Genomic DNA, 57,671 nt, shown 5'->3' on the forward strand with positions numbered 1-57,671 from the left:
AAGGGCGATCTCGGCAACGTTCCGTGATCGTTCGATCCCAGCTTTGTGGTAACGCATCCCGCTTCGCTGGAGGATGCACCTGAAATGTACAAGAAATTCCGGGATAAGGAGGATGGCGTGATCAAGGTCGTGCTCAGGCCATAGTCGCCATGCTGAACACGCCAGCAAGTATGAACGCACGGGGAGTTAACATGCAACACATAGATGATTGGTTGAAATCCACAATCCCGGAACTGGTCAGCTTTCAAAAGGACGCGTCGGAAAAATCTGACTATCAACTGGAAGCAAAAGCGCTCTGGTTGAAAGCTGAGGCAGCCGGCTATTCCGTAGCCGAGTTGAAACAAGCCTGCGGGGGCGATATTGAGAAGTATATGCTAAACCTCCAAGGAGGCTATACCGGTGCCTCCTGGGCCGACCAGGCAGACGATCAATCTGGAAAGGGCAGTTCAGACCCTAGCCCCTCGAGCGTTTTGTCGGGAGGGGGACACATCCCGCGCGATGAAGTCTTCCTCTCCGAACAAGAGAGCGGAGCACCAGTTTCGGCGACACCTGTGTCTCCCGCAGACAAGGCGCGGCTTCAACGTGAAGCTCTTCTAATGGAACTTGATCTGCTGAGGGCACGGCTGGCTATCATAACTTCACAAGTCGGACTCGTTGCAAAAACTGGCAAGGTGTGGGTTGACGCAGGCGCGCGGTCGCAATTGGGCGCGCACCCTTGGGCGAAGTTCGGAGCGCTGGTCGCTGGTTCATATTTTTTGACAAGAAGGCTTCGAAAGCTGCGCTTTCGCTCGGTCACCACAGCGGCAATCCCTCTGGCGACTATGATGATGAAACGGAGATTGCGCTAAACTGTCATGCGATGCCCCAATGCAACGAAGACCCGTAGTTCATCTATGGCGTGTTAGTGTATTCAGCTCTCGTAGGGATAGAAAGTCTGCCCAACGGCCGCTCATCGAACGGGGATCGAAAGCCTCAAATGATGTGAGCCTTGGAAGGTACCGATCGCCGACCGCTGTCCCCTATTCTTTCATCCGGGGGAGTGTAGCCATACGTGTGAGCGCATCGACTGTCTTGAGCAGATCGCGGCTCAGGTGGCTGAGGATTTCCTCCGGCGACAAACCAGTTCGTGTGCACAGCTTGTCGAGTACTTCCGGTCCCGGTGTGTCGTTGATGTCGATATTCGGTCCGATTTTGATGGCACTTGGCTGGCTCGTCGACCTTTGTGTCGAGCGTCGTATGAAGAACACCGGCGTCGTCGTTTATGTCAAGGTCCAGCCACGCCCAACAGTGCCGTAGCGCGGCATTTTGTCATGTTTGACTGCCCGGGTGGCTGCAAGAAGCCCGGGGTCCAAATCCGGGTAAACTTCATTTCTTGCATGATCTCGGCTCCCTAGTCAGTGATGCCGAGGATGGCGTGACAGGTCTTCTACTCCGGTTCTTCGCCGATGATTTCGAATAGCGGGTGAGGCGTTCGACATGGACCGTGGTTGTGAAGCCGATGCATTGAGATACAGCCTTCAACGGAGGTTTAACTAATCAAGGTCGTCACCTGATTCCCATGGCTTTTTTAGAAATGGGGCTTTAGACTCCGCAACACTTTCAGACAGGGGATTATCGTGAGCAAACTGGGCACTGACATTCAACTGGACTCGAATCCGCGCAACATACCTGACCTCAAAGAGGCCGCAGTGGCGGAGACCGACGCGCGCGCGCTGCTCGAAGCACTTCTTGCTGTGAAACGGGGCGATTTCTCGGCCCGGATGCGGTCAGATTTGACTGGAGTTACGGGTAAGATCGCCGACACTTTAAATGAAATTATTGCTGCTAACGAAAAGATGGCAGCACAACTGGAGAATGTTGGCCAAGTCGTGGGCCGTGACGGACGAACCAGCACCCGGGTGAGGTTTGGGCTTTCCGACGGTTCCTGGGCGGACATGGAAGGCTCCATAAATACCCTCATCGATGATCTGGTCTGGCCGACTGCTGCCGTCACCCGCACGATCACCGCAGTCGCCAAAGGCGACCTTCTGCAGACTGTTCCGCTCGACGTCGACGGCCGCGCTCTGAAAGGCGAGTTTTTGCGCTCAGCCGACATCGTCAACACAATGATCAAACAGTTGAGCGTCTTCACCTCCGAAGTCACGCGCGTCGCACGCGAAGTTGGCACGGACGGCAAGCTCGGCGGCCAAGCCCAGGTTCCCGAAGTGACTGGAGTCTGGAAGGATCTGACAGAAAGCGTCAACTCCATGGCATCGAACCTTACCGCGCAGGTAAGAAATATCGCCGACGTGACTATCGCGGTCGCGAACGGCGATTTGTCGAAGAAAATCACCGTTGATGTGCGGGGTGAGATTCTGCAACTCAAGGAAGCGATCAACACGATGGTCGATCAGCTCCGTTCGTTCGCGTCGGAAGTCACGCGTGTGGCGCGGGAGGTCGGAACAGAAGGGAAGCTGGGCGGACAAGCACTCGTCCCGGGCGTTGCTGGTACGTGGAAGGATTTGACCGACTCGGTCAACGCAATGTGCGGTAACCTAACGGCCCAGGTCCGCAACATTGCTCAGGTGACGACTGCGGTTGCGCGCGGCGACCTTTCACGCAAGATCACGGTCGACGTTTCAGGTGAAATATTGGAGCTTAAGGAAACCATCAACACCATGGTCGATCAGTTGAACGGCTTTGCGGGAGAGGTGACACGCGTGGCGCGCGAAGTCGGCACGGAGGGGCGGCTGGGCGGCCAAGCCGAAGTGCCTGGCGTCGCAGGGACCTGGAAGGACTTGACAGACAACGTCAATTCAATGGCTTCCAACCTGACGGCGCAGGTACGCAACATCGCTGAGGTATCGACGGCGATCGCCAATGGGAATTTGTCCAAAAAGATTACCGTTACAGTTTCCGGCGAAATCCTTGAGCTCAAGGAAACCATCAACACGATGGTCGACCAGCTGAACGCCTTTGCATCCGAAGTGACGCGTGTGGCGCGTGAAGTGGGCACGGAGGGACGCCTTGGGGGACAGGCCAACGTGCTTGGCGTGGCTGGGACGTGGAAGGACCTTACCGAAAACGTCAACTCGATGGCCGGCAACCTGACGGCGCAGGTTCGCAATATCGCTGAAGTGTCCACAGCTATTGCAAATGGTGACCTGTCGAAAAAAATCACCGTCGATGTGAAAGGAGAAATCCTTCAACTGAAGGAGACGATCAACACAACGGTTGACCAGCTCAATGCATTCGCATCCGAGGTGACGCGCGTGGCGCGTGAGGTTGGCACCGAAGGAAAATTGGGCGGGCAAGCGCAACTCAAGGGCGTTGCCGGAACGTGGAAGGATCTGACAGATTCAGTCAATTCCATGGCGTCCAACCTGACGGGTCAGGTCCGCAACATCGCGGAGGTGGCCACGGCTGTTGCACAGGGCGACCTGTCGAAAAAAATTACCGTGACCGTATCCGGCGAAATTCTCGAGCTGAAGGAGACCATCAATACGATGGTGGACCAGCTGAATGGATTTGCGGGAGAAGTCACGCGCGTGGCGCGTGAAGTGGGCACCGAAGGTCGTCTCGGTGGTCAGGCGAACGTCCTTGGGGTGGCCGGGACATGGAAAGATCTCACCGACTCCGTCAATTCGATGGCCGGAAATCTGACCGCGCAAGTGCGCAACATCGCCGAAGTTTCGACGGCAATTGCCAACGGTGACCTTAGCCGAAAGATCACCGTAGATGTGAAAGGCGAAATCCTTCAGTTGAAGGAAACGCTGAACACGATGGTCGACCAACTAAACCGCTTTGCCTCCGAAGTGACGCGCGTGGCGCGCGAAGTTGGAACCGAAGGCAAGCTCGGCGGCCAGGCGCAGGTTCCAGGCGTCGCCGGGACATGGAAAGACTTGACCGAGAACGTCAACTCAATGGCCTCCAACCTGACTGGACAGGTACGCAATATCGCCGAGGTGACCACCGCAGTTGCCCGCGGCGACCTATCACGCAAGATCACCGTCGATGTGAAGGGCGAAATTCTTGAACTGAAGAACACCATCAACACGATGGTCGATCAGTTGAACGCATTTGCCGGAGAAGTGACCCGTGTTGCCCGCGAAGTCGGTACCGAAGGCAAGCTTGGCGGTCAGGCACAGGTCTCAGGTGTTGCCGGCACATGGAAAGATCTAACCGACTCCGTCAATTCAATGGCGGGCAACCTGACGGCGCAGGTACGCAATATCGCCGAGGTCGCGACCGCCATCGCCAACGGCGACCTCAGCCGCAAAATTACCGTCGACGTCCGCGGCGAAATCCTGCTACTGAAGGACACCCTCAATACCATGGTCGATCAGCTTCGCTCGTTCGCCGGCGAAGTGACGCGCGTGGCGCGCGAAGTCGGCACCGACGGACGGCTTGGAGGGCAGGCCGTCGTCCCGGGCGTCGCCGGCACCTGGAAGGACCTAACCGACAACGTCAACCTTCTTGCCGCCAACCTCACGACGCAAGTACGCAACATCGCCGAAGTCACCACCGCCGTGGCGCGCGGCGACCTGTCGCGCAAGATTACTGTCGACGTGAAGGGCGAAATCCTCGAGCTTAAGAACACCATTAACACCATGGTGGACCAGCTGAACGCTTTTGCAGGCGAAGTAACGCGCGTGGCGCGTGAAGTCGGTACGGAAGGCAAGCTTGGTGGTCAAGCGCAAGTTCCGGGCGTCGCAGGCACGTGGAAGGATTTGACCGATACCGTCAACGTCATGGCCGCCAACCTCACCGAACAGGTGCGCGGTATCGTCAAGGTTGTGACGGCAGTTGCGAACGGAGACCTCGAGCAAAACCTCACCGTGGCCTCGAAGGGCGAGGTGGCAGCGCTCGCCGAAACCATCAACAACATGACCAAGACGCTTGCCACATTCGCTGACCAGGTGACGACGGTGGCCCGTGAAGTCGGCGTCGAAGGGCGCCTCGGCGGTCAGGCAAATGTGCCTGGCACGGCAGGGACGTGGAAGGACCTGACAGGGAACGTCAACTTGCTGGCCGCCAACCTGACGACCCAGGTCCGCGCGATCGCCGAGGTTGCTACCGCCGTCACCAAGGGCGACCTCACCCGGTCGATCCAGGTCGAGGCGCGCGGTGAAGTCGCCGAACTGAAAGACAATATCAATACCATGATCGGCAATCTGCGCCTGACGACGGATCAGAATACCGAGCAAGACTGGTTAAAGACCAACCTGGCGCGATTTACCAACATGCTTCAGGGCCAGCGAGACCTGACGCTGGTCGGAAAAATGCTCCTTTCAGAACTGGCGCCGCTCGTCGGAGCGCACCAGGGCGTGATTTATCAGGTTGCCGACGAGGGTCGGCAACCAGTGCTATCCCTGCTTTCGTCCTACGCCCATGGTATCGACGCAACGCATCCGCCACGGCTGGATTTTGGCCAAGGTCTGATCGGGCAATGCGCCATCGATGCTCGCCGGATTCTCATAACCAATCTGCCGGATAATGTCGTGCCGATCAGCTCGGGGGTTTTTTCAACCTTGCCCAAGAGCGCGATCGTTCTGCCTGTTCACTTCGAGGGCCAGGTCAAGGCGGTGATCGAGCTTGCATCCGCAGGCGAATTCACCGAGCTCCAGTTGTCCTTCCTGGACCAGCTGACGACCTCCATCGGCATTGTTCTGAATTCGATTGAAGCGACGATGCAGACCGAAGGCCTGCTGAAGCAATCCCAGCAGCTGGCGACCGAACTGCAGACGCAGCAGCGCGAATTGCAGCAGACCAACGAACAGCTGGAGCAAAAAGCGCAGCAGCTCGAGGAGCGAAATGTTGAGGTAGAGGCAAAAAACCAGGAAATCGAGCAGGCCCGTCACGCGCTGGAAGAAAAGGCGACCGAGCTCGCACTCACGTCGAAGTACAAATCCGAATTCCTCGCCAATATGTCACACGAGTTGCGTACGCCGCTCAACTCGATCCTGATTCTCGGCCAGCAATTGGGTGAAAACCCCGACGGCAATCTGTCCGGCAAACAGGTGGAGTTCGCAAAGACAATCCATGGTGCCGGAACCGATCTCCTGAACCTCATCAGCGACATTCTCGACTTGTCAAAAATCGAGTCGGGAACCGTGTCCGTTGATGCAGAAGAAATTTTCATCACCAACCTGCTTGAGGTCATGTCGCGTCCGTTTAAACACGAGGCCGACAACCGCAATCTGTCCTTCACGATCGAAGTCGGGCCGGATGTCACGCGCAGCATCATAACCGATTCCAAGCGGCTCCAGCAGATCCTGAAGAATCTTTTGTCCAATGCTTTCAAGTTCACGGCGCAAGGCGGCGTCACGCTGAAGGTCGATACGGTAGCGCAAGGTTGGTCCACCGATCATCCGTCGCTGAAACACGCCCCGTCGGTTATAGCCTTCGAGGTATCCGACTCTGGCATTGGCATCCCCACCGAAAAACAGCGTCTCATATTCGAGGCATTCCAGCAGGCCGATGCGTCGACAAGCCGGCAATACGGCGGGACGGGGCTTGGTCTTGCGATCAGCAGAGAGCTTGCCAACCTGCTCGGCGGCGAAATCCAGCTCCGCAGTACGCCAGGCGTCGGCAGCACATTCGTGCTCTATCTGCCTCTGACATATGTTGGCGCCGCAGCCACACTTCCCAAGCTCGTGCCTCCAGACAGCAACGTCGTCCAGCTTGCAGAAGCCGCAGCAGCGCGCCGGGCTGAAAGAACCGCTGAACTGGTAGACGACGACCGTCACAGCATCGCGGACACGGATACGGTCCTGCTGATCGTCGAAGATGACGCGCACTACGCCCGGGTACTTGTCGATCTTGCGCATGACAGCGGTTTCAAGGTGCTGGTCGCTATGCGTGGCACCGACGCCCTCAATCTTGCCCGTGAGTACAAACCTGCCGCGATATCGCTGGACATTTTCCTTCCGGACATGCTTGGATGGACCGTGCTCAGCCAATTGAAACAAAACGCGACGACACGCCATATTCCGGTTCAGATCATTAGTCTCGACGAGGACCGGCAACATGGTTTGACTCGAGGTGCGTTCGCATTCATGAGCAAGCCAACCACCACCGATAGTCTTGGGAAAGCGTTCTCGCGGTTGATGAACTACGCCGCTCCCCGCCGCAAACGGCTTCTTCTCGTTGAGGACAGCGAGGCTGAGCGATTGAGCGTCACGGCGCTTCTTGGCGACAGTGACATCGACATCACGAGCGTCGGATCGGGTGCAGAGGCGCTTCTCGCGCTCAAGCACGACCCCGCTGACTGCGTGGTCCTCGATCTTTCACTTCCGGACATGTCGGGTTTCGAAATTCTCGAAAAGATGCGCGACGATGATGACATTGCCGAGGTACCGGTCGTTGTCTTTACGGGCCGCGAACTTTCGCCGGAGGAGGATGCCAAACTCCACACGATGGCACGAAGCGTCGTGGTGAAAGGCGTGGAGTCTCCCGAGCGGCTTCTGGACGAAACCGCGCTGTTCCTTCACCGGGTCGTTGCCGACATGCCTGTGGCCAAACAAATGATGCTTGAAGAACTCCACAGCTCGGACGAGGACCTGGTCGGGGAAACCGTGTTGCTCGTTGATGACGACGCGCGTAACATTTTTGCCCTCAGCAGCGTGTTAGAACGACGGGGTATGCGGGTGCTAACGGCGACGACCGGCAGCGAGGCTATTGACATCATCAAAAAAGATCCGGCGGTCGCCATCGTTCTTATGGATATCATGATGCCGGGAATGGACGGTTATGAAACGATGCAGGTTATACGCTCTGATCCGAGGTTTCGGCGCCTTCCGATCATCGCCCTCACGGCCAAAGCAATGAAGGGAGACCGCGAGAAATGTTTGGAGGCGGGCGCGTCCGATTACCTCGCAAAGCCAGTCAACACCGAACAACTGCTTTCAGCTCTGCGTATGTGGCTGCATCGGTGAGGATTTTCCCATGAACCCTGTCAACATCCTCTTGGTCGATGACCAGCCGGCAAAGCTGCTAAGCTACGAAGTGGTTCTCCAGGATTTGGGAGAGAACCTGATCAAGGCCCAGTCTGGTCGGGAAGCGCTTGAGCATCTTCTTCGCAGCGAGATTGCCGTTATCCTCGTGGATGTCTGCATGCCCGAGCAGGACGGGTTCGAACTCGTCAGCATGATACGCGAGCATCCTCGATATCAGAATACCGCAATAATCTTTGTCTCAGCAGTCATGATGGCGGAGCCCGACCGGCTTCGGGGTTATGCTGCGGGTGCGGTCGATTACGTATCGGTACCGATCGTTCCCGAAGTGCTGCGTGCAAAAGTGCGCGTGTTTGCGGACCTCTATCGCAAAACTAGGGAACTCGAGCGTCTCAACGCGGACCTAGAGAACCGGGTTAGTGAGCGTACCGCCGAGCTCGAGGCGTCATCGAATCAACTCCGGCAGCTCAACGAAGAACTCGAACAGCGCATCAGCCAGCGGACGCTCGAGCGCGAGGCAGCACTTGCGCAATTGTTCGAGGCGCAAAAGCTCGATACCATCGGGCAGTTGACCGGTGGCGTCGCCCATGATTTCAACAATCTGCTTATGGCAATCCTTGGCAGTTTGAACCTTCTGAAAAAGCGGCTTCCGGGGGACGACAAGAGCGAGCGACTCGTCAAAAACGCCATACAGGCTGCAGAGCGGGGTGCAGCGCTGACCCAGCGTTTGCTTGCGTTTGCACGCCGGCAGGAGCTGAAGCCGCAAGCGGTCGATTTTTTCGAACTCTTTCAAAACATCGAAGACCTCCTGGCTAAAGCTTTGGGACCTGGCATCGACACAAGGAAACACATTCCGGCAGGGCTTCCGCCCCTTCTGGTTGATCGCAATCAGCTTGAATTGGCTCTGCTCAACCTGTTCGTCAACGCGCGCGACGCGATGGACGGTGGTGGTACGATTGTCGTTTCGGCGGAAGAAACTGGTATCTCTCGGCCTGACACGCTACCCGCCGGTCGGTATATGCGGATATCTGTATCCGACAACGGCGACGGCATGGACGAAGCCACTGCGGCGCGCGCCGCCGAGCCGTTTTTCACGACAAAAGGGCTGGGCAAGGGAACCGGCCTGGGCTTGTCGATGGTCCACGGGCTTGCCGCGCAGTCGGGTGGTGTTTTGACTTTGTCGAGTGTTGAGGGCGAAGGGACGAATGTGTGCCTCTGGTTGCCGATCGCCGAAAGTGTTGCGGCAGCGGTGCCATTGCCGGAGACCGTATATGACATTCCTGATTCCCAGCACTCGCTGCGGATCCTCGTCGTAGACGACGATCCTCTTGTGAGCATGGGAACGTCGGCCATGCTGGAGGATCTTGGCCACACCACCGTTGAGGCATGCTCGGCGGCAAGCGCACTGGAGATCCTCGGATCGGGACCGAAATTCGATCTTATTATAACCGACCAAGCCATGCCTGGCATGACCGGCGCGGAACTGGCCCGCCTGATTTTCTCCTCGTACCTCGGCCTACCGGTGATCTTGGCGTCCGGCTATGCCGAACTTCCAGACGACGAGGGGCTCGCGCGGCTTTTGCGAATGACAAAGCCGTTTACGCAAGAACAACTGCAGGTAACTGTTGAACGGGCGATTACCGGTCGCGCGACGGCCGCTTGACGGTTTCCCGCTGGTCTAACGCAAGAATGTGGCCGGCTTCAAGAGTGGTGAGAAAGCTGCGGTTGGCTTTCGGACGTCGTCGCTTCCTCCTCGAAGACGTAAGCAGAACGGCGGCAACGATTCCCGCAGAGACAACTGGGCATCTTACGCTGTTCAGGACGGCCTTCTGATCAGCGGCCAGAACTGGCGTCTTCTGTCGAAAGGGACCGCATCGTAGCCGCATTCCCGACTCTCTCGCCATTTTCTTTTCATTCCGATCGTGGCCTTTGGCGTTGGCGGTTCGTTTAAGCTTGGCATGACCCTGCCGCTAGACAGCGCGACGACCTCTTACCGGGGGACCTCCCGTACGGCGTTCTTGATGGATCGGCTGCTTCCTCGGTGACCTCGGCCTGCTGTGCATCGGTACAGATCGGGATAGGACGGGCGGGCTTGCAACCCTCCTCCTTGGCCACATCTTGGTCGCGCTTCTGATGCTCGCTATTTCGCCGTTCCTTTACACGCATCGTCACATTCTGCGAACAGCGTCGAGCAAGTCTTTCCAAACGTGAGGCCGAGCAAATCATCATCTCGACCGTGGCCTGCATTGCCGGCAACCACCTTCCAACGGCTACCTCGGCCATCGACACTCGACAGATCTAGGCTGTGGATACTGGGGTGTCGATCCCTAGGCCAACCGCTTCCCTGTCGCATCGAAGAAGTGCAGACTGTCAAAATCTGCATGAACTATAAGCGGCTCATCGACAACAATCCTGGATCGTCCCGGAACGCGAAACACGATTGGCTGCTGATTGTGCAGAACGCAGTGTACATAGCTCTCGGCACCGACCAGTTCGACGGCGGCGGCGGTTACGTCGATTTTGAGCCCACCGTCCGGGGAGCCCGGCTCTAGCAGATGGAGGTCCTCCGGGCGTACACCCAGGGTTATGCTTCCTGAGGGAACGGCTGACGCTTCTGCAAGTGACCAGGTTGCCGAGATTTCCATCGGCAAAAGGTTCATCGATGGTGACCCGATGAACGTCGCGACGAACGTCGTTTCTGGTTTCTCATAAAGCTCGATCGGTGTGCCGACTTGCTCGATGCGACCGGCATTCAGCACCACAAGTCTGTCGGCTAAGGTCATGGCCTCCATCTGGTCATGGGTGACGTAAACGCTGGTTGTCGCCAGCGAGCGCTGGAGCCGCTTGATCTCGACGCGCATCTGAACCCGTAGTTTTGCATCGAGGTTAGAAAGAGGTTCATCGAACAAAAAGGCGGCGGGTTCACGCACGATGGCCCGACCCATGGCAACCCGCTGGCGCTGGCCACCGGACAGCTGACGCGGTTTGCGTTCGAGAAACGGTTCGATCTCCAGGGCGCTTGCGGCAGAAGCAATGCGCCGATCAATCTCTTCCTTGGGGGTGTTGCGGTTTTTGAGGCCGTAGGCGAGGTTCTGTCGCACCGTCATGTGCGGATACAGCGCATAGTTCTGAAATACCATGGCGATATCGCGCTCCGATGGCTCCAGAGCGTTGACGACACGACCCCCTATTGAGATGTCTCCGCCCGTGATGCTTTCGAGTCCTGCCATCATGCGCAGCAATGTAGATTTTCCACATCCTGATGGGCCAACCAGAACCACGAATTCCCCGTCAACAATGTTCAGCGAAACACCCTTGATCGCGTCAACCGAGCCATATTTTTTGCGAACGTCGTTGAGGACAATATCGGCCATTACTTCTCCGTCTCCACAAGACCTTTAACAAACCAGCGCTGCATCAGCACGACGACGAGAATTGGTGGAATGATTGCCAGGATCGCCGTGACCATGACGTAGTTCCAGGGCGTCGATGCGTCGGTAAAGTCCACCATGCGTCGTAGCCCGATGATGATCGTGTTCATTTTCGCGTCGTTGGTAACGAGCAGGGGCCAGAGATATTGGGTCCACCCATAAATGAACAGGATGACGAACAGGGCGGCGATATTCGTGCTCGAGAGTGGTAATAGGATATCGCGCATAAAGCGGAAAGGTCCTGCGTTGTCGATGCGCGCCGCCTCGACCAGTTCTCCAGGGATGGTCATAAAGAACTGTCGGAACAGGAAAGTCGCTGTCGCCGAAGCCATGAGGGGCAATGTCAGGCCCGCATAAGTATCGATCAGGCCAAGATCGACGATGACCTTGTATGTCGGTAGGATGCGAACTTCGACTGGCAGCATCAGCGTGACGAAGATCATCCAGAAAAATGCCATACGAAAGGGAAAGCGAAAAAACACGATGGCAAACGCAGAGAGGAAGGAGATGATAATCTTTCCTAGGGCGATGGCGATGGCGACCACGAAAGAGTTGAAAAGCAGCCGTTCGAGGCTGACGCCAACGACACGCTCAACGCCTCCGGACATCGCTTGCGTATAATTCTCAACCATGTGACCGCCTGGAAGCAACGACATGGGAGGGCGGATGATCGCCTCGGATGTCGTCGTCGAGGCGACGAAGGTGTAGTAGATCGGGAATGCGACGATGATGATCCCGACGATGAGGATGAAGTGGCCGAACAGGCTGGCGATGGGGCGTTTTTCGATCATCTCTTGCCCTCAACCATAATGAACTCGTTTCTCGACGAAACGAAACTGGAACGCTGTCAAGGCGATCACGATGATCATCAGGATAACGGATTGCGCCGCCGAGGATCCCAGGTTGAGGTTGACGAAGCCATCATTGTAGACCTTATAGACCAACGTTTCTGTCGCTTTGGCCGGGCCGCCGCCCGTTACCGAATGAATAATGCCGAACGTGTCGAAGAAGGCATAGACGGTGTTGACGACCAGCAGGAAAAACGTCGTCGGTGCAAGAAGCGGAAAGACGATGGTCCAGAAGCGGCGGTTACCACGTGCACCATCGATCGCCGCAGCTTCGATGAGCGATTTCGGAATGGCCTGAAGCCCCGCCACGAAGAACAGAAAGTTGTAGCTGATCTGTTTCCACGCCGCCGCAACCACGACCAGCGCCATTGCCTGATTTCCGTTAAGCAGGGGATCCCAAGCGAAGCCGTTGCGCCGCAGGAGATAGGCGAGCGTTCCCATGGCCGGATTGAACATGAAGAGCCAGAGCATGCCTGCAACCGCCGGCGCCACAGCATAGGGCCAGATCAAGAGCGTGCGATAAAAGCCCTGTCCTTTGACCACCTTGTCGGCGGCGGTCGCCAGAAGCAGTGCGACACCCATCGAGACGATGGCCGTCAGAACGCTGAAAACGACGGTCACCTGAAGCGCATGGATATAGTTGGGGTCCGACAAGACGTTTTTGAAGTTGGCAAGACCAACAAAGCCACTCTTAAGGCCAAACGGATCCTGGCGCACCATCGACTGGTACAGCGCTTGGCTGGCGGGCCAGAAGAAGAAAATCAGTGTCAGCACGATCTGCGGGGCGACCAGCAGATAGGGCAGGATCTTGTTAGGGAACGCGACAGAATGCACAGCTTCATCCTCGGGCGACGGGGCGGCAAACTTTGGACCGATACGCCGCCCGCATGAGTTGCGAGCGGCGCGGGAACGCATGCTATGTGTTAGTTGCCGATCGCATCAGCGATTGCCGCGTTTCCACGCTCGACCGCTTTGTCGAGTGCTGATTTTGCATCCTGCTTACCCGCTAGCATCGCCTCAAATTCCTCGTTCATGATGTCGCGGACCTGCGGCAGGTTGACGAGGCGCACGCCTTTGGAATTTTCCGTCGGGGCCTTGCCCATCATCTGCAGGATTGGCGTTTCCCGGCCCGGATTCTTGTCATAGAAGCCGGATTTCTTGGTTTCTTCATAGGCGGCGTTGGTCACAGGCATGTAGCCTGACACCTGATGCAGGCGTGCCTGAATCTTGGTCTGTGAAAGGAAATTGAAGAATTGCGCGACACCCTTGTATTCCTCGTCACTCTTGCCTCCAAAGACCCAGAGGCTGGCGCCGCCTGGAATGGTGTTTTGCGGTCCGTGCCCTTCATAATAGGGAAGCTGACCAATGCCGTATTTGACACCCGACTTGATAATGTCACCCAACCCACCGGAAGATTCCGTCAGGATAGCGCATTCGCCTGACATGAAGAGCTGCTTTGCTTCAGACGTACGTCCGCCGTAGCGGAACGTGCCGTCCTTGGCGAGATCGGCAATTGCCTGGAAGTGCTGAACAAACAGCGGCGAATTAAATTCCAGCTTCACGTCGTTACCGGCAAGCCCGTTCTCATTGGTGGCATAGGCGACATTGTTCCAAGCAGCGAGATTCTCGGTTTGGATCCAGGTCAGCCATGTCGACGTTAAGCCGCAGGATGCCGCGCCGCTGGTCTTAATCTTTTTTGCTGCCTCGAACACCTCGGGCCATGTCTTTGGGGGATTTTCAGCGTCAAGGCCAGCCTTGGCGAAAATGTCCTTATTGAAGTACATGATCGGCGAAGACGAATTGTACGGGAATGACAGCATGGTGCCGTCCGGCTTCGAATAGTAGGCTACGATACCAGCGAGGTACTGCGACTTGTCGAACGTGTAGCCTCCTTTCTGCAGCACGTCCGCTGCTGGCATGATCGCTCCGTCCGCCCCCATCATAACCCCGCTGCCGGCGTCGAAGACCTGGATGATGGCGGGCGACTGATTTGAGCGAAATGCTGCGATGCCCGCATTCAGGGTCTCAGGGTAGGTGCCCTTGAAGACGGGTGTGATCGTATAGTTGCTCTGGCTTTCGTTGAACTCTTTGGCCAGTTGGTTGACGACCTCGTTGTTGGCGCCAGTCATCGCGTGCCACCACTGCAGATCGGTGGCAGCGTAAGCGCCGATAGGCATTGTCAGCGTCAACGCGAAAAGGGCCGTTGAGGCGGCCAGCGAACGTTTGAACATGATTTCCTCCACTTATCAAAAAGGACGCAGGTGTTTTGTACTTCCCGTGGCAGTCCTCCTCGACCGACACGAAATCTTTTGGCATCAAGCTGGCAACTCAAACCACTCCAAAAGTCACATAGAGGCGAAGTGGTCATTTTCCAGAGCGTGAAAATGTGGTTGCGATGTTGGTCCACGAGATCGAACTCAAACGGCGCCTCCCGCCATTTCTTTTTTGCAATCGTGTGCAAAAGCTGCATTAGACGAGCTGGCGTGTCAAACTCTTTCTTTTAAAAATATCGAGACGGAAATCAGATATTTACTTGCACGCAATTGCAGCAAGATGCGACCACAGATCGTTCTGGCGACGTAATCTGCTAAAGTATGCTCGAGTTCCCTCTATCGTCCAGGTCCGCTTACTTGAGGTCGAATGTATGAATTATTCGGAGAAACGTCAGCTCGCGTTGTAATGGGTTGCCCCGCATCTCAATCATATGCTTTGATTCGTGAGCCGGAGTTGACAAGCTTGTTACGTCAAGTCGAAGCTGTCGTGCAGAATATCTGGAAGGTTCGGCCGGTCGTCGCGACAAAGTTCAGAGCCTAGCACAACGAATATGCCGGCCGGGTGACCGCCAACGCATTACGGTTGGCCCTTTGACCAGCTCGATGCAATTCAAACTAGCATGTCGCAAGTTGAATCCCCTTCAGAGCGACCGATAGTAACTACGACGACGGGGAGCAAGTCGTACATCTGGATAGTCGTCTGGAGGTCGCTGCAACGCTCAGTCAGCATGCTGTTGGGCGATTTCGTGAACGCAACCTTAACAGAAACATTTCAGCTGGCTCATAAACTCATCTGAACGTCTGACAGGAGGTCTTGTCCACCTCCCGTCAGTTGGCATAATGGAATTCAAAGGATAAAGTCGCTTGCTTGGAATGAAATGGCATCGTCAAAATGCAAAGCAAAGTCGGCAACTTTGTCGCCATTGATATCACCATAGACATACGTGTCTGAGGCCTGTTTTTCGAAGTGCAGTTCACCTTTGCCGCCTCCGAATGCACCAGTGCCTTTGAAGATGAACGCCTGGTCTCCCGATGAAGATGTGTTGGCGTCGATCCCCGCCAGGCCGATTCTGTCGCCTTGCGCGTGGCTGAAATCGTAGATCGTATCCTGGCCTGCAACTCCCAGCGAGCTGTCACCTGCGGCTTTGAATAGGAAAGTATCGGCTCCGGTGCCACCGGATAGCCTGTCCGCCCCGGTCGTCCCGATCAACACGTTGGCTCCCGTGGTTCCAATCAGCGTATCATTGTGGCTCGACCCAGCGAGATTTTCGATCGAGACAAAAATGTCTCCCTTCGCATCGCCGGTGTTCGCCGAGCTATTGGAGAGATTAGCAACGACTCCGGCGGAAGCACCCTTATAGGATGCTGTGTCGGAATTCGCTCCGCCATCCAACTTGTCGGCGCCCGCGCCGCCGATCAGCACGTCGTTTCCAGCTCCGCCGGAAAGCGCGTTGGCTGCGGAATTGCCGGTGAGCGTGTTGGCCAGCGTGTTGCCAGTCGCGCTGATATTTGAAGCACCCAGAAGCCTCAGGTTTTCAATCGTCACATATTTAGAGAGGTTACGGGAAATCAGGGTGGATATCGTGTCGATCCCGGTGGCATCGGTGACCTTGTCACTGCCCGACCCCAGCGCATAGGTGTCATTACCCGCGCCTCCATTCAGAGTGTCGATTTCTGTATCGACGCCACCGTCCAAAATGTTGTTGCCCGAATTGCCGGTAATCACATTCGCAGTGTTGTCGCCCGTACCATTGATATTTGAAGTTCCGAGCAGCTTGAGATTTTCGACAAACGTAAATACCGCAAGCGAACGGCTGATCGTTGAGGTGATGGTGTCCACGCCGCTGTCTGACGATACCACATCAGACTTTCCGACTTCTTGGACGACATCGTGACCAGATCCCAGTACATAGGTGTCGTTTCCTTTGTACCCGATCAATGTATCAACAACGGAGTCATTGCCCCCGTAGAGAACGTTGTTGCCGACATTCCCGGTGACGATGTTTATAAAGGCGTTGCCCGTGCCATTGATGTCGTCTGACCCGACGAGATAGAGATTTTCGATCATGTTGTCGGCGGCAAGCGTGTAGGAATGGCCGGTGCCAATCGTGTCGTTTCCGCCACTATCGATGATCGCAAATTTGGTTTCGCCAAAAACGTAGAAATCATTGCCAGCGCCACCGTCGACGGCATGGTCAATCGTGCCACCCCGGTTGTCAAACATATCATCACCGTCGCCCAGAATGATTTTGCCTTCGATCGTTCCCGTGTTCTCAATGCGGTCGCTGGCTGAACCTCCCTTGATCGCGATATCGGCGGATTTGATAAGGCCGTCATTGGCAATCCCGTTAGGAGATGCGGAACTCTCAGAAAGGTCAATTCCGACGGACTTTGCGTCGATGAAGCTCTTAGTGCCTAGCGTTATATCTGCGTCCCCGTTTTGGACCACAAATCCCCTGTCGGCCGTGATCGTCCCGGTGTTACCGAACGCCGAATTGCCATGCGTGTTCTCGAAATACACACCGACATTCGCGTTGATGGCGCCGTCGTTGAGAACCCAGGCGTCGTCGGCATTGACGTAGATCCCCAAGCGTTCAGCCGTGATCTGTCCCTGGTTTTGCACGGTTGTCTTGTCGCCGTAGATGGCTATGCCGCTGTAGGCATGGATAGTCCCTGCGGCCTCAACCTTGATAGTGGCACTCGAACCGTTGGAAAGAATGCCATCTCTGTACATAGCGTTGGCCACGATATTACCCGCGACTGTAATCACGCTGTCGTGGAAGGCGTCATTGTTGACGATGCCGTGACCGTTTGCTGAAACGATCGACCCAGTATTGCTGAGAACCCATCCCTGGTTCGATTCATCGACATAGAAAGTTTTGGTTTGAGGTGTGGTGATGTAGACAGGCATTGATTGCATCCTTAAGTGATTTCCGATGAAGGGGCGCAGTGGCCGAAAAATGTTGGGTCGGCTGTCAGATCAGCGCGGCCAATCTTTCGCCAACGCAGGAAGCGTCGGATCCAAAGAGTACGGGAAGGGTTCGAGTGACATTGGTGCCGTGGCTTTGCCGCACGCAATATTGTTTCCGCATTCCGCAAATTCCGGTGGCTGGACGATTGATTGAAACAGCTATCGCACAGAGATTTCTGGACGTCTTGGACTACGCCACGCACTTTTTGGACAACGCCACTCGATAGTAATTTCCATTAGCGCCTTGGCAGTTTCACGGCCTTTTCCAGGACGACAAATGCTGCGCACAACACCATTTTGGCCTAATGCCGCCGGACTGTCTCACGGGATGTCAGGCAGGTGGCCAGGGATTTAGGCCGACGGTACAGGCATATCGAGCCCAGACGCGGTCAGTGGCGCTTCGATGTCGGCAATAAGCTTGACGAGATCCTGTTGGCGGCTGGTCCCGGTTTTGGCGTAGATGCGATTGAGGTGGGTCTTCAAGGTGTTCTCGCCAATTCCGAGCGTCTTAGCGGTCGAAGCAGCACCAACCCCGCCGCCGATTGTACGCAGAACGCGGGCCTCCGCTGGTGTCAGGTCAAACAGTGTGATCAACACGGCCTCGGGAACGGGCGTCGTCGAGATCATCGTCGAGACGAAAACGGCTGCCCGCGCCGGGCGGAACGCGGCACGCGCCGTGCCGGGCGTGAGCGGCAAGACATAGGCAACTGCTGGCGCTTCGCCCGGCATTGAGATCGGCAGCCCAATCCCCCGCGCGCCAAGGCTGACATCCGCTTGACATGCTGCTGCAATCGCGGTCGAAAGCGCGCCGCTCGTTCCGGGGTTTTGCGGTTGAAGAATGCCGTTGCGCGTGAGGATCGGAGTTTCAGCGGACAGCAGTCGCTCTGCGCTGGAGTTTGCGAACAGAAGCCTTCCTTCGGCGTCGGTGAAGGCAACTGGCGTAGCGAGTGCATTTAAAGTTTCTCGATAAAACTGCGCCGTAAGACGCGCCTGATCCAGTAGGTCTCCGATTAGGGCCGCCCGACGCAGATGCGGCGAGAGAAAAGCCATGAAGCGTTGCTCCGCGCCGGAAATAACGTCACGGTTGGCATAGGTAGTGGTGCCAAGTAGCCCAAGCCGATCGGAGGTGTCAACGAATTTGACTATGCACGCTTCGCGTAAGCCTTGCGGTCCAGCCCATTCACGATAGAACCGCGTGGCGCGCAGTTCCGGCTCGCTGAGGCAGGAAAGGGTTGTTAGAGGCATGTCAAGTTCGCCAACGACTGCGGGCATAAGGCCGGGGATGTCTTGAAAGCCGTATTCGTGTTGAAGCACCCGCAACTGTTCGGTATCCCAGGTCGAATGCGCGGCGAACCGGGCATGGCTATCCTTTGTGCTGGCGAGCGCTATGGTGGTATAAGCCGAGTTCGTCGCCTGCGTTATGCGGTTTAAAACGCTGACCCAACCATCTGAATCGAGAACGCAATCATAGATATCGCCGATAATTGACGAAAGTTGTTCAGCAGAAAACCTCGTCAACATTGAAACCTCGTCATCTAAAAATCGATCAGTTGCTTTGAATGACTATACCGTATCTGTCGCCTCCCTGTTTTTGGCAAGGACACTCGGCGACCATATACGGATTGCCCCGCGCGTCATACTTTTGGGTGACGACCCAAACAAGAAAGCGCGGTAATAAACGCGAAAGCTGTAAATGCAACCCGCGATCATTGTCCTTGCATCCGACGCTCTGCTCTCCGGGGAGCGCTCGTGTCTGTTGCTCAAAAGAATTCAGCAGGGCCTGCCATGCCGTCAAGTCAGGAATTCTCATCGGCAAATTTGCCCGAGCATCTGAGCGATCGAGATCGGTTCTACCTGTGGCGCGATATCCATTTCGCCGAAGTCGGGATGGTGGAGGTTGGGATCTCCGAAATGCCGTTCGAGGCGACTTTGCAGGCAAGTGTCATAGGCAGGCTAACTTGGGCCAGAATGTCCGGGACAGTTAATCGCGTCACCCGCACACCGCAGAGTATCCGTACCAATTCGCTCGATGCATACTTGTTGGTGATGAATCTCGGGCAGTCGGTCATCGGCGGGACCTATCGGAGAAACGACGTTGTAATGGAAACCCGCAGCGCCTTCCTCGACGCGTGCCAGCCCCAGCAGTTCATGGGTGGGGACCACAACGTCTGGGCAAATCTTGTCTTGCCAAGGAAAATCCTTGACGACAGGTTTGCTAGGATCGAGGAGAGACAAGGTTTAGTGATAGGGTCGAGCAACGAGGCGCTCGGACTGCTTCACAACTATCTGGCGATGGTCGATACGATAAGTCCTCTCCCGGGTTCAGCTCTGATCGATCATATCGGCGACACGATAATCGATCTGGTAGGATTGGAGACCGGAGCGAAGGGCGACGATGCCGAGCTTGCCAACACGAGGGGACTGCGCGCCGCCCGACTGCAGGCGGTAACGAAGTACATCAGGAGCAATTACCGAAATCCGGCGCTGTCCGCGTCATCGATTGGCTTGCGGACCGGTCTGTCCGCCCGTTATGTGCAAGACCTGTTGGCATCAACTGGGGACAGTTTGTCCGAACGGATCCTGGAGCTGCGCCTGCAAGACGCGAGGGCGATGCTGATGGACACGCGGTACCAAGAGAAGCGAATTGGCGACATTGCTCTTGAAGTCGGCTTTAACGACATCTCGTATTTCAATCGCAGTTTCAAAAAACGGTTTGGGTGCAGTCCTCGTGCGCTTTGTTGACACAGACTCCGCCGAGCTACTTCCGTTCAGTTGACCCTACAGGTAGCGCCATTGAGTGCCGCGACAAGATCTTCCTCGGTGTAGATGCCGCTCTGAAACAATTTCAAGAGGAATTTCGCGGCATCCCTGCTACCATGAGCATCGACCTGAGACTCGGTACCTCACTAGCCGGCAAGCTCGAGCACACGCCAGAGCATTTGCAGTTCGACCGTTTCGAGACAGTCGCGGGGAATGATTGAAGACATGACCGTCCTCCTTTGTTGGGGCGAAAGTATTCAACCTTTACGCGATTGCGCCCGCTTCAAACGCCGTCGACACTGAGACCCTGCGCGCTATCCGCCCACCAAGCACGGCAATTGTTATCGGGGAGACCTGATGATGGCCGTACGTGCGGGGGCGAGGATTAGGAACCTGACACCGTTTTATTGCCAAGCGTCTTGCATGCGCGGTTCTACCATGCCGAATGCTCTCGTCCCGTTGAGGAGGGCCTCGTGCGCTTGCGTGACGCGGCTTTCTCGGATGCTCGATCCATCCGGCCTCCATAAATACTGCCGAGGATCAATCCGCCGACACCGAGGACCATTGCTGTGAGCAATTCTGGCAACATAGCGGTCCACCCCAATTCGGCTGTGAACAGAGAGGCAATGAGGTACCCGATCGGAAAAGAGAAGCACCCCGCAACAATGCCAAGCCTAAGTTCATGATGATATTCTTTAGCGGCTGTTTTGGTAGTTCTGCGCATACGTGCCTCCCAGTTCCCGTCTTCAATCAGATAGATTTCGAAGGAGGACGACGAGTTCGTTTTCCTCCGTCATCCCCGAATTGAATGCATGACTCAGCACGAGGGCCAAATCTTGCCCCGTTAGGTTGTCAGGGCTTATTTCACGTCTTGCGCACTCAGTGACAAGGACTCGCCTCAACATGTTGACCAAATCGCTTCCAATCAGTTCACTGGATATCGCCATCGTCGTTCCTCTGCTATGGGCGGGAGCGCGATGGTCTCTCAAGCGACGGAGCCCGTGGAAGGCCGGCGACAAAAACACTGTACGCTCATTTTGAGGAGCGCGCAGATTATTCGGCTCTTCGAAGGGGTATGATTGCCGGGTCGGCAAACTGGCGCAACCGCGGCCCCCGCCACCGGTTTTGAAATGCTGGGTCTCTCGGCCAGGAACAGGCCGAGGAAAACGTCATAGTCGCCATTGTGCTGCGAGGTGCGCTGGTCACAAACACTCTCGTCATGTTGGGCATAGAAGCCAAAGCCGCAATGTTTCGATTGCAGAACTGTCGAAAAAGGGGCTTGCTCAACCCGCAATATCAGCTGACAACTTTCAACATAGAAGAGGGTCGGCGCTTGCGCTCCGGCCCTCCTACCATCGTGGTTGTCGCCAGTTCATCCGCGGTCAGTAAACGTTAATGGCTATCTCCACCGTATGGCTACTTCACATAAACAATCTTGCCGCCATTCGCAGCAGTCTGCACACCGACGACGTTGGTTAAAGTGACGTTCTTCTTCTGGAGAACAGCGACGAGCGCCATATCCTTCGAAAGCTCATCCTGCGCCATTTTCATGGCTGCCGGCGTTGCACTCTGGAATTGTGCCGGAATCTGCTTTTGCGAATTGTCGTTGTCGGTACCTGACTGCTCGACATTGACAATAGTTACCATGTCATCGGCCATCATTGGTGCGGTCGCGGTCGCTGTCTGGGCAAATACCGAAGTGGCTGCAACCGGTAGCGCCGAAAGCGCTGCGGCCAGAGCGAGCGTGAGTGTTTTGTTCATTGTTGACTCCATAAACCACTGCCAGTGCCTCCGTGATCGGTAGGTTTGCTGTAGCGATTGCCATCTCAACCTCCGGCAACAGATTACGTTCCGCTTAGCACCTTAGTTGGTGCCCCGCGCGCCATCACGTTATGGTGCGGGAACTTTCGGTGGTCAGTTGAATTTACGCGCGATCGCGCGCCACCATCTGACGGGTCTCCCGCAATACCGCAGTTTTCTTGCCCGCAGCCTTGCGGCGCGTCTTCACCCGCCGTTGCGAAACTTTTCGCTGCTTCGAACTCACCGCGAGGGGATGCGCCACGGCGCCGGCGCATCTTGCTTTCGACCTCTGTCATGCTCTCTGCTCGAGCGGCTATTGGAACTCGCACGTCTTGATGGCTCGCCGCACCTCAATAACCAATTCCTCGGCAAATTTTCTCTGCGATGATCACGCCCCCGCTTGCGTGTAAACGTTGACGGGCAGGAGCGTTCTGTGAAACGGGGATTTGCCCGCAATATTCGAACACTCCGGGCAGGCTAGGCTCCCGCCGGATCCAACCGGAGTCCTTTTCCGTTTTTCCACCCAATCCCCAACCTCAAACCAAAACCCCTCCCACGTGTCCGGGGGGGAGGGTTGAGGAACCGGCAATTTGTTGCTGCGGGGAGACGAACGGAGAAGCGGCGTCCCGCATCCGCGAAGTGTTTCAGGTTTGGAGAACCAAGCGCCTTAAGGGTTACCTAAAACACGGTGCGTTTGAAGCGAGGTTACCGCGTCCCCGCTCAGCAAATCAATGTGATCCAACTCCCTTGGTCAGAAAGCGCAGATGCAGTATCGCATCGTCTTCCGTGAGTTCCGCATTTTTGCGAAATGCAGCGCGTATGATCTCGAGAGTGTCTCCAGAGGAAGTACCGGTTTCATAAGCATTCCTGGGCTGGTCCAAGAGGTTTTGACTTCGGTCTGGCTTCTTCATAATGCGTGTTCCTCAGCTTGGGCCTGCTTCTGATCGGCTTCAGATTGCGCGCGCGTCAGTCGCGCCGCCCGGAGTGCCTCTGATTTGCGTTTCGTCTTCGCGATGCGCGCGTCTTCACTCGCCGTTGCGAAAGTTTTCGCCGCTTCGAACTCACCGCGTGGGGATGCGCCACGGCGCCGGCGCATCTTGCTTTCGACATCTGTCATGCTCTTTGCTCGATCTGCTGTTGGAACTCGCACGTCTCGATGGCTCGCCGCACCTCAGTAACCAGTTCCCCGTCGATGAACGGCTTACGGACCCAAGCGGCGGTCTTAAAGTCTTTCGGAAGGTCCGACGGATCTCCGCCGGAGCAAAAGATCACGGGAATGCCACGCGATTGTAAGACAGCCGCGATCGCCAAGCCGTCGCCATCACGCAGGTGTAGGTCAAGCACTGCCGTGGCAGGGCAACGGTTTTCAAGCCATTTCAAAGCGTCAGATCGCGACGAATGGAGTTCGACCGTAAGTCCGGCGGCTCTTAAGACCTCATCGATATCCATCGCGATAAATGGTTCGTCCTCGACGACGAGGACGACTTCAGCCCGGCCAGATGCCGCCATAATCCGTCGAGAAGGCACGTCCACAGTATCAAGTAGAGACACAGCTCTGCTCCTTTAAACGTTGGGGCAAGAGCAGATTCGTCTCTTAAACAGTCGCAGCCGAGGAAAGGGAAGGCGTAGTGGGACTGGTGAGGTGATTATACGCCTTCAGGGCGCGGACAGATATTAACTAATTTAACTTTGATTTTCCTAATGCACGGTCGCCCTGTCCGTTAACGGGAAGGAGTTGAGAATGCCCGCGCTCCCGGGATCGTTGGTGGTGGGTAGTGTCGAAAAATGGCCCGGTGAATCGGCGGCTCGTTTAACAACCGTGACGAGTCTGGCGGCAGCTACGCCGCCATCAAGTTCGCCGGCCTGACAACCTCGCCCCGGCAGCTGATTTCTTCATCATTTGAATCGACGTCGATAAGGCGAAGTGCCGGCATGAAATTAGATGTCGCCATGTCATTTGAAGGCCCACCGCCCCCGCTACGCGGCCGTCAGCAGGTCGATGGCAAATCCAGCGGCGGCAAGCCGACCCTCTAGTGCCACGAGGATTGCCTGCCGATTGGCCCGCGTAACCACATCTTGATCAGCCTCGCTATCCAGCCGTGCCGTTTTTGCCAAGACGATGGCCTTGGCGTTAAGATCGACGATTTCCGCCGCGGCCGTCGGCAATTCAGCTACGTCCGACACCATGTGGCCGTGATACAGCCGTCGAACTTGGTATAATAGCAGTCGGCTTGCCGCTACTTATGAATCTGGATTTAACCAACCGGAGCGGCTCGACAGCAGCGGTTTCTAGCGCGGTTAGTTCTGCAGTGTTCAATGTGCCACAGAAGCTGTTGGCCCGGTTGGCCATCGATGCCGCGACCGATACAAACCAATAGCTCGCATAACCCACAACACGACCGTCGCCACCAGTGAGCAGCATGCAGCCATCAGCGTATTCATCGAGGCGCAAGCGGGATCTTTGTTGGCACCAAGCCCGGTACGGCGAGCCTCAAACGAAGATCCTGCCATGACCAACGCAGAACGTATTTCCGCATTATATGCCGAGGTTGGCCAAGCGCATCAGGTCATCGGCGCTTATTTTGCTGGGCCCGACGGAAAGCATCCAGACTTTGATTCACCGGACGGCCAGCGGGCGCTCGATTATTTCGTGCACGAGCGATATGACGATGACTTTCTCGCATCCGAGCATCCACGCAAATGGCAGTCGACTATCTGATGTCAACCTTCCCCATCGTCTCGGGCGGCTTAGCTTTTTACGGCCGACCGTATGGACGCGCTTTTCTGCATTCGCGAGAAATGCCACGGCCGTCTGTTGGTGGTGGTCGATCCTGCCGGCGGCGCGGGAGGCAAGCCTGCCGATTCGGCGGAACAATCCTGCCCAGCTTTGGTTGACAAGGATGAAGGCCGGCGAAGTCCTGCTAGCCGTCGGATATGCACGGAGCGTCCATGCCTTTGTTCTTCTTTAACCTGCGGCGCCAAGAACGCCATGAGATTGACCATGAGGGTATCGCATTCGACACGCTGGAGGATGCCCGAGAAGATGCCGTCAACAGCCTCCGCGAAATCGTTGCTGATGAGCTGCGCGCCGGTCGATCTGTGGATCTCACTGCTATCGAGATTGCCGATAATAGGGGCGAGATTGTAGCGGTCGTCACGATCGAAGAGGCGGTCCTAAAACCGCTTTCCGAAGGGGCAGCGTAAGCGTACCCGGCGCCGTTGGGAGGCTATCAGATGTCATATCAATCGGCATACGCCTAAAGCTTCACCTGATCTGCGGCAAGCTCGTCAAGATGATGGGATTTTAGACAGTCCCGCCGGCAATTAACGAACCGATGTTTCTGTCCGCCGTCCGTTTGGCCGGGGCATCGGAAATATACGTTGCCATCCCCTCCCGCAATGATTCTGGTCACTGGCGGGCCCGAACCTCATTCGTGATGTTCGTGCCGCAGACCTTAGTGAATGTTATTTCCGAATGGCAAGCCAGCACATGGCGGACAGATATGATGGATGATTTTTGGATTGGGACCTAGGCCGCGCTCAATGTCGGCACGGCTTCGCCGTCCACCTGTGTGGTGGTAATGGTGGTCATTTGAATCCTAAGAAATCGCGGGTTGAAATCGCTGCCACCAGCGCCATCTTCGCGGCAGAATGGGGGATCGCATGACTTATGACTGGGATGGCCGCCGAACGCGGCTTGCGAATTGGTTGCGTATCGGCGCGGCAGTTGGCCTCGCTACAATTACCGTAGGCCTGTCGTTGCTTATGGCTCTGGATTAGACCCCGCCTAGCAACAATAGCGGCAGGCTGCAGTGCGGATAGTTCTGAAGCGTTCAACGGGGGGAGTGTGACGGTGAGGCTATCCGTGGCCGTGACAACGCGTAGCCATCGTCGCACCGGACAGCGCGCAGCCCGACAGCTGCAGGCCGCCGACGATGGCGCAAAACATCGCCGCTAACCTCAACCCACCAACCCCATCCGCCAACATCGTCAGCGTACGCGCCGTTGTGCGCAAAAAGTGCACGTATTGGAAGTCTTATCATCAATAGACAGCATGGCTCGGGCAACGTCGTGGTCACTGTCAGCTGACGGCCAATATCAGAGTGAACGGGATGCGCCTCGTTCACGCCAGAAACGACGACCTGCGGGTCTTCTCCCCAGATTATACGGCATCTCGGCGCGGATCTTAACGCCGGTCGCTATCATTGAACTGAAATCCGTCGTTATCGAAGCCTACCGGAGCGTGAACGCCCATGACCGCACTGCTGCTTGATATCTGCACCGCCGCATCCCTCCTCGGTGGAGAAGCAAGGCAACCGAGTCCATGACCTGGATTGGCCATTCAAAGAGGGACGGCGCACTTTCGGTTGCCTTCACAGACCATGACTACTTGATCAAACGCTTCGCAGCCGGCGACTTCCGCGATTGCCGGAAGTAGTGAAGGCCTTGTCGGGCGATATGAGAAATTGCCTTCCTAACGAAATGGAGAATTGCCCCCTCGTGTCAAACGAGGAGAGATGGATGACGAGTGAGATTTTGACGCATCCTGCAACGTCACGAACGATGCAGGGCGGGGATATGCTTCAGGCTGATGAGGTGGTGGCGATGTTGCGGCTCCATGATCTTGGCTGGGCGCCAAGCCTGTCAAAGGCGTTCGGCTGCGCAAGCAACACAGTCCGGCGATATTTACGGGAGGGCGGTGCTGCGCCGTTCAAAAGGCCGGTTCGCCGTACGGCTTTTGATGGGTTCGATGATTGGTTACGCGACCGCTTTTTTCGGCATTACGGCAATGCCGATGTGATCTGTCAGGAACTGGCCGCCGAGCACGGCACCAATATTGGTCTTCAGTCTGTAGAACGGAGGGGTCGTAAGTGCGGACGAGAGTTGAAGGCGCAGAACTGGGCGACACTTCTCTTTGAGACTGCTCCCGGTCATCAGATGCAGGTCGACTTTGGGGACACGAAGGTGTGGATCGGCGGTGAACGGGTTTGACGCATCCGAAAGAGGTCGATCGGAGGACGAAGGACAGATACCCGGCAATGTGGTGTCGCTTCACGAATGGTTTTCGGGTTGCGGTATCGGTATTCAGAAGACATTGTGACTGCCCTGGCAACCGGGTTCGACTGATCCATGATGAGAATCGCGTATGCTTTGTCGTCGACGTTGCGGGATATCTCGATCAAGTGCCGGTTCATGGTATGGTTATCGCAACAACCCATGACGGGCGCGGCTGCGTTGCCGTGCTGCGGGCAGATCGCGCCGAAGATATAGGCCGAGCGGGTGCGCTGGTCGTGCGACGCAGATGGCCTTGATCCACGCTTGGCCCAACGGCGAGTGATCTTGTTCTTCTGCCCGATACGGGCCTCGTCCTGGAACCAGATTTTGATCATTTTGCCCTTGGCGGGACCGGCGGCGATTTCTGCCACAGTGGTGGGGAAGTTTTTAAATGCCTCAGCCGCCTCGGCATCCTGCGCATGATGCCTCTGGCGAGCCGAGAGCTTGCGGTAGCCCATCGATCTCACTTCGCGACCCAAGGTCTCTTCACTCACCGAGACCCGGAACTCTTCCCAAATCCACTGGGCCAGATCACACAGACGCCAGCGAACGACGCCGTCCAGATAAGGCGTGGGGCCGCGCTCGATGGCTTGTGCCAGGGCTATGCGCTGATCTTCGTTCAACAGTGACGGCTTGCCCGGAGCCCTCCCGTTGAACAGCCCGTCGGGACCGCGTGCGTTGAAGCGCACCACCCAGTCGCGCACGATCTGAACTGTCACGCTACCGATCCGAGCAGCATTTGCGCGAGAGCCGCCATCATAGATCGATGCGAGGGCAAGAAGACGCCGAGCCTGGTCGGCATCTCGTGTCTGGCGAGCCAGAAGCCGCAACATGGCCCCATCAAAATCTGACCGTAAAGAAATCGCTGAACCCATCGCAAACCTCCAGTTTGCGCCAGAGATTCAGATGGGGTGGTTGCCGTCCGCCCGAGACGGCATCGCAAAGTGCCAAAATGTGGTGTTGTGACCACTTAGCGGAAAGGACGGCAACCGTTATGAACGATACGATGGTTGGCGTGGATTTGGCAAAGAATGTCTTTCAACTGCACGGTGCTTCGACGAGCGGGCAAGTCAGGTTTCGAAAGAAGCTGTCTCGGCAGAATTTTTCCAAGTTCATGGCGGAACACCCACCGGCGTTGGTGGTGATGGAGGCTTGCGGCAGCGCGCATTACTGGGCACGTGAGATGGTTAGGCTTGGCCACGAAGTGAAGCTGATCGCGGCGCAATATGTACGGCCGTTCGTCAAGCGGCGGAAAAACGACGCGACGGACGCGGAGGCTATCGTAATCGCGGCCCAGCGACCGGAAATGCGCTTCGTGGAGCCAAAATCTGCGGATCAGCAGAGCCGAGCGATTCTGTTTCGGGCTCGAGAACGACTCGTCCATCAGCGCACAGAACTGATCAACGCGCTGAGAGCATGCCTTTATGAATATGGCCATGTCGTTCCTCATGGTCGTAACCACTTCAAGCGTATTGAAGAGATTTTGGACGGGCTAAACAGCGACTTGCCTGCGTTGATGCTTGAAGAATGCCGCGACTTGTTGAAACAGATCGGTGAGAAGACGGCTCGCATCGACGAGCGGACCGCAAAGATCAAGGCATTGTCGGCTGAAGCTGACACGGCGCGGCGCTTGCAGACCATTCCTGGCGTTGGCCCTTTGACAGCCTTGGCGATCGAAGCCTTTGCCCCGCAAATGGAGAACTTCCGGCGTGGCCGTGACTTCGCAGCATGGCTCGGCCTTGTGCCACGTCAGTTCTCGTCGGGCGGCAAACAACGGCTCGGACGCATTTCCAAGTCAGGGCAGTCTGATATCCGCAGGCTGCTGATTATTGGGGCAATGACACGCCTGAACTGGCTGGGCCGGAAATCCATACCCGAAGGATCGTGGTTGGCGCGCATGCTCGCGCGAAAGCCCCGAATGTTGGTCGCGATCGCACTGGCCAACAAGATGGCGCGCACGGTCTGGGCATTGCTGACAAGACATGAGGATTATCGAGTTCCGGCACAGGCGCCAGCAACATGATGAAGGTGTTGTAGGTAAGCCTAATGTCGGAAAAAGGGGTGTGAGAAGGCGACGACCCGAATGGGCAAATGATCGAAAAGATCTGGATCGGGAAAACCAGCCTCGAATCATGAGCAGAAGAGCTCGGGATTCAGATTTGGACCCGACTCGCAGATCACCATACCGGCCAGCGGCTTCTGTAAACGCCGTATCTACAGGCCTCACAGAAGACCGCACTCGATCACATGACCTTCGGTTCAAAGACTTCTTGCATCACGGGCGGCAACCACAGAAGATTCGTCGGCTAATGGGAACCCCCATGAGAGTCAGACTCAGTGACCATTGGTATCACTCCTCTGCCATCACCCACCGAGGACTAACAAGAAAAAGCCCAGCCGTTGCAACGGAAGAGCTTTGTTGCGTGCGTGTTCTATCAACGCAGACCGAAAAAAGACAAAATTGCAATAACGATTACGACCAATCCAACAATATAGATAATCCGGTTCATGACGGGCTCCTTTCCTGGTGAACCGATCTAACGCGCTGTTAAGTGATTGGTTCCGTTTGCGAGTTCTAAAAAAAAGTGATGGCCCATAAATATTCGGACACGATCTCCAATTCAGAAAAAGCCAGCCGATCCGGAGAGGATGGGCTGGCCTTTCGTGCAGTGCATTGGGGGGCAATGCATTATGTCGAGCGTGTTTAAGATGGCGTCGACACTCCTTAACCGGGCTTCACCCAGTTGGTTCCATTTAATTCGCAGCTTCCCGGCCTTTAGCGCGCATCAGCAAATCGAGTTCAATTTTAGAAGGGCCGAATCGCTTGAAAAGGTCTCTAGCCTCATCGGTACTCAGCCCATAAAGTTGACGGAACTCCTCTAGACCATAGGGTTCTCCGCGGGTCTGCTTTGTCTTTGGTGTGTTACCGGTCAATGGCCGCCTCGTTACATCTGGAGATTACGCACATTCAACGATGTTACGAAACAGTTGTTCCCAACATGCTGATCGGTCAGAGGCACCCGATACCGAGTGCAAAGCCGCCGCATAACTGCGTGAACCAACGTCATCAATCAACGTTGGCCCCTGCTGGTAACGCTGTAAGCGGGTGCGCCATCCCACGTAGCGCGGTTTCGAAAGATCGCTCATTTTCGGCATGAATCATGCGGAGAAACCTATGAGCGACAGTGTGAATCAGGCTCGTGCCTTTGAGGTTCTGACGGCGAGAGACGAGGCACACGCCACGAGATTGGCCGAATGCTGAGAAGGCTCTGATGATTGCGGAGACAATGCTGCCGGGGGCGAATATATCAGCGATCGCCCGCGCTGAGGGGCTAGATCCCTCGCAGCTTTACGGCTGGCGTCGCAAGGCATTGGCCTCGGGATCGGTGGTACCCCTTTCGAAAGAGGCGAATGAAAGGGTTAGTTTCGCGCGCGTCGAAGCTGTTGCAAGTTCACCGGTGGAAATCGTCAGCCGGTTATCCCGGTAATCATGGGTGACGGGATGGCCGGTGCGATCTGTCGCACGATGGTCGCTCGAGTTGCTTCGCTTCCTCATCGCAAGCCTATGATCACGTCGGATATTTCGGTTACCACGATGGCGCTTCGTTCCGGCGGCTCATTTCCCGGCATGTTGAGCTTGAGTGCCAAGCTTATAATCGGAAATAACTGTCCCTCTAAGGTTCATGACCCCTATGACATCGGCTGGAGGATTGCGGGTAAGCATAGAGGGTTTCCATCCGCGAATTTCGCGGATGGATGTCGTCTTGACGTCGCACATTCATCAAAATTCTTGCCAGGACTCTGTGGCATGAGCGGCGTTGCTAAATGCATTTGCCAGTTGTCCTGCCATTTTACGGACCGGCGAAGACACCGGCCGATGATTGTGCGACACCGACACGGGAACTAATCTCGGACGAGTTTCCGAGACCGCCGCTTGACCGCAACCGAGTTGAAACTGTTCAATAAGACAGCGAAGACGTTCGGCCTCCGCAGCAAGCGTTGCGCTCGCCGCTGTACTTTCTTCAACCATTGCTGCGTTTTGTTGTGTGACCTGGTCCATCTGGTTGACGGCGGTATTGACCTCAGCCAAACCGAGCGACTGTTCGCGAGACGATGTTGCGATAGCCTCCATGTGACTGTTGATCGTCACGACGTGAACCTCAATTGCTTTGAGCGCCTCACCCGTTTCGCGAACAAGCTTCACGCCCCCTTCCACGTCCACGGAGGAATTTCTGATAAGTTCTTTGATCTCTTTGGCGGCCTGCGCTGATCTTTGAGCAAGTTCTCGCACCTCTTGGGCGACGACTGCGAACCCCTTGCCTGCGTCGCCAGCACGCGCTGCTTCAACGCCTGCATTGAGCGCGAGAAGATTGGTCTGGAAGGCGATCTCGTCAATGACCCCAATAATGTTGGAGATCTGAGTGGAGGACTGTTCGATCTTTTGCATCGCGTTGACGGCATCGGCAACCACCTTGCCTGACTGGATGGCACTGTGGCTTGCATCGATGGCAACCGCCCGAGCCTCATCCGCTCTTTTTGAGGAGTTAGCAACGTTTGTAGTGATCTGATCGAGGGCGGCTGCCGTTTCTTCAAGCGATGATGCCTGCTGTTCTGTACGCTTTGACAGGTCGTCTGCGCTTTGGCTGATCTCGCGTGTGCCGCTGTCAATCTGGGCCGTTGCCTGGGCAACGGCGCCAAGTGTCTCAGACAGCTGTGAAACGGCAGCATTGAAGTCTGCGCGCAGGCTCTCAAAGTCAGCCGCGAACGGTTCAGAAAGCTGAAATGAAAGGTCGCCGTCAGATAGGTGTTTCAAACCCGATGCAAGTCCCGAGGTCGCCTGAGCCATTGCCTGTACACGCAAGCCTTCGACTTCCGCGTTCCGACGGCGTTCCTCTTCTGTGACAAGTCTCTGGTTTTCGGTCTGTTGCTCAAGCGCGCGCGTTTTCAGGCCGTTGTCCTTAAAGACTTGGACAGCCCTGGCCATGCCGCCGACTTCGTCCCTGCGCTCCGTCCCATTAACCTCAATGGAAAGATCACCATAGGAGAGCCCAGCCATTGTCGCCGAAAGAGCTCTGATTGGTGTTACCACCCACAGGCGGATTGCAAAGAAACCACAGACGAGAATAGCTGCAAGCCCACCGATTACACCAAGGACCGTCGTCCAGTAGGTCGATTGCGCTGAGGCCGAAAGGGCGTCGCTTTTTTCGTCGGCGCCCTTGATAATCTTCTCGACCTTGGCGACGAGTGATGCCGTCATTTCCGCGAACTTCGGCTGGCAGTCAGATTGGTAGGCTTGGAGGGCTTCTTTATTGTCGGCGTCCGTCACGGCAGCAGACCCCATTACAACAGTCTTCTCACATGCTCCCTTAAGAACCTGAAGGCCTTTCTCCTTAAGTTGCGCAAAGTCTGGATCCTGAAGGACGGACGATGCTAAATCCATATTTTCCACGAATGCATCAACTTGAGACTGGAACTCCTTAAGGGCGGCTTGATTGCCTGCAACCGAAGCTGACAACAAGATGTCCCCTATAGCAGCACGGCTTGCCTGAAACGACCGGTTGGCTCGCACTAGTTTTAAAGATGCCTTTGATTCGGAGGCGAGCAAGTCGCTGTAGTTTCCATCAATCTGGCTAATATTACTGCCAGCGTAGAAGGCGACGCCAAGGGCGAACATGCCGAAAAGCATCATGATGGAGAGGAATTTAACAACAATCGGTAGATTTTTCATCGTCGTTCCTTTGCGATTTCGGCAACTGATGAGCGCCGACGTGGAACCGATCTTGAGTTTGTCATCACTTAGAAGGTCTTAACGGCGGTGTTTGGCGCGTTTATCGGAACCGCGCTATTTCAAACGATGCGACGCAAAAGCGGCTCCCTTGTACAGGTTTTGTACAAGGATAGCCGGGAGAAAGAGCGACAAGCGCGTTAAAGACTCGGTTTCCAGTACAACAACTACCCGACAAGAAATCGGATTGAGAAAACTGAACATTTCTTATCCGGGTCCGTTTCGGTGGGCTGCATGCTTCAAGCGTGTTTTGCAGGAGGCGGCCGGATCGAAAGGGTGGAGAAGTGCCTGAAAGTATTTTTTCGTTGTCGGAGGTGTCGGCGCTCACTGGGTTATCAAAAGAAACCCTGCATGCATGGGAGAGGCGTCACAGCGCGATTGAACCGCAGCGGGTTGGTTCCGGCCATAGAACGTACACATCAAGTCATGTGGCAAGATTGAAGCTCCTGAATGAATGCGTAAAGCGTGGTAGTAAGATCGGAACGATCGCGGGTTTGAGCGACAGTTCGCTGAGGAAGGTGCTGCAGGAGCACGGCCATCGAACAGCACCACTGGCGGAAGTGCTCGACTGCGTGAGGCGCCTTGATCAAGCAGGGCTCGAAGCACAGCTCGGCATCCGGCTCGTTGCAATGGGCTCCAATGCGTTTGCCCAAGAGTTTGTGCTACCCCTCTTGCAGGAAGTTGGCGATCTTTGGGCCCAGGGCCTCCTTTCAACCGCAGCCGAGCATATGTTGAGCGCTTCACTTCGCTCCCTTCTTGGAGCAGCTGTCAGGATAGGTAACCCTTACACGCCGAGAGCCACAGCGCTCTTTGCTACGCCGGAAGGGGACCTCCACGAATTCGGCCTCCTCTCAGCAGCGATCGCCGCGCAGGCCCAGGGTATCAGAACAATCTATCTCGGCCCTCAGGTCCCGACGGAAGAATTAGCAAAAGCAGCCAAATCGACCGGTGCGCGATTCATCGTACTCAGCAGCGAGGTGCTTGAGCCGCAGAGACTTCAAAACGCACACTGCGCCTATACGATCAGGATTATTGGATTGCTGTTGGCGGGCGTAGTTTTGGTCAGATCGACTGCGCGAAAGTTGAACGAACAATCCAGTTCATATCAATTGCCGATTTTGAAAGCTGGTTGGCACTCCCAAGGAAGCACTGAATTTATTTCCATTTTTCGCCCCGGCTTCCGCCATCGCCGGCGAGTGGATGCCTGTGGGCTTGCCGGCCGGATGACGATATCTTACGAGTGTCAGCCATGTTATGCCGGTTTCACACCTCGATTGGCTATACTTTGCTTAACTCTGGAGGGCAGTTCAGTGACTTACGTCGCACGTTCATCAATCCTTATCGTCGAAGATCAGTCCCTTATCGCCATGGACCTGGAACACATGCTGGTGGAGCTCGGCTTCAGGGGCATGGTGTCGAAGCCGACGTCTCCGGCTGCGGAGTGTTGCGCCTTGAAGAAGTGCGGCTGAACGCCGCGCGCTAGCCGCCGCCTGGCGATACGCTTTCGTCTTCGCGGTCTGGAAGCGCTCCCGTTCCAGGCGTTTTGCTCTCGTCGGTAAGACGTTTGGCGGCGTGAGGACCCGCGGCTGGTAGCTCCTGACCGTCAACTGGAACTTTGCCTTTTTCGGTTTCTTCGATCGCCTGCTGAGCCCGTGTATCATCGTTCAATTCGGTCACCTTACGTAATCTCAAAATGGAAATTTGTGTAGCGATCGATAGTTCCGTGCGAGAATCACGAAATGCTTTCATCACGACGCGGTGTCGCTCAAAGCCGCTCGATTTCGCTAGCACGGATGACAAGTTCGTACTGGCGGAAGCGGCCCTCCAGCTCCTCGCGATAGCGCGACCAGAAGGAACGGTCGAGATCGTCTGTCATCACCTCGACGATGACGATGCGATCGCGCTCTACGTCGCCATCTTTCCACACACCTTCCGCCGGGGAATCGAGATGGAGCATCACCCCGCCGAATTTCGCTGTGAGTTCGTCCCGGACTCTGCTTAGCTTCTCCTTATTCGGGACGGGGTAGGTGGCTGGGAGTAGGATTTCGACGAGGTAAGCCATGAACAGTGAACCTCTTCGCTTGATGAAGGTTCCCGAAGCTGGCGCACCTTGCTCACTTTGAATCAGTGGACCGTTCGAACACCGTGGAGAGGGCCTTGTTGTCGAGGCGGAATGACCTAAGTTCCTCGCTGAGTTGACGGTCAACCCGTCTGACGAGGGGAATGACGATGAGTGCAGACGTGACCACGCTCCAGACCGACGGGCTGGATGGCCGCTATCGGCTGCTGGTCGATGCTATCACTGACTACGCGATATACATGCTTGACCCGGATGGGCATGTGAGTAGCTGGAACTCTGGTGCCAACCGGTTCAAGGGCTATACAGAAGCTGAAATCATGGGCGAGCACTTCTCGCGCTTCTATACGCTTGAAGACCGGGAGGCAGGCGTTCCGCAGCGCGCATTGCTGACTGCAGCTACCGAAGGACGTTTCGAGGCTGAGGGCTGGCGCGTCCGCAAGGATGGCGAACGTTTCTGGGCTCATGTCGTCATCGACGCCATTCGCCATCCCGGCGGGGGGCTTATAGGATACGCCAAAATAACCCGCGATCTGTCGGAACGCAAGCTGGCCGAAGAAGTGCTCCGACGCAGCGAAGAACAATTCCGGCTCCTGGTGCAAGGCGTCACCGACTACGCGATCTACATGCTGACGCCCCACGGCAAGGTGTCGAGCTGGAACCCCGGCGCGCAACGCATTAAGGGATATGAGCCAAGCGAAATCATCGGGCAACATTTCTCGCGCTTTTACACCGAGGAGGACCGCGCCGGCGACCTGCCGCGAAAGGCGCTCGAGACCGCGGCCGCCGAAGGTCGCTTTGAAAAGGAAGGCTGGCGCGTGCGAAAGGACGGGACGCGCTTTTGGGCAAGCGTCATTATTGACGCGATCCGTGCTGAAGACGGGTTGCTCGTTGGCTTCGCCAAAGTGACGCGCGACGTCACCGAGAAGCGACAAGCTCAGGACGCCCTTGAGCGCGCGCAGCAGGAGCTGTTCCAGGCTCAGAAGATGGAGGCGGTCGGCCAACTGACGGGCGGGATTGCCCACGACTTCAACAACCTTTTAACTGCGGTTCTGGGAAGCTTGGAAATTGCCAAAAAGCGTGCCTTATCGGGCCGACCCAACGTTGATCTCATCGAGAACGCAATTCAAGGCGCAAAACGCGGCGCGGCGCTGACCCAGCGCTTGCTCGCATTTTCGAGGAAACAGGATCTCAAGCTGGAACGAGTCGATCTTCCAGAGCTTGTGAAAGAAATGGCGTCGCTCATCGAGCGCAGCATCGGTCCTGACATCGAAATTGCCACGACCTTCCCGCTCGTGATGCCTCCCGTCATGTCTGACCCTAACCAGCTTGAGAGCGCGCTGCTCAACCTCGTCGTCAATGCCCGCGATGCGATGCCCCAAGGTGGGAAAATAATTATCGAAGCCCGGCTCAGGGTTGTCGGGTCAGGGCAAGTCGAGGAGTTGCCGGCAGGAGACTACATTGTGCTTGCCGTCGCCGACGAGGGCGACGGGATGGACGAGGAAACGCTAGGAAAAGCGGCTACGCCGTTCTTCACCACTAAAGGTGTCGGGAAGGGCACCGGCCTCGGACTGTCAATGATCCAGGGCCTTATGGCGCAGTCAGGCGGTGCCCTCGTGCTCAAGTCGCGCATACGGGAAGGAACGAGGGCGGAACTTTGGCTGCCGATCGCTGATCCGGACGAGAAGCAGAACCCAGTTTCTGAGGTCGTCGCCGATGTGGCTCCACTCGTTGAGCGGTCGCTGACGGTCCTCGCGGTTGATGACGACGCTCTCGTTCGAATGAATACTGCGTTAATGCTCGAAGATCTCGGCCATGTTGCAATCGAGGCGCAGTCTGGCAAGGAGGCCCTTCGAATGCTTGATGAAGGGGGTCTTCCAGACATCGTCATTACGGACCAGGCGATGCCAGAGATGACCGGCGTGGAATTGATTGAACAACTCGCTCAGCGGTATCCGCGCATACCCGTCCTTCTAGCGACCGGTTACGCGGAACTGCCGAACGGCGTGGGCGCTGGACTCCAACGACTGGCGAAGCCATTCATGCAAGAGCAATTGAATGAAGCGTTGGCGCTTTGCCTCGATCTAAGCAAGCCATAGCTGACCTTTAAAGTGGATCTGTTGGTTATAGGATGGCCCGCCCTTCCGAGAACATCGAGTATGATGTCTCGTCATTGAAGGTGAGGAGCCAGATCATGGCGATTTCGATACTTGGCATCGACATAGGAAAAGAACAGCTGCAGCGTTGTGGGAGTTGAGACAAAGGTGCGGTGATTGTCCGCCGAACGATGTGACGTTAGACGCTCATTGAGTTTGTCGGCAAGATGCCGGCGTGCATCATTGCTATGGAGGCATGCTGCGGCGCTCTCCACCTTGGGCGACTTTTCGCAGCACGAGACACGCAGTGCGACTGATGTCGCCCGAGTATGTTCGCCCCAATATTAAAGCGCAAAAGAACGACGACAGGGATGCGGAGGGCATCGCGGAAGCCGCGTCGCGTCCTACAATGCGACTCGTCGATCTCAGGAGTGAGGAGCAGCTCGATATTCAGTCGCTGCACAGGGTTCGATCGCGCCTCGTTGCACAAAGAACCACGTTGATCAATTAGATCCCGGCGATCCTTCTTGAGCGCGGTCTCATTTTGCCGCCGGTCGTCGCAAGCTTGAGGTTGCCCTGGATGTCCTTCCAGGTGATCAGGAGGCCACCTTGTCTCCGCGCATGCATCAACTGATTGTCGAATTGCAAAACGAGTGGGAAGTGATGGATACGAAGATTGCAGCACTGAACGCTGAGTTCGTGTCACTCGCGCGGCATAATTTTGCGATGCGTCGTTTAACGACTATCCCCGGTATCGGTGTCCTTAACGCTACGGCCCTGGTTGCCGCGATCGGCGACGCAAGCAGCTTCAAACATGCGCGAGATCTCGGCGTATGGCTAGGGCTTGTTCCAAGACAGTTTACGACCGGTGGCAAGCCACGGCTGCTCGGAATAACGAAACGTGGCAACAACTACCTTCGAATTTTGCTTGTGCACGGCGCACGAGCGGCGATGCCCGTAGTCAGTCAAAGTGATACGCCTGCCGGCCAGTGGCTTCGAACGCTGGTTTCCGGCGGTATTCACCGTAATGTTGCGATCGTGGCCCTTGCAAACAAGCTTGCGCGTATTGCCTGGGCTATTTTGCGTAATGAGCGACCGTATGAGAAAACTTTCGGCGTAGCGCCAGCATAACATGGTTGGCTGCGCTTACTCGCAGCCCATGATGTTTGCGAGAACGAATATAGATGGCCTGACAGTCAATCAGCGTTCAGAAAGCCCAGGCGTGGAAATGGTTCATTGAAACCGTGTTGGTTATCGTGGCTCTGGTCGTGCGGATATCCATCTTGGCTACGGCGTGACCGTAAGACCGAATACGTTGAAGCAGACTGCACAGGGTATCCAAAAAACTACTTGCAAACAGGGCGGGCCATACGTTTCCACGCGGAACTAGGCCCGATGTGAAGTGCTGATCGCGGCAGTTTCTTCCCGCTGATCGACTTCCGAAACGAAAATGCGCGAAATGGCGTGGTCACATACCACTCGGCATAATCAGCACGGACACAGCAGTACTCGGACAAGCTGACGCGGTTCCACTGGGGGACTCGTCCGCCCCGGAAGAGGCCAAATCAACCGCCGATCAAATCAAAGCTCTCAAGGCCGAAATTGCTACGCTGAAAGACCTGATAGCTACCACAGGAAAAATTGCGGCGACCAAGGCCGGAGCACATCCCCATATCATGACTACGGCAATTTCGCTGGTAGTGTGGACCCTGATTTCGATAGCATGCCGTCGATCCGACCACTCCGTTTCCGACGTTTATGGAGGAATTCGGAGCCGGTAGACCCAATCGGCCTCGCGAACCGCAGTCACGCGTGTATCTTCGCTTACTGTCGCAAGCTCTTTAGCTGTCTGGAAATTACCTCTAGGTTATGGAGCGATCCCCGTTTTACCGGACAGGTGGCTAGATTAATTTAGCCCTGATGAACTGCCGAGGGGAAGCCATCTTGAGCGCGGAATGGGATTGATTTCGTTGTGGATGCTATGGAAGGCCGCCCGGCTCATCCGCTTGATCGACTACGAGGAGGCCTCCGGTGGAGATCGTGGTTTGCTACCGGGCCGGGCATGACGGCTTTTGCTTAGCGATGTTCTTGCGGAAGTGAGGCATACGCACGTCAGTACTCGACTCTACCAAGCTTCCTCGTCAACAGACGAAGCCGTAGGGCGAAGACCGACCGACTGGACGCAGAGTCAGTGGTCAGGATATTCAGCTCTTTCGATCTGGTTGACCGTGCTGTCTCGGTCTGGCACCAACTCCATGGCTTCTCCAGCAACATTGCGTGGTTGCCCATGATGCGATGAACCCGCTTGGCGTTGACGACAGGCTTGTCGGCGGTTCGCCTTTCACGATTGAGGAGCGCGGCGATCCGCCGATAGCCATAGGTTGGCCTTTGATCCACCAGCCTTCGGATGGCGGGCAGAAGCTCTGCATCCTCGACCTTGTGGTATAGTCCGCGCGGCTTTGATTTGCCTCTCAGCCGCTCGACGAGGCTGGATCGGGAGACGCCCGGCATGCCTGCGGGGCCTTCATCGGAAACCGTCCTTCGGCAACAAGATCGGCCGCGAGATCCGTTTTTTGAGTCCGCCTTGGAAAGGGCTTAGAAGTCGCGGACGCTCTGGGGTGTCGCTAGCTACATGAATAAAACCTGCAGAGGCTTCTTGCGGATGGGGTCGTTCAATGGGTCAACCGTGTGATTGCCGTTCTGGATTAGAAGGAGCTGGCCGGGTTCTGCGAATTCAATCCGGTCTATCTCAATCTAACAAACCTGCCACGAGTGACGACGTTAGTTCATCGCTGTAGGCTGGGCCTGCTGTGCCGTGTCGTAGTCGTGCTATGCTTGTTTGAATACCGTTTGCTTGACCACCTTTCCGTTCTCAATAACGGACGCTGTCCCAATCAACGCTTCTTTGGGGCCGTGATCACATGTCTTGCCGCCGAAACGACGTTCGATTGCTTCGGCGATGGTAATCCCTGAAAAGACGATGATTTCTTCCTGTACCAAGCGGCCATCGCCATCGAATCTCATGGGATGAATGAAAACGTTTCGACCCTGACTATCATCCATTTGGCGTTGTTTCACTGCAGGCGTCCCCGACGTGCTCATACCTTTCCTGGTATCGCACCGAACGATCGAATAAACGCTCGGCCATATTACTTTTCGTGAGCGTCATGTTTGTCATTCTAACCTTCATACTGGAAGTGGAGTTGATCGGATCTCCTTCACCGTCTCTTCAATTGCGAGCAGAACTTCCTCCAGCGTCCAGCCCGCACTTCCGGCTCGATCAATCAAACCGGCTACGAACGGATGAATGAGCTCTTCGCACTCGATCGAGCGGTTCATATCCCCGATTGCATGCTTGGGTGTCGGAAATGACATTTAAAGTCTCCTCACTCATTGAACGCTGCGGAATTAGGATCGTTCCTCCGCAGAACATATTAGCGTTACCGTCGTTTTGCTGATGCTAATCGAAGGCCGATTGCCAACGTCCGGCGCAAGACCTGGCGAAAGCCAGCCTCCAATGCCAAGTCTCAACCGTTGCCCCGCGGCATGTGGCGCGGCCGGATTATTAGGTGATCTCGCTACGGAATGTCCGGCCGTTTTTTACATCATACCCTGCCGATAAGGGGGTGGCGATCATCTATGTCAATCACCGCATGGACGAGATCGCCCGCATTACCGACCGCGCGACAATCCTGCGCGACGACCGTCACTTCATCACCGCGCCGCTCTGCGAATTACCGATCGACACGATGGTCGAGCATATCGTCGGACGGCGCTCGAAAGGTGCCTCGGACGTCGAGGGCGGCGCAGCCGTCCGGGGCGATGTGCTTCTGGAACTGAAGAATGTCAGCGGCCGGCACAGGCCGAAACACGCTTCCCTGACACTGCATCGCGTTGGATTGCTGGGCTCGCCGGCCTGCTCGGTTCCAGCGGCTCGGCGCTGGCACTGGTGATCCCCGGCATTGATCCCGGACGTTAATGGCGAAATCCGCATCAAGGGCGGCGCGATGGCGATCCGTAAGCGGGGCGATGCGATGGCTGAGAGTGTGGCGCTCGTGCCGGAAGCACGCGCGACGAGGGGCATCCCCGCCCATTTGCTCGCCTCCAACATGATCCTCGCCGGCATCGACCGGCTTTCCGCAGGCGGGTTCGTAGATGACGAGCGCGTCCCGCGGGATGTCGATGTCGACGTTCTTGAGATTATGTTCCCGTGCACCTCGGACACGAACGAGGCATTGAAGCCTTTCGGTTGCCTCCATTGGGTCGTCCATAGGTCATTTCGGCATCGGATTTCCTGCAGTTGCACGTCGGGCGGAGATTGTTCATGAGATCGCGCAGTTCCCGCAGTTAGCGGAGAACGTTGCACAGCAAGGATAGTCCGGAACTTCGGACACAAACTGATGGTCGTCAACTACGACAACCGTCAAACACCCTACTATTGCTCACGAATGCGTACAGGAACAACTTGTTGGCATGGACTTTAAGAATGGAGGCTTGCGAGGACAGTGATCTTAGGGCTGAATTAGCGCTACCGCCTGACAGCCGAGGTGGCGTCTCTCCAAAGCGCTGCTATCTCACATTTATCGCAATGCGTCACCGAAGAAGCTCGACCGATTACGAACTTCGCCGGGCATGGATCAAATTGCCCGGCAACGAGTTCTGGTTGGCAACTAACGAGTTGACGAATTTTTCACTGCAATTGTCTGATGAGCCTGCCTTTGAAAAAAAAACGGATCGTTGTCATTAGCGACTTCCAGGACGGCGGCATATTTCCGTCGCGTGTACCTGATTTTAAGGAATTTCTCGCTCACTGGTCGCAGCGCACATGTGAGTTACCGTTTGGATCTCAGGAACATAACGATTGTGTCGTTACGGGCGGTTATCTCGATCGACTTCCGCTCGCCTGCGTCAAGGTGGGAATGGTTGATGTCGCCGAAATTTGGAGCCATTGGCGAGGTGATGATCCGCCGTTGCTCGATCAAAGTAGGGCACCGTTTATCTTCCGGCGCTCGTTCCGGATGAATGGTCCCGAGACGCCGTTTGCCTCCAATGACATGCTCGCTCACATTGCGGCATTCGGAGCTCCGGACATATTGTGCGTTTGGGGGCTCGGTGTTTCCGAGGAAATTCTGGAAGCCTGCAATGACAGCTACAAGATCTATAATTCCATTGACGCCCCGGCGCTGCGCGTTCCACCCGAAGTAAGCCGGCATTTCGATTTGGTGATCACCGGCGCCGAGTGGCAATCGCAAGAGGTCGTCGCTCGGCACCCGGCCATGAAAACCGCAATCCTGCCAATCGGGCCGGAATTTGCGTCGGACGTCATGTTTTATCCAATGGATGAGCCAAAGATCTACGACATCATCTATGTCGCCGCCGCTCAGGCCTACAAGCGCCATGACATTCTTTTCGATGCGATGGCCAAGCTGCCGCGCAGCATTCGTGCTCTATGTGTGTTCGGTTACGGGGAATTGAGCGAGGATCTTCGTAGCCGCGCCCAGGAGCTTGACATTAATGTGGAGTTTGTTGGGCCGCCTGGCGTTGCGTATGCCGAGGTAAACAAGCTCATGAACCAGGCTAAAATGGGTGTCGTATGCGGAGTGGATGATGGGGCTCCGGCTATCCTGACGGAATACATGCTTGCCGGCCTTCCCGTCCTTGCCAACGAGGCTCTCCGCTGCGGACTGCAATACATCACGGCGCAAACAGGGCGCACATCGTCAGCTGAGAATTTTCACGAGGCGGTCATCGATATGCTCGCGACGCTTTCAAATTTTTCTCCGAGGCAAGCGGTGCTGGACAACTGGACATGGCCTCATTCGGTGCGCAGACTGCAGGCTTTCATAAGGTAAGTGGGCGCAAGAATATTCAAGCGAAAGCGGAACAAACCGAGAGAGTTGTAGTTTGCGTTCGTCTCTCAAGCGCGGATGTTCAATGAATCTCTCCAGTTCTTTTCCCGTAGGGTCCCGTACAGTCCCTGTCCGTCACGCCCCCCTGATATGCTTTTCTCACCTGCGTTGGGATTTTGTGTTGCAGCGGCCGCAACACTTGATGGAGCGTTTTTCCAAGGCGCGGCAGGTCTTCTTCTTTGAAGAGTTCATCCCGACCGACCATCATCTTGCTTATATGGAGATTCATCCGTTCGAAGGAACGATAGTCAAATCCATTCGTCCACGAATTCCGCATTGGTGGAGCGACGAGGAAAGGGAGCGAGCGCTCGGCAAATTGCTCGACGAGCTTCTAGCACTTTATGGCGTCATGAAACCAATTCTTTGGTTCTACACGCCGGTGATGTACAGCTTCGCCCGCCATGTAGACGCATCCGCCGTGATCTACGACTGCATGGACGAGTTGGCGAATTTCAAATTCGCGCCGGCGGGACTGAGGGAAACCGAGTCGGCGCTCATCGGGCGAGCGGACGTAGTTTTCACGGGTGGTCACAGTCTCTATCAAGCCAAGCGCCATCTGCACGACAACATCCATCCATTTCCGTCGAGCGTCGATGTCGGCCATTTTCATGCCGCTCGCACGAACCGTGACGAGCCGTTGGATCAACGGTCCATAAGGGGTACGAAACTTGGATACTATGGTGTCATCGACGAGCGTCTTGATCTCGAACTGATTGCGCAGGTCGCTCAGGCGCGACCCCACCTATCTTTCGTCTTCATTGGCCCCGTCGCCAAGATCGCTCCCGAGGACCTACCGCGCGCCGCAAACATTCACTATCTCGGCCAGAAGAGTTACGAAGAGCTGCCTGCTTATCTTTCTGGATGGGATGTCGCCCTGATGCCATTTGCGTTGAACGACGCAACAAAATTCATAAGCCCAACCAAAACGCCGGAATATCTGGCGGCAGGTCGACCTGTCGTTAGTACGGCAATTACAGATGTCGTTCGCCATTATGGCGATGTTGATGGCGTTTTTGTCGCCAAGGATGCAGACCGTTTCGTTGTAGCATGTGACGAGGCACTTGCTCTCAGTCGCGGCACCCACGATTGGGTGAAGCCGGTCGATGCCATGCTTGCAGGACTATCCTGGGACGAGACATTCCTGGCGATGGAAACTTTGGTCAATGAGGCCATTGGACGCCAAGACGGTTTGCAGGTGCCTAAGATACGGTATCCTGAAAAAGCAAGATCCAGAACACCATCGCGATACGACTACCTTATCGTGGGCGCCGGATTTGCGGGCTCGGTTCTAGCCGAAAGGCTCGCATCGGAAGGCGGAAAGCGCGTGCTTCTGTGCGATCGGCGACCCCACATCGGCGGCAATGCCTACGATTTCCACAATGACGACGGTATTCTCGTCCATAAATATGGACCCCATATCTTCCACACCAACAGCCAAGAAGTTTTCAGTTACCTGTCGCAGTTTACCGCCTGGAGGCCGTACGAGCACAGGGTGCTGGCGCAAGTTGGCGATCTCCGTCTGCCTGTTCCGATCAACAGGACGACGCTGAATGCTCTCTACGGGCTCGATCTGAAGAATGAAGAAGAAGCGGCGTCGTTTCTGGCAAGCCGTGCAGAGGCGTGCGATACGATCAGGACTTCGAAGGATGTGGTCATTTCGCAGGTCGGGAGCGACTTGTATCGGACGTTTTTCGAGGGCTACACCCGCAAACAATGGGGGCTCGATCCCTCCCAATTGGACAAGTCGGTGACGGCGCGTGTCCCCACACGCACTAATACCGACGATCGCTATTTCCTCGACACGTATCAGGCGATGCCGCTGAATGGCTACACCGAGATGTTCGAAAAAATGCTCGATCACGATAACATCACTGTCAGGACAGGTACGGAATATCTCGAGTTGCAAGGGTTGGCAGCTCAGACGATATTCACCGGGCCGATCGATGAATATTTTGATTATCGTTTTGGCCGGCTGCCTTATCGCAGCCTGACGTTCCGGCACGAGACCCATAATGCGCGGCGCGTGCTTCCGGTCGGGGTCGTCAACCATCCATCCGAGGACGTTCCCTACACCCGCGTCACCGAATACAAGCATCTAACGGGACAGGTTCATTCCAAGACCACCCTCTGTTACGAGTTTGCCAGCGGCAGCGGGGACCCTTACTATCCGATCCCTCGACCTGAAAATCAGGCGCTTTACAAACAATATGAAGCGTTGGCTAAAGAACGCTCGGACGTGACATTTGTCGGCCGTCTCGGAACATACAAATATTACAACATGGATCAGGTCGTTGGTCAGGCTTTGGCGACCTATCGGCGGATGGCGAAGAAGGTTCGGGCCGAAACCGTGGCCGCCGACGCGCGATGAACGGCAAACGATCACGTATCGTCCTGGCGACAGACAGCCTCGACCCATCCGGAATGGGCGAGCACATGTTGACACTTGGTTGCGCGCTTCAACCGCAATTCGACGTCACGCTTGCCGCGCTCGACAAGAGCGGGGTGTGTCTGCTGGAGCGTGCGGCACGCAGTGGCCTCTCTGTGAAGGCGATTGACAATGATAAAGAGTTTGGAGGCTGGCTGAAGACGGATGATATTGCCCTGCTGCATGTTCATGCCGGTATCGGCTGGGAGGGTCATGGCCTCGCGCGCGCCGGAATTGCCAGTGGTATTCCGGTCATCCGTACCGAGCATCTTCCATACCTGCTAACCGATACCGATCAGCAAGCTCTTTATGCAATGGAAAGCGGGGACCTCGCGCACCACATCGTCGTTTCGGAAGCATCGCGCGCAAGTTTCGAGGAACACGGTGTCGATGGCGACCGAATTACTGTTATTCGCAATGGGATACTTCCTTTAGAAGCGATGGATCAGCGCCCGCTTGACAGCGCTGGAGCCGAGCCTGGGTGCGGAAGAGTGCTGATCGCCGTGGCCCGGTTTTCCAAGCAAAAGGACCACGCGACCCTGATCACCGCGATGTCTGAAGTGTTGCGGGAGCACCCCTCAACCATCCTGCGCCTTGTCGGAAAAGGTGAGGAGTTGGCAGCCGTTCGGGCACTGGTCGACGAACTCTCGCTTGGTCCGCATGTGGAATTTCTCGGACACCGGACTGATATCGCCGAGTTGATGGCAAGCGCCGACCTGTTCATTCTGCCTTCGCTCTTCGAAGGTTTGCCGCTTGCAGTGCTGGAGGCAATGTCGATTGGCTTGCCGGTGGTAGCCACCCGGATTGGCGGGACCGTCGAAGCTTTGGGTTCTGATCATCCATTTCTCTGTGAGGTCAGCAATCCGTGTGCATTGGCAGCGACGATAATGGCCGCTCTCGGCGACATGGACCGGGCGCGGATCGCCGGACAGGCCAGTCGCGAGCGGTTTCAAGCGGAGTTTTCAGCACAGCGCATGGCCGATCAAACGGCCGATGTGTATCGCCGCTTTCTTCCTCGACAGACAGAAGACACACAAGGACACGTCGACATGAATAAGACACGCATCGGCTTCATCGGTGTCGGAGGTATCGCGCACCGGCATCTCGATATCCTATCCGGGTTCGAGGATGTGAGCCTTGTGGCTTTCGCAGACCCCGATTTCAGCCGCGCAGAGCACGCCGCGTCGCGTTTTGGCGCGCGAGCGTTCGACAACCACGCCGCAATGCTGGCCGATGAGGCCCTGGATGCGGTCTACATCTGCATTCCGCCGTTTGCCCACGGCGCGGCGGAGCGCGACCTGATCGCGCGGGGTACTCCGTTCTTTGTCGAAAAGCCAATCACGCTTGATCTTGGTTTGGCGGAGGAGCTTGCCGCTGCTGTCGAAGCTACAAAGTTGATCACTGCGGTAGGCTATCATTGGCGGTACCTCGACACGGTCGAAGAAGCGCGTCGATTGCTGGCCGATAATCCTGCGCAACTGCTTTCAGGCTATTGGCTGGACCAGACGCCACCGCCGCAATGGTGGTGGAAGAACGATCGCTCGGGCGGGCAGATCGTGGAGCAAACGACCCATATCATTGATCTGGCGCGATATCTCATCGGGGAGGTTCAAGAGGTCTATGGCCGTGTCGGCTTCAGGGACCGGGCGGAATTTCCCGGCCTTGACGTTCCGTCCGTGACAACCGCAAGCCTTACCTTTCAATCAGGGGTGATTGCCAATATCGCATCCACTTGTCTTCTCGGCTGGAACCACAAGGTCGGGCTCAATATCTTTGCCGACCGGCTCGCGATCGAACTTACCGACCACGATATCATGGTCGACGTAGGCGCCGGCCGGCCGGTGCGCCAAGCCGAAGGGGATCCCGTCTGGCGTGAAGATCGTGATTTCATTGATGCGGTGCGCGGCGGCGACAATCATATTCGCTGCGCTTATGGAGACGCATTGGCGACGCACAGGCTTGCGCTGGCGGTTGTTTCCTCTGCTCGCGGCGGCGAGCCCGTTAAGATTGAACTGCCTAACGTCCACCGCAATCCAATGGCACCCTTGTTGTATCAACCGCGTTTCGATCCACCGCAAAGCTTGCCGCCGGGCCACCGCAAAGTTCGCTCACTCGGCGTGGAAGCACCTGGGAAAGCTTACTTTCTTGAGTACGAGGAAGGTCCGCCCGCCGAAGGCCAGATACGACTTGACACGCTGTACACCGGGTTTTCCGCCGGTACCGAACTGACGTTCATGAAAAATACCAACCCGTACTTCCACTCTCGCTTTGATGGAGGGCGTGGCGTTTTCCTCGAAAACGAGCCCGATCTCCATTACCCGGTCCCGTTCCTTGGCTATATGGAAGTCGCTCGGGTTTCGGAATCGAGGACACATGGTTTTGCGGAGGGGGCGACTGTTGCCACGACGTTTGCCCACAAGACGGGCCATACCGCAGATCCATATCACGACGTTCTGATCCCTTTTCCGGACGATCTCGACCCCGTACTTGGCATTTTTGTCGCGCAGATGGGGCCGATCGCCGCCAACGGTATCCTCCATGCCGACGAGGATGCGCTGGGAACGAACGTTTCCGCTCTCGGTGCCGGAATCGTTGGCCGGCAAGTGGTCGTGCTCGGTGCAGGCACGGTCGGCTTGATGACCGCGCTGTTCGCGCAGAGGGCGGGCGCCTCGTCCGTTGTCGTTGCCGATCCTTCGCAATTCCGGCGCGACAAGGCAGAAGCCCTTGGCCTTATCGCCATGGGCGAGGATGACGTTTGGCAGCATGCGAAAGCGCGGTGGCACAATGGCGGCCAGGATCGCGGCGCCGATGTCGTTTTCCAGACGCGAGCGCACGTGCGGAGCTTGCATATTGCGTTGAAAACGCTGCGTCCGCAGGGGACGGTTGTCGATCTCGCTTTCTACCAGGGTGGGGCGGATGCCTTGCGGCTGGGTGAGGAGTTTCATCACAACGGGCTCAATCTACGCTGCGCGCAGATCAACCGCGTGCCGCGTGGCCTGGCGACACTATGGGACCGTCGCCGGCTTGCCGAAGAAACAATCGGTCTCTTGAAAAGTCATGGAAAGCTCATCCGCGAGCACATGATCACACATATCGTTCCGTTCGACGATGGACCGGCATTCCTTGCTGATCTCGTTGAAAACCGGCCAGAATTTCTGCAGATCGTTTTCAAGGTTTCCAATGATCACTGATGAACCGCCCATCCGTATTTTGTTCGTCTTCGCCTGGCTGGTCGTCGGTGGCGAGGAAACCGAGGTTCGGTTGCTCGCCCGTAATCTAGAACGTAGCCGCTACCGCATCGACGTCGTCGTCTGCTTTCACAAGCCGGGGATGCCGAAGCAGACGCACGAGCAATTGACGGACTTGGGGGTGGATGTCGATACAACGCCCTATCAACTCTCCTTCGATGACACGATCAACTATCTGGCCAGCAAGATCGCAGGCTACGATGTCGTCATTTCCTGCCAGAACGTTGCGGATATTTATCCGGCACTGGAGCGTATGCATTGGCGTCCGCCGCTAATCGAGCATGGTGGACTGGTGTCGGAAGCTCTGGCGGGGCCAAAGCACTTCACCCATCGTTACGTCGGGGTTTGCAGATCCATCCGGGACGCCGCCGCATCGAAGATGCCCGGACGGGAAGGGGACGCGGTTGAAATACCGTCGATGGTCGATCTCGCGGAATTCAACTCTTCCCAGCGGTCGATCATACGCCGGGAACTTGGCGTGAGCGACGACACGATCTTAATCGGCTGGGTCGGGCGGCTTGATCCGAAAAAAAATGTCGAGGACTTCATCGAGGCTGCAGCGATCGCACATGCTCAATACATGTCCGCGCGCTTCGTCGTCGTCGGGGGGCCGGACGCGTTCCTTCCGGACTATGCGGTGAAGTTGCAAGCACTGGCGAAAGCCAGAGGGCTTACTGAAGCACTGACGTTTCTCGGTGACCGGAAAGATATTCCTTCTCTACTGGCCTCGTTTGACATATTCGTCTGGCTGTCGAAGGGCGAGGGGATGCCGCATGTAATTGCGGAAGCCGGCGCTGCGGGCCTTCCTGTGATCGCAACACCCGACAACGGCGCGATGCAGCAGATCAACGATGGAGTCTCTGGCATCTTTGTTCCGTATAACGATCCAACCTCCGTCGCTGCGGCAATGTCCAGACTAATCTGCTCCAAGGCGTTGCGACAAAGGCTGGGCGAAACGCTGCGCTCGACTGTGGAAAGTTTCTACAGCGTAGCAGCCGTCTTGCCTCAATGGGAAAGCCTGATCCACAAGGTCATGTCGGAGAGATCGCCATCGGCACCGACTGGCCTGTTCCAGTCTTTTCTTCAAGGCGGTTTTGAATGCTCCACCCATCGGTTACGCCCACGTTTGGACGAGACGGTCGGAAAACGCCTCGATATTATCGCTGCGACGGGGCACGATAATCACGCTCAGCAAGATTATGATCAACTCGCTCGCTATTCTATTCGTACAGTGCGTGATGGATTGCGGTGGCATCTGATAGAGACCAGCGCTGGCAGCTATGACTGGTCGAGCTTTTTGCCGATGCTCAGAGCCGCAAATGAAACCAAGACCCAGGTCATTTGGGACCTGCTGCATTATGGCTGGCCTGACGACATAGACATCTGGTCTCCGGATTTCGTCAAGCGCTTTGCACGCTTTGCCGGGGCCGTAGCGTGTGTGGTCCGTGACGAGAGCGACTCGGTGCCATTCTATTCGCCCGTCAACGAAATTTCATTCTTCTCTTGGGGTGGTGGTGACGCCGCCTACCTCAATCCGTTTGCCCGTGGGCGGGGCTTTGAACTGAAAGTTCAACTCGCTCGCGCCTCTATCGCAGCCATGGATGCCGTGCTCGCGGTCGATCCAAGGGCTCGTTTCGTTCATTGTGATCCGGTCATCAATGTCATTACCGATCCTTCCCGGCCATGGGAAAGACGTGACGCCGAAGGACATCGGCAATCGCAATTTCAGGGATGGGACCTGCTAGCGGGACGACTGTGGCCGCAGATTGGTGGCGCCGACAGGTATCTGGATATCGTCGGCGTCAACTACTATCATAACAACCAATGGATTCACGGCGGCCCGCCGATTGACAGGAACCACGCGCTGTACAAGCCATTCCGATCAATACTGATTGAAACCTTCGCCCGATATGGGAAACCGCTCTTTGTCGCGGAGACCGGGATAGAGGCGGAACAGCGCCCCGCATGGCTCAGATACGTCGATCGGGAGGTCCAAGCCGCGATGGATGCGGGCGTGCCGGTCGAAGGGATCTGCCTTTACCCAATTATCAGCCATCTTGGATGGGACGACGACCGTCCGTGTGAGAACGGCCTTCTTTCGAACGAGCGCGTCGGCACGGAGCGTATTGCCTACCAACCATTGCGAGATGTACTTCGGGCAATTTCAAACGATCTCGCGCACCGAGGTATTCCCGCGCCAAACCGTGAATCGCCTGCTTGGCGGTGTCGAGCCGCCAGTCAACGTTCTCGGCTCAGCGGGCAAGGTCTATAGAGGCTTCTGGCATATAAGGCCCGAATGCTACCTCGACGGTAATTCGCCATCGAGACGATAGCATCGAAAGATGGCCGAATGACCGCAGTTGTTTCTCTGACAGCGACTTGGCTTTCAAGGGGTGAAATGGGTTGCATAGGAGGCATCGCTTGTGATTTCATATTATCTGTGCGACCAACTGCGCGCTCCTTTCGGTCCCTTCGCAAGGCAACCTCCTGACTGGAACAACGAGCCGAATTTCATAGTGTTCCCTTGATTGAAGCGCGGCACCACTCGGCCTATGTACGGTCAAGGTATCGTGGCGAGCGTTAGAACACACCGCCACGGCCGACGGTGACGACATTCCTCACCTCACTTGTGACGGTTATCCGACATACACTCCGACGCTTAATGACAAGGTTTGAGAGCTTATGAGCCTAAGTATGTCAAACATCCGCAAGTCATACACAACCGTCGAGGGGACAATCGAGATTTTGAAGGGAGTCGACCTTTTTGTCGGTGCAAGCGAAAGCGTGGCGCTAACGGGCGAATCCGGAAGCGGCAAAAGCACGCTCCTCCATTTGGCTGGGGGGCTGGATCACCCTGACAGTGGGTCGGTGATGATGGCTGGGCAAGCGCTTTCCGGTTTCAGCGAACGCGAGCGTGCAAAGTATCGCCGTAAGAAGGTCGGTCTCGTTTTCCAGCAGTTTAACCTGATCCCTTCGCTTAACGTCGCGGCTAACATGTGTTTCCATGCCAAGCTTGCCGATAGGTATGATCCGGCATGGCAGCAAATTCTGACCGCGAGACTGGGATTGGAGCCATATCTTACGCGGTATCCCGAACAGCTTTCGGGTGGACAGCAGCAGCGCGTCGCGATCGGCCGTACACTGGCCGCCCGCCCGCCGCTCATTCTTGCCGACGAACCCACGGGCAATCTCGACGAGGCAACAGGCGATGCTGTGCTTGATCTGATACTTTCCTTGGCAAAAAATGCCGGGTCCGCACTTCTTCTTGTTACCCATTCGTCGCGGCTGGCAGACCGCCTTGATCGAAAGGTCGTCTTGCAAGGCGGCAGAATCGTCGAATGAGATTCACTGCATTTGCAGCGTTGTTGTCTCACTGGCGACGCAAACCGTTGCAGTTACTGACCCTTGTGACAGGGATTGCCCTTGCCACAGCCCTATGGTCGGGCGTTCAGGCCATAAACGCGGAGGCGCGAGCCAGCTACGCGCGGGCAGCGTCCGTGCTCGAGCAAGGGGGGTTGCGACAGATCGTTGCCAAGGACGGCAATGGAATTTCCATCGAAACCTACGCCAAGCTTCGGAGATGGGGCTGGAACGTCTCACCCGTTATCGAAGGCCCGTACCGTTTTGGATCTGTGCGGATCAAACTGATCGGCATTGAGCCTTTGAGTATGCCGCGGGAAGAGCAAATCAATAGCATTACGACTGCATCCGATCTCTCAGGCTTCCTCTCTGCTCGTGGCCTACTCGTCGTTTCGGCTTCCACGGCCGACAAACTCCGTGGAAATACGGTTATGAAGATCAAGGTTTCCGAGCAAGTGCCAAATGATGCCGCATTCCTGGATATAGCCGCCGCCGACCAGCTGCTGAAAGCCAATGGCAAGATCAGCAGGCTGGTTGTTGCACCCAAGCAAAGGTCTGACCTGGAGGCTATAGAGCGGCTCAGTCCCGAAGTCTCTTTGCGAGAAACTCCCGATGAACCGGATGTCAGTCGTTTGACCGAGAGCTTTCATCTCAACCTCACAGCGTTCGGATATCTTTCCTTCGTCGTCGGACTGTTCATCGTTTACTCGGCTGCGGGATTGACGTTCGAACAAAGGCGAGGAACTTTCCGGACGCTGCGCTCACTCGGGATTTCGCTGCCTGCGTTGACGACGATGCTCCTGATCGAACTGGCCGCACTTGCACTGCTGTCCGGTCTCCTTGGTGTTATCCTCGGCTATTTCGTAGCCTCCACGCTCATGCCGGGCGTCGCTACAACATTGAGAGGTCTTTACGGCGCTACCGTCCCCGGCACCTTGTCCATTCGCCCTGAATGGTGGCTTACGGGGTTGCTGATCGCTCTCGCAGGTACGGCGATTTCGTCTGCGCAGAGCCTCGGGCGAGTCTGGAAGTTGCCAATCTTGGCAGCAGCTCAACCACAAGCATGGGAGAGAGTTTCAAAAAAGAGCTTGATATTCCAGACGGTGGCCGGTTGCTCTCTGCTTGGATTGGCGATGCTCCTCGGTATTGCAGGCTCTGGACTTGTTGCAGGCTTCGGGACGCTCGGATGCCTCTTGCTCGGCGCGGCCCTTTTGTTGCCGGGGCTGCTTTCCATTATCTTAGTCATGGTAGAGCGGGTGTCGCGAGCGGCGCTCACCCAGTGGTTCTGGGCCGACACGCGCCTGCAGCTTCCTGGCCTATCGCTTGCACTGATGGCACTCCTGCTCGCACTGTCGGCGAATATCGGCGTCGGCACCATGGTTTCAAGCTTCCGACTGACCTTTCTCGGATGGCTCGACCAGCGCTTGGCAGCGGAACTCTACGTTACCGCCAAGGATGAGAACGAGGCGAAGCGACTTCGTGAATGGCTCCCCAAATATTCCACCTCAGTCCTGCCGATTTGGAATGTTGAAGCAGATGTTCTGGGTGAGCAACTTCAAATCTTTGGAGTGGTGGACGATCCTACGTATCGCGACCACTGGCCGCTGATAGTTGCGAACCACGACGCGTGGGACGAGGTCGCTTCCGGAAAAGGGGCTCTGATCAATGAGCAGATGTGGAGACGCGGCGATGCAACGTTTGGGGCGACCATCCCGATGCCCGGTAACTGGGACGCCACAGTCGTTGGTGTCTATTCCGACTACGGCAATCCAAAAGGGCAGGTTATCATCGGCATAGATTCTCTTGTTGCGCATTACCCTGACGTCCCGAAGCTTCGCTACGGCCTACGTGTTGCAGCGGAACAGGTTTCAAACCTGAGGCAGCGGCTCGTCACGGAATTTGGTCTGACTGAGACGGCAATCATCGACCAGGCTTCCCTTAAACGGCAATCAACAGCCGTGTTCGAGCAAACCTTCACCGTGACAGGAGCCCTCAACGTCTTGACGCTGGCTGTCGCAGGCTTCGCGATGTTCTCAAGCCTGCTGACGCTTTCGAGCATTCGCCTTCCACAACTCGCACCACTCTGGGCAATGGGTGTCAGAAGGCGCGATCTGGCGCTTTACGAAGTCGTCCGGACGTTGGCACTGTGGCTTGCCACCTTTGTGACGGCCATTCCTGTTGGGCTTGGTCTAGCCTGGGTATTGTTGGAGATTGTCAATGTTGAGGCATTCGGCTGGCGGCTGCCAATGACTGTGTTTCCTTTAGACTGGCTCTGGTTGGGGGCAGTTGCTCTTCTAGCGGCGCTTTTTTCGATTCTCGTGCCGGCCCGGCGTCTGGCAACAATCACCCCAGCCGAATTGTTGAGGATTTTTGCCGATGAACGCTAAAATAATGCTAGGCGCGCTGGTTGCCCTGGTGATGACCGCTTCAGCGGGTCACAGCCAGTCCCAAGGCTTTGCCGGGCTTGGCTCAGATGCCACGGGCTTTGCGATCCCCGAGCGAGGCCACCCGTTATCATTTCCCTCCGATCACGGCGCTCATCCGGATTACCGTATTGAATGGTGGTATGTGACGGCAAACCTCCAAAGCGCGGACGGCAAGCGATACGGCGTACAGTGGACGTTGTTCCGCTCAGCTCTGGCTCCGGGTACAGCTCAAAGTTTTGCGGACCCGCAGATTTGGATCGGCCACGCGGCCATCACCACGGACAACCACCAGTATGTCGCAGAGCGTCTGGCCAGAGGAGGCGTGGGGCAGGCAAATGCCACGACCCAACCGTTTGAGGCTTGGATCGATGACTGGACGATGAAGAGCGTCGCGCGGCCGCCTGCCGATGAACTAAATGAACTCCTTCTCACCGCGAACGGGCAAGATTTCGGCTACAGTCTGAACTTGAAGTCGACAGGTCCGTTGGTGCTTCAAGGGGATCGCGGGTTCTCCGTGAAGTCTGCGGACGGACAAGCTTCCTACTATTATTCGCAACCCTTCTACCAGGTAGATGGCGTGATCACGGTATCGGGCGCTGACGTCGCAGTGAGCGGGCAAGCCTGGCTCGACAGAGAGTGGTCTTCCCAGCCACTAGCTGCAAATCAAACGGGGTGGGACTGGTTTTCGCTGCACTTCGATACGGGCGAAAAACTGATGGCATTCAGGCTGCGCGATGACAAAGAAGGGTTTATCTCCGCGAATTGGATTTCGGCGGATGGCAAGACGACGCCATTGTCGAAGGGGGCTGTTCATTTGGTATCTGTACGACAAGCCAGGGTCAACGGGCGAGATATGCCGGTGGCATGGCGTATCCAGGTTCCGGGCAGGTCACTGGAGATCACAACCCGGCCATTGTTCGATCAGTCCTGGATGAGCACGAGTACGCCATATTGGGAGGGGCCGATTTCGTTCCAAGGCAGCGCGTCAGGTGTGGGGTATCTGGAAATGACTGGTTATTAGCTTTCACACAACGGCGCCTGATGACAAGTTTGCTAGGGTCGAACTGCCTTCACAGTAGGTGTACTGGAGCTTGCCGGAGGTGCATCCGTCTTCCCTTTTGCGCAGTCCCGATCAGATTAAGCGAGATGAGGAGCTTTCGCGCTTTCGCGACGATATGGCGACGATCGGTAGACTTGCGGTGTGAGGCGCTAGAAGCGCGCCGCCGCTGGGGTGCGGCAGTCCAAAGCAACTCGTAGATTTTTCAGCAACGTACGTTGGTCGCCAATTTAATGGTCATGTCCGGGCAGGGTTGTAGCCAGTTTTGATACCGGTCCCATTAGTGCCACCATTTCCAGACGGCCGAGGAACAGCCACCCGATTTGCGAGTTATCGCGCAATGACCGAGATCATCACAAACATTGAAACGATTGCGGCTGAGGCCAAACTCGCATCCGGGCTTGTCCATGTGTCGGGACTGGATACTGGGATCACACGCAAATCCGGTGCGGATGGATTTCTTTACTATCGCCCGGACGGCCGGCGAATCAAGGAAGCCGGAGAAATCAAACGGCTGAACTCTTTGGCAATTCCGAACTTTCTAACGACGTTGGCGATCCGTCGATCACTGTGCGACATGCAGGAGTTCCCAGCGCAACGTCTGTTCCATTACGCTAACCAGGGCGGGGCCGCTCGTGCGATTTCCTCGTATAACGTCAATGACTACATCCGAGAGGTAACCGGTGACGACTTAAGTTTGGAACAGTTTCGCGCGTGGGGCGCGACCTGCATGGCCGTCGAGGCGCTGGCGGCGCTCGAGGCGGCTGCGACCCAGCGCGAATTGACCCGGCAACTCAATGAAGCAGTCGATAGCGTCGCTGCGAAGCTCGTCAACACTCGTGTCGTCTGCCGGTCTTCCTATATCCATCCGGCGGTCTTCGAGGACTTCCAGTCAGGCATGCTGCGTGTTGTGCTGAAGCTCAAGACCAAAAGTGAACGGCTGCTGCAATGGCTGGACGCAGAAGAGATCGGTGTGCTGCGAGGGCTTTAAGATCGGGCTGCAGCCGCATCATAGCGTTTTTGTCAAAGCGCCTGAGTCCAGCGAGCCTTCCGCAACAGGCACGCGGGCCAGCATCACAGGGAGGGATACACCGTGAAAACATTTGGAATTGCCTATATTGCCACCCTCTTGTCGTTCCTGGCCATCGACGCCATTTGGCTCGGCGTCGTGGCTCGCAAATTTTACCAACAGCAGCTCGGCGATCTGATGCTTCCGTCACCCAACTTTGCGGTTGCCGGAGTTTTCTACCTGTCGTTTGCTGCGGCAATTGTCGTTCTAGCCGTTCGGCCCGGGCTCGCGGCGGGATCGCTTTGGACAGCAGCGGGTTACGGCGTCGTCCTGGGTCTCGCAGCCTATGGAACGTACGATATGACGAATCTCTCGACGCTGAAGAATTGGCCGGCTCCACTCAGCATCGTTGATATGATCTGGGGCACTGTCTTGACAGCGATTGCCAGCGTGAGCGGCTATGCTGTCGCGAGACATTTCGCGTAGCTCTACCGTTTCCGAGCAAACTTGTAATTTCGAATAAAGACTGGAGATTGGCTTGCGCGTGTCAGACTATTCAAGCTTCACAAGTCAGGCGTCATCGGACCCTTTCCAAATCTCAAACGCGTTAACCGCCGCAAAACTGGTCGAGATCATGCATTCCGATCCGCGTCCGCATACTTTCGTCGCTTTAACGGGGGGAACAGCGGAGCGGATCGCCAGCGCAGCAATACATCTGGGTCCGGATATCGAGGTTATCCTGTTCCCACCTTGGGACTGTCTTCCCTACGATCGCGTCGCGCCGTCCAAACAGGCGATGGGTCGGCGTATGGATGCGCTCCGTGTCTGGCTGCAATCCTCGTCTAAGCCGAGGCTGCTCATCACCTCATTGAAAGCGGTGCTGCAGCCAACCCCACCTTTTTCTGTCGTGCGGGAAAGCGAGGTCACTCTCGAGGTTGGGCAGCCATTCGATCGTGACGCATTCAGAAAATTCGCGCTTAGAACTGGTTATCTGGAGGAGGCGCTCGCTGATGAGCCTGGCGAACTCGTGTTCCGCGAGGACGTCGTTGACATTTTTCCCGCCGGTAGCCCCGTCCCGATGCGCATCGTGCTCGACGGCAGTGACAGGATCGAGGAGCTACGGTTCTACAACGCCGAGACTCAGCGAACCACCAAAACGGTCGAGCAAATGACATTTGGGCCGGCTTCCGAGCTGATCCTCAGCAGC

Annotated in this window: 38 protein-coding genes and 5 pseudogenes (1 of these 43 running past the window's edge); 24 read left to right on the forward strand and 19 right to left on the reverse strand. The window is 56.2% G+C overall.

Features of this window, described 5'->3' with window-relative positions:
* Positions 1 to 33 precede the first annotated feature (33 nt).
* From ASG68_RS32970 to ASG68_RS08730, 4 genes and pseudogenes are all read left to right on the forward strand, one after another.
* Positions 34 to 144 (forward strand): annotated as a pseudogene (locus tag ASG68_RS32970) (alcohol dehydrogenase); the annotation flags it as partial.
* 47 nt (positions 145 to 191) lie between these two features.
* Complete coding sequence (locus tag ASG68_RS08720; protein ID WP_062603632.1) at positions 192 to 848, forward strand: hypothetical protein; 657 nt, start codon at positions 192 to 194, stop codon at positions 846 to 848.
* An 816-nt stretch (positions 849 to 1,664) separates the two neighbouring features.
* The gene (locus ASG68_RS08725; RefSeq protein ID WP_348271814.1) at positions 1,665 to 7,916 is read left to right on the forward strand and encodes a HAMP domain-containing protein; all 6,252 of its coding nucleotides are present in this window, start codon (positions 1,665 to 1,667) and stop codon (positions 7,914 to 7,916) included.
* A gap of 10 nt (positions 7,917 to 7,926) precedes the next feature.
* Positions 7,927 to 9,597, forward strand: coding sequence for a response regulator (locus tag ASG68_RS08730; protein ID WP_062603631.1), 1,671 nt, complete (start codon positions 7,927 to 7,929; stop codon positions 9,595 to 9,597).
* Between the two features lie 664 nt (positions 9,598 to 10,261).
* Here the strand turns inward: ASG68_RS08730 and ASG68_RS08735 are convergent.
* The 6 genes from ASG68_RS08735 to ASG68_RS08760 all read right to left on the reverse strand — a co-directional run bounded on the left by ASG68_RS08735 (position 10,262) and on the right by ASG68_RS08760 (position 18,978).
* Positions 10,262 to 11,308, reverse strand: coding sequence for a sn-glycerol-3-phosphate import ATP-binding protein UgpC (locus ASG68_RS08735; RefSeq protein WP_062603628.1), 1,047 nt, complete (start codon positions 11,306 to 11,308; stop codon positions 10,262 to 10,264).
* Positions 11,308 to 12,156: a sn-glycerol-3-phosphate ABC transporter permease UgpE gene (gene ugpE / locus ASG68_RS08740; RefSeq protein ID WP_062579387.1), complete on the reverse strand. Its 849-nt coding sequence runs from the start codon at positions 12,154 to 12,156 to the stop codon at positions 11,308 to 11,310. The genes ASG68_RS08735 and ugpE overlap by 1 nt, the downstream gene beginning before the upstream one ends.
* A gap of 9 nt (positions 12,157 to 12,165) precedes the next feature.
* Positions 12,166 to 13,047 (reverse strand): sn-glycerol-3-phosphate ABC transporter permease UgpA, encoded by an 882-nt coding sequence (gene ugpA / locus ASG68_RS08745; protein WP_062603626.1) that lies wholly within the window; start codon positions 13,045 to 13,047, stop codon positions 12,166 to 12,168.
* An 89-nt stretch (positions 13,048 to 13,136) separates the two neighbouring features.
* Positions 13,137 to 14,444, reverse strand: a complete 1,308-nt coding sequence (gene ugpB, locus ASG68_RS08750) for a sn-glycerol-3-phosphate ABC transporter substrate-binding protein UgpB (protein ID WP_062603624.1) — start codon at positions 14,442 to 14,444, stop codon at positions 13,137 to 13,139.
* 889 nt (positions 14,445 to 15,333) lie between these two features.
* A complete protein-coding gene (locus ASG68_RS08755) occupies positions 15,334 to 17,397 on the reverse strand; it encodes a beta strand repeat-containing protein (protein ID WP_062609501.1) in 2,064 nt (687 codons plus the stop codon).
* A gap of 411 nt (positions 17,398 to 17,808) precedes the next feature.
* Complete coding sequence (locus tag ASG68_RS08760) at positions 17,809 to 18,978, reverse strand: helix-turn-helix transcriptional regulator (RefSeq protein WP_244484159.1); 1,170 nt, start codon at positions 18,976 to 18,978, stop codon at positions 17,809 to 17,811.
* A 228-nt stretch (positions 18,979 to 19,206) separates the two neighbouring features.
* Between ASG68_RS08760 and ASG68_RS08770 the strand changes: the two genes are divergently transcribed.
* Positions 19,207 to 20,199, forward strand: coding sequence for a helix-turn-helix transcriptional regulator (locus ASG68_RS08770; RefSeq protein WP_156384842.1), 993 nt, complete (start codon positions 19,207 to 19,209; stop codon positions 20,197 to 20,199).
* A 1,434-nt stretch (positions 20,200 to 21,633) separates the two neighbouring features.
* On the opposite strand, the gene ASG68_RS08785 is transcribed toward ASG68_RS08770, so the two are convergent.
* From ASG68_RS08785 to ASG68_RS08805, 4 genes are all read right to left on the reverse strand, one after another.
* Positions 21,634 to 21,978 carry a hypothetical protein gene (locus ASG68_RS08785; protein ID WP_062603614.1) on the reverse strand — a complete coding sequence of 115 codons (345 nt, stop codon included), beginning with the start codon at positions 21,976 to 21,978 and terminating at the stop codon, positions 21,634 to 21,636.
* A gap of 946 nt (positions 21,979 to 22,924) precedes the next feature.
* Complete coding sequence (locus ASG68_RS32025; RefSeq protein ID WP_062603610.1) at positions 22,925 to 23,134, reverse strand: hypothetical protein; 210 nt, start codon at positions 23,132 to 23,134, stop codon at positions 22,925 to 22,927.
* Entirely contained in the window at positions 23,131 to 23,568 is a 438-nt protein-coding gene (locus ASG68_RS08800; protein WP_156384843.1) for a response regulator, read from the reverse strand. Before ASG68_RS08800 ends, ASG68_RS32025 begins: the two co-directional genes overlap by 4 nt.
* A gap of 426 nt (positions 23,569 to 23,994) precedes the next feature.
* Positions 23,995 to 24,201, reverse strand: coding sequence for a hypothetical protein (locus tag ASG68_RS08805; RefSeq protein WP_156373921.1), 207 nt, complete (start codon positions 24,199 to 24,201; stop codon positions 23,995 to 23,997).
* Positions 24,202 to 24,526: 325 nt separating this feature from the next.
* Here ASG68_RS08805 and ASG68_RS08810 point away from each other — a divergent pair, with 325 nt between their 5' ends.
* From ASG68_RS08810 to ASG68_RS08820, 3 genes and pseudogenes are all read left to right on the forward strand, one after another.
* Entirely contained in the window at positions 24,527 to 24,736 is a 210-nt protein-coding gene (locus tag ASG68_RS08810) for a hypothetical protein (protein ID WP_062609513.1), read from the forward strand.
* Between the two features lie 230 nt (positions 24,737 to 24,966).
* On the forward strand, positions 24,967 to 25,221 hold the full coding sequence (locus ASG68_RS08815) for a DUF6894 family protein (RefSeq protein ID WP_113125200.1): 255 nt from the start codon (positions 24,967 to 24,969) through the stop codon (positions 25,219 to 25,221).
* A 1,317-nt stretch (positions 25,222 to 26,538) separates the two neighbouring features.
* A pseudogene (locus tag ASG68_RS08820) lies at positions 26,539 to 27,006 on the forward strand (IS21 family transposase); the annotation flags it as partial.
* On the opposite strand, the gene ASG68_RS30370 reads toward ASG68_RS08820, so the two are convergent.
* Positions 26,952 to 27,947 (reverse strand): IS630 family transposase, encoded by a 996-nt coding sequence (locus ASG68_RS30370; RefSeq protein ID WP_082553981.1) that lies wholly within the window; start codon positions 27,945 to 27,947, stop codon positions 26,952 to 26,954. The pseudogene ASG68_RS08820 and the gene ASG68_RS30370 overlap by 55 nt on opposite strands.
* A gap of 119 nt (positions 27,948 to 28,066) precedes the next feature.
* Here ASG68_RS30370 and ASG68_RS08830 point away from each other — a divergent pair, with 119 nt between their 5' ends.
* Complete coding sequence (locus ASG68_RS08830; RefSeq protein WP_062609517.1) at positions 28,067 to 29,095, forward strand: IS110 family transposase; 1,029 nt, start codon at positions 28,067 to 28,069, stop codon at positions 29,093 to 29,095.
* A gap of 731 nt (positions 29,096 to 29,826) precedes the next feature.
* Here the strand turns inward: ASG68_RS08830 and ASG68_RS32225 are convergent.
* Positions 29,827 to 30,006, reverse strand: coding sequence for a hypothetical protein (locus ASG68_RS32225; RefSeq protein ID WP_082553982.1), 180 nt, complete (start codon positions 30,004 to 30,006; stop codon positions 29,827 to 29,829).
* A 353-nt stretch (positions 30,007 to 30,359) separates the two neighbouring features.
* On the opposite strand from ASG68_RS32225, the gene ASG68_RS08840 reads away from it, so the two are divergent.
* Entirely contained in the window at positions 30,360 to 30,560 is a 201-nt protein-coding gene (locus ASG68_RS08840; RefSeq protein WP_244484185.1) for a transposase, read from the forward strand.
* 70 nt (positions 30,561 to 30,630) lie between these two features.
* Here ASG68_RS08840 and ASG68_RS32975 read toward each other — a convergent pair.
* A pseudogene (locus ASG68_RS32975) lies at positions 30,631 to 30,841 on the reverse strand (chemotaxis protein CheW); the annotation flags it as partial.
* A 12-nt stretch (positions 30,842 to 30,853) separates the two neighbouring features.
* Positions 30,854 to 32,800 (reverse strand): methyl-accepting chemotaxis protein, encoded by a 1,947-nt coding sequence (locus ASG68_RS08845; protein ID WP_062609518.1) that lies wholly within the window; start codon positions 32,798 to 32,800, stop codon positions 30,854 to 30,856.
* A 341-nt stretch (positions 32,801 to 33,141) separates the two neighbouring features.
* Here ASG68_RS08845 and ASG68_RS08850 point away from each other — a divergent pair, with 341 nt between their 5' ends.
* Complete coding sequence (locus tag ASG68_RS08850; RefSeq protein ID WP_156384845.1) at positions 33,142 to 34,326, forward strand: MerR family transcriptional regulator; 1,185 nt, start codon at positions 33,142 to 33,144, stop codon at positions 34,324 to 34,326.
* Between the two features lie 10 nt (positions 34,327 to 34,336).
* Here the strand turns inward: ASG68_RS08850 and ASG68_RS30380 are convergent, their stop codons facing one another.
* Both ASG68_RS30380 and ASG68_RS08855 read right to left on the reverse strand, forming a co-directional pair.
* Positions 34,337 to 34,525 carry a hypothetical protein gene (locus tag ASG68_RS30380; protein WP_082477924.1) on the reverse strand — a complete coding sequence of 63 codons (189 nt, stop codon included), beginning with the start codon at positions 34,523 to 34,525 and terminating at the stop codon, positions 34,337 to 34,339.
* A gap of 97 nt (positions 34,526 to 34,622) precedes the next feature.
* Positions 34,623 to 34,919, reverse strand: a complete 297-nt coding sequence (locus tag ASG68_RS08855; RefSeq protein ID WP_062601823.1) for a hypothetical protein — start codon at positions 34,917 to 34,919, stop codon at positions 34,623 to 34,625.
* Positions 34,920 to 35,086: 167 nt separating this feature from the next.
* On the opposite strand from ASG68_RS08855, the gene ASG68_RS08860 reads away from it, so the two are divergent.
* Entirely contained in the window at positions 35,087 to 37,033 is a 1,947-nt protein-coding gene (locus ASG68_RS08860; protein ID WP_062601821.1) for a PAS domain-containing sensor histidine kinase, read from the forward strand.
* A 95-nt stretch (positions 37,034 to 37,128) separates the two neighbouring features.
* Positions 37,129 to 38,161 (forward strand): annotated as a pseudogene (locus tag ASG68_RS08865) (IS110 family transposase).
* Positions 38,162 to 39,289: 1,128 nt separating this feature from the next.
* Here the strand turns inward: ASG68_RS08865 and ASG68_RS31250 are convergent.
* From ASG68_RS31250 to ASG68_RS08880, 3 genes and pseudogenes are all read right to left on the reverse strand, one after another.
* Positions 39,290 to 39,625 (reverse strand): annotated as a pseudogene (locus tag ASG68_RS31250) (IS3 family transposase); the annotation flags it as partial.
* Between the two features lie 234 nt (positions 39,626 to 39,859).
* Positions 39,860 to 40,108, reverse strand: a complete 249-nt coding sequence (locus tag ASG68_RS08875) for a hypothetical protein (protein ID WP_156373618.1) — start codon at positions 40,106 to 40,108, stop codon at positions 39,860 to 39,862.
* 108 nt (positions 40,109 to 40,216) lie between these two features.
* Positions 40,217 to 40,405, reverse strand: a complete 189-nt coding sequence (locus tag ASG68_RS08880; RefSeq protein WP_062581211.1) for a hypothetical protein — start codon at positions 40,403 to 40,405, stop codon at positions 40,217 to 40,219.
* 251 nt (positions 40,406 to 40,656) lie between these two features.
* Between ASG68_RS08880 and ASG68_RS31845 the strand changes: the two genes are divergently transcribed.
* The 11 genes from ASG68_RS31845 to ASG68_RS08940 all read left to right on the forward strand — a co-directional run.
* Positions 40,657 to 40,983 carry a hypothetical protein gene (locus ASG68_RS31845; protein ID WP_062601817.1) on the forward strand — a complete coding sequence of 109 codons (327 nt, stop codon included), beginning with the start codon at positions 40,657 to 40,659 and terminating at the stop codon, positions 40,981 to 40,983.
* Between the two features lie 753 nt (positions 40,984 to 41,736).
* Positions 41,737 to 42,882 carry a glycosyltransferase gene (locus ASG68_RS08895; RefSeq protein ID WP_164491888.1) on the forward strand — a complete coding sequence of 382 codons (1,146 nt, stop codon included), beginning with the start codon at positions 41,737 to 41,739 and terminating at the stop codon, positions 42,880 to 42,882.
* Between the two features lie 199 nt (positions 42,883 to 43,081).
* On the forward strand, positions 43,082 to 45,307 hold the full coding sequence (gene glf, locus ASG68_RS08900; protein WP_162243530.1) for a UDP-galactopyranose mutase: 2,226 nt from the start codon (positions 43,082 to 43,084) through the stop codon (positions 45,305 to 45,307).
* Positions 45,304 to 48,555: a glycosyltransferase gene (locus ASG68_RS08905; RefSeq protein WP_062609521.1), complete on the forward strand. Its 3,252-nt coding sequence runs from the start codon at positions 45,304 to 45,306 to the stop codon at positions 48,553 to 48,555. The genes glf and ASG68_RS08905 overlap by 4 nt, the downstream gene beginning before the upstream one ends.
* On the forward strand, positions 48,545 to 50,884 hold the full coding sequence (locus ASG68_RS08910) for a glycosyltransferase family 4 protein (RefSeq protein ID WP_082477910.1): 2,340 nt from the start codon (positions 48,545 to 48,547) through the stop codon (positions 50,882 to 50,884). The genes ASG68_RS08905 and ASG68_RS08910 overlap by 11 nt, the downstream gene beginning before the upstream one ends.
* A 410-nt stretch (positions 50,885 to 51,294) precedes the next feature.
* Positions 51,295 to 51,954 carry an ABC transporter ATP-binding protein gene (locus ASG68_RS08915; RefSeq protein WP_062601809.1) on the forward strand — a complete coding sequence of 220 codons (660 nt, stop codon included), beginning with the start codon at positions 51,295 to 51,297 and terminating at the stop codon, positions 51,952 to 51,954.
* The gene (locus ASG68_RS08920; RefSeq protein WP_062601807.1) at positions 51,951 to 54,359 is read left to right on the forward strand and encodes an ABC transporter permease; all 2,409 of its coding nucleotides are present in this window, start codon (positions 51,951 to 51,953) and stop codon (positions 54,357 to 54,359) included. The genes ASG68_RS08915 and ASG68_RS08920 overlap by 4 nt, the downstream gene beginning before the upstream one ends.
* Positions 54,360 to 54,363: 4 nt before the next feature.
* Positions 54,364 to 55,419, forward strand: a complete 1,056-nt coding sequence (locus ASG68_RS08925) for a lipocalin-like domain-containing protein (RefSeq protein ID WP_413814002.1) — start codon at positions 54,364 to 54,366, stop codon at positions 55,417 to 55,419.
* A gap of 376 nt (positions 55,420 to 55,795) precedes the next feature.
* Positions 55,796 to 56,446, forward strand: a complete 651-nt coding sequence (locus tag ASG68_RS08930) for a hypothetical protein (RefSeq protein WP_062581224.1) — start codon at positions 55,796 to 55,798, stop codon at positions 56,444 to 56,446.
* Between the two features lie 102 nt (positions 56,447 to 56,548).
* Positions 56,549 to 56,950 (forward strand): DUF2177 family protein, encoded by a 402-nt coding sequence (locus tag ASG68_RS08935; protein ID WP_062581227.1) that lies wholly within the window; start codon positions 56,549 to 56,551, stop codon positions 56,948 to 56,950.
* A gap of 58 nt (positions 56,951 to 57,008) precedes the next feature.
* Positions 57,009 to 57,671: the 5' portion of a DEAD/DEAH box helicase gene (locus ASG68_RS08940; protein WP_244484188.1), read on the forward strand. 2,589 nt of this gene lie beyond the right edge of the window; only the first 663 of its 3,252 coding nucleotides appear in the window; its start codon is at positions 57,009 to 57,011; its stop codon lies off the right edge, out of view.

This window comes from Rhizobium sp. Leaf453, assembly GCF_001425605.1.
Taxonomy (GTDB): Bacteria; Pseudomonadota; Alphaproteobacteria; order Rhizobiales; family Rhizobiaceae; genus Pararhizobium.

Bases quoted from the DNA above. Each gene is read 5' to 3' on its own strand.
- ASG68_RS08720 (WP_062603632.1), top strand. From the start codon at position 192: ATGCAACACATAGATGATTGGTTGAAATCCACAATCCCGGAACTGGTC.
- ASG68_RS08730 (WP_062603631.1), top strand. From the start codon at position 7,927: ATGAACCCTGTCAACATCCTCTTGGTCGATGACCAGCCGGCAAAGCTG.
- ASG68_RS08735 (WP_062603628.1), bottom strand. From the start codon at position 11,308: ATGGCCGATATTGTCCTCAACGACGTTCGCAAAAAATATGGCTCGGTT.
- ugpE (WP_062579387.1), bottom strand. From the start codon at position 12,156: ATGATCGAAAAACGCCCCATCGCCAGCCTGTTCGGCCACTTCATCCTC.
- ugpB (WP_062603624.1), bottom strand. From the start codon at position 14,444: ATGTTCAAACGTTCGCTGGCCGCCTCAACGGCCCTTTTCGCGTTGACG.
- ASG68_RS08755 (WP_062609501.1), bottom strand. From the start codon at position 17,397: ATGCCTGTCTACATCACCACACCTCAAACCAAAACTTTCTATGTCGAT.
- ASG68_RS08760 (WP_244484159.1), bottom strand. From the start codon at position 18,978: ATGTTGACGAGGTTTTCTGCTGAACAACTTTCGTCAATTATCGGCGAT.
- ASG68_RS08785 (WP_062603614.1), bottom strand. From the start codon at position 21,978: ATGAACAAAACACTCACGCTCGCTCTGGCCGCAGCGCTTTCGGCGCTA.
- ASG68_RS32025 (WP_062603610.1), bottom strand. From the start codon at position 23,134: ATGACAGATGTCGAAAGCAAGATGCGCCGGCGCCGTGGCGCATCCCCA.
- ASG68_RS08810 (WP_062609513.1), top strand. From the start codon at position 24,527: ATGACCAACGCAGAACGTATTTCCGCATTATATGCCGAGGTTGGCCAA.
- ASG68_RS08815 (WP_113125200.1), top strand. From the start codon at position 24,967: ATGCCTTTGTTCTTCTTTAACCTGCGGCGCCAAGAACGCCATGAGATT.
- ASG68_RS30370 (WP_082553981.1), bottom strand. From the start codon at position 27,947: ATGGGTTCAGCGATTTCTTTACGGTCAGATTTTGATGGGGCCATGTTG.
- ASG68_RS08830 (WP_062609517.1), top strand. From the start codon at position 28,067: ATGAACGATACGATGGTTGGCGTGGATTTGGCAAAGAATGTCTTTCAA.
- ASG68_RS08840 (WP_244484185.1), top strand. From the start codon at position 30,360: ATGCTGCCGGGGGCGAATATATCAGCGATCGCCCGCGCTGAGGGGCTA.
- ASG68_RS08845 (WP_062609518.1), bottom strand. From the start codon at position 32,800: ATGAAAAATCTACCGATTGTTGTTAAATTCCTCTCCATCATGATGCTT.
- ASG68_RS08855 (WP_062601823.1), bottom strand. From the start codon at position 34,919: ATGGCTTACCTCGTCGAAATCCTACTCCCAGCCACCTACCCCGTCCCG.
- ASG68_RS08860 (WP_062601821.1), top strand. From the start codon at position 35,087: ATGAGTGCAGACGTGACCACGCTCCAGACCGACGGGCTGGATGGCCGC.
- ASG68_RS08880 (WP_062581211.1), bottom strand. From the start codon at position 40,405: ATGTCATTTCCGACACCCAAGCATGCAATCGGGGATATGAACCGCTCG.
- ASG68_RS08895 (WP_164491888.1), top strand. From the start codon at position 41,737: ATGAGCCTGCCTTTGAAAAAAAAACGGATCGTTGTCATTAGCGACTTC.
- glf (WP_162243530.1), top strand. From the start codon at position 43,082: ATGGAGCGTTTTTCCAAGGCGCGGCAGGTCTTCTTCTTTGAAGAGTTC.
- ASG68_RS08905 (WP_062609521.1), top strand. From the start codon at position 45,304: ATGAACGGCAAACGATCACGTATCGTCCTGGCGACAGACAGCCTCGAC.
- ASG68_RS08910 (WP_082477910.1), top strand. From the start codon at position 48,545: ATGATCACTGATGAACCGCCCATCCGTATTTTGTTCGTCTTCGCCTGG.
- ASG68_RS08915 (WP_062601809.1), top strand. From the start codon at position 51,295: ATGAGCCTAAGTATGTCAAACATCCGCAAGTCATACACAACCGTCGAG.
- ASG68_RS08920 (WP_062601807.1), top strand. From the start codon at position 51,951: ATGAGATTCACTGCATTTGCAGCGTTGTTGTCTCACTGGCGACGCAAA.
- ASG68_RS08925 (WP_413814002.1), top strand. From the start codon at position 54,364: ATGCTAGGCGCGCTGGTTGCCCTGGTGATGACCGCTTCAGCGGGTCAC.
- ASG68_RS08930 (WP_062581224.1), top strand. From the start codon at position 55,796: ATGACCGAGATCATCACAAACATTGAAACGATTGCGGCTGAGGCCAAA.